Annotated in this window: 48 protein-coding genes, 2 tRNA genes and 1 other RNA gene (1 of these 51 running past the window's edge); 37 read left to right on the top strand and 14 right to left on the bottom strand. The window is 70.7% G+C overall.

Going from position 1 to position 57,671, the window contains the following annotated elements; genetic code table 11:
* Positions 1-26: 26 nt before the first annotated feature.
* Entirely contained in the window at positions 27-686 is a 660-nt protein-coding gene (locus CEY15_RS13830) for a TetR/AcrR family transcriptional regulator (protein WP_095718940.1), read from the bottom strand.
* 167 nt (positions 687-853) lie between these two features.
* Here CEY15_RS13830 and CEY15_RS13835 point away from each other — a divergent pair, with 167 nt between their 5' ends.
* The 8 genes from CEY15_RS13835 to nudC all read left to right on the top strand — a co-directional run bounded on the left by CEY15_RS13835 (position 854) and on the right by nudC (position 14,294).
* Entirely contained in the window at positions 854-1,897 is a 1,044-nt protein-coding gene (locus CEY15_RS13835) for a DUF3152 domain-containing protein (RefSeq protein WP_176475122.1), read from the top strand.
* Positions 1,894-3,120, top strand: a complete 1,227-nt coding sequence (locus CEY15_RS13840) for a ThiF family adenylyltransferase (protein WP_031264816.1) — start codon at positions 1,894-1,896, stop codon at positions 3,118-3,120. The genes CEY15_RS13835 and CEY15_RS13840 overlap by 4 nt, the downstream gene beginning before the upstream one ends.
* 25 nt (positions 3,121-3,145) lie before the next feature.
* Entirely contained in the window at positions 3,146-4,039 is an 894-nt protein-coding gene (locus CEY15_RS13845; protein WP_238556275.1) for a TIGR02569 family protein, read from the top strand.
* A complete protein-coding gene (locus CEY15_RS13850) occupies positions 4,036-5,346 on the top strand; it encodes an MFS transporter (protein ID WP_095718942.1) in 1,311 nt (436 codons plus the stop codon). Before CEY15_RS13845 ends, CEY15_RS13850 begins: the two co-directional genes overlap by 4 nt.
* Positions 5,347-5,414: 68 nt before the next feature.
* Positions 5,415-8,813 carry a PD-(D/E)XK nuclease family protein gene (locus CEY15_RS13855; protein ID WP_095718943.1) on the top strand — a complete coding sequence of 1,133 codons (3,399 nt, stop codon included), beginning with the start codon at positions 5,415-5,417 and terminating at the stop codon, positions 8,811-8,813.
* Complete coding sequence (locus CEY15_RS13860) at positions 8,810-12,136, top strand: ATP-dependent DNA helicase (RefSeq protein WP_095718944.1); 3,327 nt, start codon at positions 8,810-8,812, stop codon at positions 12,134-12,136. Before CEY15_RS13855 ends, CEY15_RS13860 begins: the two co-directional genes overlap by 4 nt.
* A 62-nt stretch (positions 12,137-12,198) precedes the next feature.
* Complete coding sequence (locus CEY15_RS13865) at positions 12,199-13,278, top strand: potassium channel family protein (RefSeq protein ID WP_017836600.1); 1,080 nt, start codon at positions 12,199-12,201, stop codon at positions 13,276-13,278.
* Between the two features lie 98 nt (positions 13,279-13,376).
* Entirely contained in the window at positions 13,377-14,294 is a 918-nt protein-coding gene (gene nudC, locus CEY15_RS13870) for an NAD(+) diphosphatase (protein WP_017836599.1), read from the top strand.
* A 13-nt stretch (positions 14,295-14,307) separates the two neighbouring features.
* Here nudC and CEY15_RS13875 read toward each other — a convergent pair whose 3' ends face one another.
* Complete coding sequence (locus CEY15_RS13875) at positions 14,308-14,601, bottom strand: mycoredoxin (protein ID WP_095718945.1); 294 nt, start codon at positions 14,599-14,601, stop codon at positions 14,308-14,310.
* A gap of 86 nt (positions 14,602-14,687) precedes the next feature.
* Between CEY15_RS13875 and CEY15_RS13880 the strand changes: the two genes are divergently transcribed.
* Positions 14,688-16,808 (top strand): ATP-dependent DNA helicase UvrD2, encoded by a 2,121-nt coding sequence (locus tag CEY15_RS13880; RefSeq protein WP_095718946.1) that lies wholly within the window; start codon positions 14,688-14,690, stop codon positions 16,806-16,808.
* 21 nt (positions 16,809-16,829) lie between these two features.
* Here the strand turns inward: CEY15_RS13880 and CEY15_RS13885 are convergent, their stop codons facing one another.
* Positions 16,830-18,146, bottom strand: a complete 1,317-nt coding sequence (locus CEY15_RS13885; RefSeq protein WP_095718947.1) for an ABC1 kinase family protein — start codon at positions 18,144-18,146, stop codon at positions 16,830-16,832.
* A gap of 8 nt (positions 18,147-18,154) precedes the next feature.
* Positions 18,155-19,018, bottom strand: a complete 864-nt coding sequence (locus tag CEY15_RS13890; protein WP_245847624.1) for a hypothetical protein — start codon at positions 19,016-19,018, stop codon at positions 18,155-18,157.
* A 310-nt stretch (positions 19,019-19,328) separates the two neighbouring features.
* Here CEY15_RS13890 and CEY15_RS13895 point away from each other — a divergent pair, with 310 nt between their 5' ends.
* Entirely contained in the window at positions 19,329-19,973 is a 645-nt protein-coding gene (locus tag CEY15_RS13895; RefSeq protein ID WP_238556274.1) for a M48 metallopeptidase family protein, read from the top strand.
* Positions 19,974-20,026: 53 nt separating this feature from the next.
* On the opposite strand, the gene CEY15_RS13900 is transcribed toward CEY15_RS13895, so the two are convergent.
* Positions 20,027-21,400 carry a zinc-dependent metalloprotease gene (locus CEY15_RS13900; RefSeq protein WP_095718949.1) on the bottom strand — a complete coding sequence of 458 codons (1,374 nt, stop codon included), beginning with the start codon at positions 21,398-21,400 and terminating at the stop codon, positions 20,027-20,029.
* Between the two features lie 79 nt (positions 21,401-21,479).
* On the opposite strand from CEY15_RS13900, the gene CEY15_RS13905 reads away from it, so the two are divergent.
* The 3 genes from CEY15_RS13905 (at position 21,480) to CEY15_RS13915 (ending at position 25,827) form a co-directional block, all read left to right on the top strand.
* Positions 21,480-22,538, top strand: a complete 1,059-nt coding sequence (locus tag CEY15_RS13905; RefSeq protein WP_095718950.1) for a YlbL family protein — start codon at positions 21,480-21,482, stop codon at positions 22,536-22,538.
* 66 nt (positions 22,539-22,604) lie between these two features.
* Positions 22,605-25,637 carry a UPF0182 family protein gene (locus CEY15_RS13910; protein ID WP_176475123.1) on the top strand — a complete coding sequence of 1,011 codons (3,033 nt, stop codon included), beginning with the start codon at positions 22,605-22,607 and terminating at the stop codon, positions 25,635-25,637.
* A 113-nt stretch (positions 25,638-25,750) separates the two neighbouring features.
* Positions 25,751-25,827, top strand: a tRNA-Met gene (locus CEY15_RS13915).
* A 57-nt stretch (positions 25,828-25,884) separates the two neighbouring features.
* Here CEY15_RS13915 and CEY15_RS13920 read toward each other — a convergent pair.
* Positions 25,885-28,842 carry a type II toxin-antitoxin system Rv0910 family toxin gene (locus CEY15_RS13920; RefSeq protein WP_176475124.1) on the bottom strand — a complete coding sequence of 986 codons (2,958 nt, stop codon included), beginning with the start codon at positions 28,840-28,842 and terminating at the stop codon, positions 25,885-25,887.
* Positions 28,843-28,944: 102 nt separating this feature from the next.
* On the opposite strand from CEY15_RS13920, the gene CEY15_RS18830 reads away from it, so the two are divergent.
* The 4 genes from CEY15_RS18830 to CEY15_RS13940 all read left to right on the top strand — a co-directional run bounded on the left by CEY15_RS18830 (position 28,945) and on the right by CEY15_RS13940 (position 33,251).
* Positions 28,945-29,685 (top strand): helix-turn-helix domain-containing protein, encoded by a 741-nt coding sequence (locus CEY15_RS18830; protein WP_141244269.1) that lies wholly within the window; start codon positions 28,945-28,947, stop codon positions 29,683-29,685.
* A gap of 121 nt (positions 29,686-29,806) precedes the next feature.
* Positions 29,807-31,273 carry an aldehyde dehydrogenase gene (locus tag CEY15_RS13930; RefSeq protein ID WP_017836588.1) on the top strand — a complete coding sequence of 489 codons (1,467 nt, stop codon included), beginning with the start codon at positions 29,807-29,809 and terminating at the stop codon, positions 31,271-31,273.
* Positions 31,274-31,283: 10 nt separating this feature from the next.
* Positions 31,284-32,084 carry an enoyl-CoA hydratase/isomerase family protein gene (locus CEY15_RS13935; RefSeq protein WP_095718982.1) on the top strand — a complete coding sequence of 267 codons (801 nt, stop codon included), beginning with the start codon at positions 31,284-31,286 and terminating at the stop codon, positions 32,082-32,084.
* Between the two features lie 36 nt (positions 32,085-32,120).
* Positions 32,121-33,251: an FAD-dependent oxidoreductase gene (locus CEY15_RS13940; protein WP_095718952.1), complete on the top strand. Its 1,131-nt coding sequence runs from the start codon at positions 32,121-32,123 to the stop codon at positions 33,249-33,251.
* Between the two features lie 10 nt (positions 33,252-33,261).
* On the opposite strand, the gene CEY15_RS13945 is transcribed toward CEY15_RS13940, so the two are convergent.
* Entirely contained in the window at positions 33,262-34,422 is a 1,161-nt protein-coding gene (locus CEY15_RS13945) for an acyl-CoA dehydrogenase family protein (RefSeq protein ID WP_095718953.1), read from the bottom strand.
* Between the two features lie 160 nt (positions 34,423-34,582).
* Between CEY15_RS13945 and CEY15_RS13950 the strand changes: the two genes are divergently transcribed.
* The 3 genes from CEY15_RS13950 to CEY15_RS13960 all read left to right on the top strand — a co-directional run bounded on the left by CEY15_RS13950 (position 34,583) and on the right by CEY15_RS13960 (position 36,662).
* Positions 34,583-35,185: a TetR/AcrR family transcriptional regulator gene (locus CEY15_RS13950; protein WP_245847625.1), complete on the top strand. Its 603-nt coding sequence runs from the start codon at positions 34,583-34,585 to the stop codon at positions 35,183-35,185.
* 157 nt (positions 35,186-35,342) lie between these two features.
* Positions 35,343-36,053 carry a peptidase S1 gene (locus tag CEY15_RS13955; protein WP_095718955.1) on the top strand — a complete coding sequence of 237 codons (711 nt, stop codon included), beginning with the start codon at positions 35,343-35,345 and terminating at the stop codon, positions 36,051-36,053.
* 87 nt (positions 36,054-36,140) lie between these two features.
* Complete coding sequence (locus CEY15_RS13960; RefSeq protein WP_095718956.1) at positions 36,141-36,662, top strand: hypothetical protein; 522 nt, start codon at positions 36,141-36,143, stop codon at positions 36,660-36,662.
* 22 nt (positions 36,663-36,684) lie between these two features.
* Here the strand turns inward: CEY15_RS13960 and CEY15_RS13965 are convergent, their stop codons facing one another.
* The 4 genes from CEY15_RS13965 to CEY15_RS13980 all read right to left on the bottom strand — a co-directional run bounded on the left by CEY15_RS13965 (position 36,685) and on the right by CEY15_RS13980 (position 40,907).
* Complete coding sequence (locus tag CEY15_RS13965; RefSeq protein ID WP_095718957.1) at positions 36,685-37,176, bottom strand: GAF domain-containing protein; 492 nt, start codon at positions 37,174-37,176, stop codon at positions 36,685-36,687.
* Between the two features lie 138 nt (positions 37,177-37,314).
* Positions 37,315-38,520, bottom strand: a complete 1,206-nt coding sequence (locus CEY15_RS13970; protein WP_017836580.1) for an acyl-CoA dehydrogenase family protein — start codon at positions 38,518-38,520, stop codon at positions 37,315-37,317.
* A 49-nt stretch (positions 38,521-38,569) separates the two neighbouring features.
* Positions 38,570-39,976, bottom strand: a complete 1,407-nt coding sequence (locus CEY15_RS13975) for an acyl-CoA dehydrogenase family protein (RefSeq protein ID WP_095718958.1) — start codon at positions 39,974-39,976, stop codon at positions 38,570-38,572.
* 121 nt (positions 39,977-40,097) lie between these two features.
* Complete coding sequence (locus CEY15_RS13980; protein WP_017836578.1) at positions 40,098-40,907, bottom strand: inositol monophosphatase family protein; 810 nt, start codon at positions 40,905-40,907, stop codon at positions 40,098-40,100.
* Between the two features lie 166 nt (positions 40,908-41,073).
* On the opposite strand from CEY15_RS13980, the gene prfB reads away from it, so the two are divergent.
* The 9 genes from prfB to CEY15_RS14025 all read left to right on the top strand — a co-directional run bounded on the left by prfB (position 41,074) and on the right by CEY15_RS14025 (position 47,503).
* On the top strand, positions 41,074-42,183 hold the full coding sequence (prfB, locus tag CEY15_RS13985; RefSeq protein ID WP_095718959.1) for a peptide chain release factor 2: 1,110 nt from the start codon (positions 41,074-41,076) through the stop codon (positions 42,181-42,183).
* A complete protein-coding gene (locus CEY15_RS13990; protein ID WP_017836576.1) occupies positions 42,180-43,076 on the top strand; it encodes a mechanosensitive ion channel family protein in 897 nt (298 codons plus the stop codon). Before prfB ends, CEY15_RS13990 begins: the two co-directional genes overlap by 4 nt.
* Positions 43,076-43,675 carry a hypothetical protein gene (locus CEY15_RS13995; RefSeq protein WP_095718960.1) on the top strand — a complete coding sequence of 200 codons (600 nt, stop codon included), beginning with the start codon at positions 43,076-43,078 and terminating at the stop codon, positions 43,673-43,675. The genes CEY15_RS13990 and CEY15_RS13995 overlap by 1 nt, the downstream gene beginning before the upstream one ends.
* A 52-nt stretch (positions 43,676-43,727) precedes the next feature.
* Positions 43,728-44,417 carry a cell division ATP-binding protein FtsE gene (gene ftsE / locus CEY15_RS14000; RefSeq protein WP_095718961.1) on the top strand — a complete coding sequence of 230 codons (690 nt, stop codon included), beginning with the start codon at positions 43,728-43,730 and terminating at the stop codon, positions 44,415-44,417.
* Positions 44,417-45,319: a permease-like cell division protein FtsX gene (gene ftsX / locus CEY15_RS14005; protein ID WP_017836573.1), complete on the top strand. Its 903-nt coding sequence runs from the start codon at positions 44,417-44,419 to the stop codon at positions 45,317-45,319. Before ftsE ends, ftsX begins: the two co-directional genes overlap by 1 nt.
* Positions 45,320-45,378: 59 nt before the next feature.
* On the top strand, positions 45,379-45,888 hold the full coding sequence (gene smpB, locus CEY15_RS14010; protein ID WP_095718962.1) for an SsrA-binding protein SmpB: 510 nt from the start codon (positions 45,379-45,381) through the stop codon (positions 45,886-45,888).
* A gap of 101 nt (positions 45,889-45,989) precedes the next feature.
* Positions 45,990-46,363: a transfer-messenger RNA gene (ssrA, locus tag CEY15_RS14015) on the top strand.
* A gap of 190 nt (positions 46,364-46,553) precedes the next feature.
* Complete coding sequence (locus CEY15_RS14020; RefSeq protein WP_031264807.1) at positions 46,554-47,297, top strand: DsbA family protein; 744 nt, start codon at positions 46,554-46,556, stop codon at positions 47,295-47,297.
* A gap of 133 nt (positions 47,298-47,430) precedes the next feature.
* Positions 47,431-47,503: transfer RNA gene (locus CEY15_RS14025), tRNA-Ala, on the top strand.
* Positions 47,504-47,606: 103 nt separating this feature from the next.
* On the opposite strand, the gene CEY15_RS14030 is transcribed toward CEY15_RS14025, so the two are convergent.
* Positions 47,607-48,113 (bottom strand): VOC family protein, encoded by a 507-nt coding sequence (locus CEY15_RS14030; RefSeq protein WP_017836569.1) that lies wholly within the window; start codon positions 48,111-48,113, stop codon positions 47,607-47,609.
* A gap of 84 nt (positions 48,114-48,197) precedes the next feature.
* On the opposite strand from CEY15_RS14030, the gene CEY15_RS14035 reads away from it, so the two are divergent.
* On the top strand, positions 48,198-49,076 hold the full coding sequence (locus CEY15_RS14035; RefSeq protein WP_095718963.1) for an AraC family transcriptional regulator: 879 nt from the start codon (positions 48,198-48,200) through the stop codon (positions 49,074-49,076).
* Here CEY15_RS14035 and CEY15_RS14040 read toward each other — a convergent pair.
* Entirely contained in the window at positions 49,028-49,447 is a 420-nt protein-coding gene (locus tag CEY15_RS14040) for a YccF domain-containing protein (protein ID WP_017836567.1), read from the bottom strand. The two genes, CEY15_RS14035 and CEY15_RS14040, sit on opposite strands and share 49 nt — an antisense overlap.
* A 110-nt stretch (positions 49,448-49,557) precedes the next feature.
* On the opposite strand from CEY15_RS14040, the gene CEY15_RS14045 reads away from it, so the two are divergent.
* Positions 49,558-50,907 carry a glycoside hydrolase family 1 protein gene (locus CEY15_RS14045; protein ID WP_095718964.1) on the top strand — a complete coding sequence of 450 codons (1,350 nt, stop codon included), beginning with the start codon at positions 49,558-49,560 and terminating at the stop codon, positions 50,905-50,907.
* Positions 50,908-50,966: 59 nt separating this feature from the next.
* Positions 50,967-52,061, top strand: a complete 1,095-nt coding sequence (locus CEY15_RS14050) for a serine hydrolase domain-containing protein (protein ID WP_095718965.1) — start codon at positions 50,967-50,969, stop codon at positions 52,059-52,061.
* Positions 52,062-52,118: 57 nt separating this feature from the next.
* Here CEY15_RS14050 and nadE read toward each other — a convergent pair whose 3' ends face one another.
* Positions 52,119-52,991, bottom strand: a complete 873-nt coding sequence (gene nadE / locus CEY15_RS14055; RefSeq protein WP_017836564.1) for an ammonia-dependent NAD(+) synthetase — start codon at positions 52,989-52,991, stop codon at positions 52,119-52,121.
* Between the two features lie 237 nt (positions 52,992-53,228).
* Here nadE and ykgO point away from each other — a divergent pair, with 237 nt between their 5' ends.
* The 5 genes from ykgO to nrdF all read left to right on the top strand — a co-directional run.
* Positions 53,229-53,351, top strand: coding sequence for a type B 50S ribosomal protein L36 (gene ykgO / locus CEY15_RS14060; RefSeq protein WP_003852698.1), 123 nt, complete (start codon positions 53,229-53,231; stop codon positions 53,349-53,351).
* A 536-nt stretch (positions 53,352-53,887) separates the two neighbouring features.
* A complete protein-coding gene (gene nrdH, locus CEY15_RS14065; protein ID WP_017836563.1) occupies positions 53,888-54,118 on the top strand; it encodes a glutaredoxin-like protein NrdH in 231 nt (76 codons plus the stop codon).
* Positions 54,119-54,172: 54 nt separating this feature from the next.
* Positions 54,173-54,619 (top strand): class Ib ribonucleoside-diphosphate reductase assembly flavoprotein NrdI, encoded by a 447-nt coding sequence (nrdI, locus tag CEY15_RS14070; protein ID WP_095718966.1) that lies wholly within the window; start codon positions 54,173-54,175, stop codon positions 54,617-54,619.
* A gap of 68 nt (positions 54,620-54,687) precedes the next feature.
* A complete protein-coding gene (gene nrdE / locus CEY15_RS14075; protein ID WP_245847627.1) occupies positions 54,688-56,769 on the top strand; it encodes a class 1b ribonucleoside-diphosphate reductase subunit alpha in 2,082 nt (693 codons plus the stop codon).
* Positions 56,770-56,824: 55 nt separating this feature from the next.
* Positions 56,825-57,671: the 5' portion of a class 1b ribonucleoside-diphosphate reductase subunit beta gene (gene nrdF / locus CEY15_RS14080; RefSeq protein WP_017836560.1), read on the top strand. The gene runs 170 nt beyond the window's last position; only the first 847 of its 1,017 coding nucleotides appear in the window; its start codon is at positions 56,825-56,827; its stop codon lies off the right edge, out of view.

Raw genomic sequence — 57,671 nt, forward strand, 5'->3', positions numbered from 1 at the left:
AGGATCACAGCTTGTTCAGCAGTCTCCTAGGAGTCCGCAGCGGGTCGGTCCCCGCTCTGGCGGGGGATCTTCGACAGTCCTCCCCAGCACAGGGTGACCGTCGTGGAGACGGCGTCGGCGCGGGAGATCGGTCGGCCCGCGTCGAGCCAGTGCCCGGCGCTCACCCGACTCGCCCCCACCAGCCCCACCGCGAGCAGTCGCGACCGGTGCGCGTCGAGCCCGGAATCGCCCCGCACCAGGTCGTGTACGGCGTCGATGCAGCCGTCGGTGGCGCGGTCGAGTTCGCGCCGGACGTCCTCGTCGCCGGACTCGGAGGCGAACACCAGGCGGAAGCCCTTGGTGTCGGAATCGGCGTACGCGAAGAACGTGTCCACGGCGGCCTCGACACGACGCCGGTTGTCGGAGGTCGAGTCGAGCGCCGCGCGGATGCGGCCGAGCAGTTCGTCCACGTGGTGACGCAGGACCTCGATGTACAGATCGCGCTTGGAGTCGAAGTGCTGGTAGAGCACAGGCTTGGAGACGCCGGCGAGGACGGCGATGTCGTCCATCCCGGAGGAGTGGAAACCCTGGTCGACGAATACGGCCCCCGCGGCGTCGAGGAGCTGCCTGCGTCGGGCTCCGCGGGGCAGCCGGGTGGCCCTGGCGCGCCCCGGAGCCGTCGGAAACGGTCCGCCCGGGCTTGTCATCGTCTGGCTCCTGTCCTCCCGGATGTCGGGTCGACGGTCGACCGGGCCTGACGCACAATACCCGTACCCTTGGAGTGCCGGAGAAGGCGACACCTCGGGATGTGGGATCGTGGAGACCATCACCCGGGCCTGGCCCGGGCCTGACCGGAGCGGACGTGGAGGTGCGGATGAGCGACGGCCGTCGCCGGATGTCGGACGATGTCGACGCCGGGTCCACCCCTCGGGGCGGCGTTCCGGGCCAGCGCGGGGACCGCACTCCGTACTACCCTCCGCACGGTGAGCCGCTGCGCGCTCCCTGGGATCCGGAGGAGGAGAGGACCCCCGGCCGTCGCCGTTCGGTCCCCGGCGCCAGAGACCATCTGCGCAAACAGAGTCCTGTCGGCCGGTTCTTCACCACGTGGGGGTGGCGCGCCTACGCGATTCCGGTCCTGGTGGTGCTCACCGCGCTCGTGATCGCCGACTCGGTGACGGGCGCCGGTCCTGGCGACGGCGACACCGTGGGGGACGCGGCCCAGACCCCCGCGCTGATGGGGGAGCCGCCGCGGGGACAGGTGCCCCCGAGCGGGGAGTTGCCGGACGGGGGGCCGTTCGAGGAGGCCGGCGAGGGTGTGTTCCGGGTGGTGCCCGGGGGCACGGACCGCGTGGGGCGCCCCGAGGCCGAGCAGTTCACCTACACCGTCGAGGTCGAGGAGGGGATCGACACGACGGATTTCGGCGGTGACGACTCGGTGGCCAGGATGGTGGACGCGACGTTGGCCAACCCCAAGAGCTGGACCGCGGACGGTGCGGTGGCGTTCCAGCGCACCTCCGGTGACGAGCCCGCGTTCCGGGTCAGCCTGGCCAGTCCCCTCACCGTCCGCGAGAACTGCGGTTACGACATCGAGCTCGAGACCAGCTGTTACAACCCGTCCACCGACAGGGTCTACCTCAACCTCGCCCGGTGGATCCGCGGCGCGCGGTCCTTCCAGGGTGACATCGGTTCCTACCGGCAGTACCTCGTCAATCACGAGGTCGGCCACGCCATCGGCTACCCGGACCACGAACCGTGCCCCGCGGACGGGGCGCTCGCGCCGATCATGATGCAACAGACCCTCGGGGTCGCCAACCACGAGATCTTCGTCCTCGACAACGAGGGCGTGGTCCCGGACAACGACGACACCTGCCTCTACAACCCGTGGCCCTACCCCGACGGCCCGCCGGTGGCCCGGTGAGCCCCGTGGGCGGTGACGGTTCCGGAGCGCTCCCGCCGCTCGTGGCGCCGGCCCCCTCGCTCACGGCGGAGGAGCGCGCTCGCTATTCCCGGCATCTGCTGTTGGACGCCGTCGGCGACGAGGGGCAGCGTCGTCTGCGTGCCGCGTCGGTGTTCGTGGTGGGGGCGGGGGGACTCGGCGCGCCGGTCCTGATGTATCTCGCCGCGGCGGGCGTCGGGCGCATCACCGTGATCGACGACGACGAGGTCGACTCGGGCAACCTGCACCGGCAGGTGATCCACTCCGTGCCGGCGATCGGCCGACCCAAGGTCGAGTCCGCCCGGGAGAGACTGGCCGAGTTGGCGCCGGGTGTGAGGGTGGAGGCCATCCACGCCCGGCTCGACGCGCTGAACATCGGCGCCCTTCTCGAGGGCCACCATCTGGTGGTGGACGGCAGCGACAACTTCTCGACGCGCTACCTCGTCTCCGACGCCTGCGAGATCGCCGGGATCCCGGTCGTCTGGGGGACGATCGACCGCTTCCGGGCCCAACTCGCCGTGTTCTGGTCCCGTCCGCCCGCGCCCGCGGATCCCGTCACCCTCCGGGACCTCTACCCGGCCCCGCCGCCGCCCGGCTCCGTCCCGAGCTGCGCCGAGGCCGGGGTGGTCGGTGCATTGTGCGGCACCGTGGGATCGATGATGGCGATGGAGGCGGTCAAACTGATCGCCGGGTCCGGCAGGCCGCTGCTCGGCCGGCTCGTGTTGATGGACCTGCTCGAGACCACGCACCGGACCGTGACGATCCGACCGGACCCGTCCCGCACCCCGGTGACGTCCCTGCCGGAGGGGGGAGACGAGAGCTGCGAGGTCCGGTCACCGGACGCGCAGGACGTGCCCACCGTGTCGGCGGCCGACCTCGCCGCCGAACTGGCGGTCGCGGGGTCGTCCGGGGCTGTCGCGCCCGTCCTGGTCGACGTCCGTGGTGCCGGGGAGCGGTCCATCGCGGCGATCGACCCCTCGGTGTGGGTCCCGCTGGACACGGTCGCCGAGGTGGCCTCGGACCCGACCGGGGTCCTCGGTCGTGCCGCGGCCCGGGGGCCGCTCGTCGTGTACTGCAAGTCGGGTGTGCGCTCCGCTCGCGCGGCGGCGACGTTGACCGGGGCGGGTTTCGCGGGTGTGCGGTCGCTGGAGGGCGGGATCGAGGCCTGGACCCGCGACGTCGACCCGTCCCTGCCCGGGTACTGAAGCGGGGGTGAGTACGGTGAACGACGTGAACGACGTGACCGTCCCCGACCACGTCCGCGGCGCCTTCGGCGTGGTGGCCGGCCCTGCCGTCCCCGTGGTGGCCGGGTCCGGGACGGGGTGGCTCGTCACCGCGGGGGGACTTCCCGTGGTCCTGCGACCGGTCGCCGACACGGCGCTGGCCAACTGGTCGGCGCGCGTTCGGGAGGAACTCGACGTCACCGGCCTGCGGGTGGCGCCGCCGGTGCGGTCGACGGACGGCAGGCACGTGGTGAGCGGCTGGCGGGCCGACCGGGCGGTCACAGGACGCCCCGAGGCCAGAGCAGATGAGACCATCGCCTGGTCGGCGCGGATCAACGCGGCGCTCCTCGGAGTCGATCGGCCACGGCCGTCTCCTCGTCCGGCCACCCGGCCGTGGACGGAGTCGGACCTGTTCGCCATCGCCGAGGCGGCGGCGTGGGACGGCGACCCGGAACGCGATCTCGGCCCCGGCATGGAGGACAGGGGAACCCCCTTCGCGACCCACCGCGCGGCCGCCCTGCTCGGCGCGACCGGGCTGATCCGACTCCGCCGGCCGGTAGACGCGGCGTCCGGCTCCGGTGTGGTGCACGGTGACCTCGCACGGGGACTGCTGTTCGACGCGTCGGACGAGCCCGCGCTGACGGACGTCGTTCCGTACGCCCGCCCGGCCTCGTGGTCGGCGGCGGTCGTCGCGATCGACCACCTCTCCTGGGGGACCGTCGACGCCGGGGTGCTCCCGCGGTGGCGCCACCTCGACGACTGGCCGCAGATGGTGCTGCGGGCGGCGGTCTTCAGGCTGGCGGTGCACGCGCTCCACCCAGGATCCCGCCCCGCGGCGATGGACGGACTGCAGGCCATGGCCCGGACCGTCGAGGAGTACATCGGCGACCCGGACGCATGAGCCGTCGCTCCTCGCGAGCAGTCAGCCCCTCCGGCACGCTCGCCTTTCCCGTCGTGGCCCTGCTCGGGGTCGTCCTTGTCTCGCTCAACCTCCGTACCGCCGTCACGTCCCTGAGCCCGCTGCTGGGGGTCATCGACGCCGAGATCGGTCTCGGTGCCGGGGGTATGGGACTGCTCGGGATGGTGCCCACGGCCATGTTCGCCCTCTGGGGCGTCCTCACTCCCGTCGTGCTCCGTCGGACGGGTCTGGAGGTGCTGACCGTACTGGCGATGACGGCGGCCGCGGCCGGCCAGATCCTCCGGGCCTTCGCCCACGACCCGTGGGTGATGGGAGCGGGGTCCCTCGTCGCACTCGCCGGGATGGGCATCGGCAACGTGGTGGCTCCTCCGCTGGTCAAGAAGTATTTCCCCCGGCACGTGGCGGCCGTGAGCATGGCCTACATCACCGGCCTCCAACTGGGAACGGTGGTGCCCGCCCTGGTCGCGGTGCCCGTCGACGAGGTCGCCGGGTGGCGGGTGTCCATAGGCTGGTGGGCGGTTCTCGCGATCGTCGCGGCGGTGCCCTGGGTCATCGAGATCCTGCGGGGTGGGTCGGATCCCGGCGGGTCCACCACCGCCGGATCCACCTCAGCCGGATCCACCTCAGCCGGATCCACCTCAGCCGGATCCGCGCCGGCCGGATCCTCACGGGCCACCACGGTCGTCGGCGGGTCGGGCCCGGCACACCGCGTCCGGCCCTGGCGCTCGCCCGTGGGGGTCGCGCTCGCGTTGTTCTTCGGGACCAACTCGCTGTGCACCTACGCCTTCTTCACGTGGCTCCCGGCCGTGGCCGAGTCGATCGGGATGACCCGGGCCGAGGGAGGACTCGCGCTGGCGGTCTACTCGGCCATCGGCCTGATCGCCGCTCTGGTCGTGCCCTGGGCGGCGGGTCGCTTCGAGGACCCGTACCCGGTCGTCGTGGTCTCCGTGGTGTGCTACCTGGCCGGCTTCGCCGGACTGCTCTGGGCGCCCGGCGCCGCCCCGTGGTTGTGGATCTGCCTGCTCGGGGTGGGGCCCAGCACGTTCCCGCTCTGCCTGACGCTCATCAACCTCCGCACGCGGACGCAGGCCGGTTCCGCCGCCCTCTCCGGGTTCTCGCAGGGGGTCGGGTACACGGCGGCGAGCCTCGGCCCCGTCGTCTTTGGCCTCCTCCTGTCCGGTCCGGGTCTCGGCGGGGGACTGGCGTTCCTCACGGTGGTGCTCGCGGTGATGTGCGTGGTCGGCCGGATCGCGTGTCGACCCCGGATGCTGGAGGACACGCTGCGCTGACGCCGACGGTCCGACGCCACCGATCCGGTGGCCGCGGGGCTGTCGGAGGAGTGTGGTCTCATCGAGCCGTGACAGAGCCCGCCGCACCAACCGTCGCCGCCCCGATCGACTCAGCACCGACCGCCGCCGCCCCGACCGCCGCCGCCCCGACCGCCGCGGGATCGCATCCGGCCCGCGCGGGGCAGGCCCCGCCGACCAGGGAGTGGCCGACCGCCCTCGGCGGGCTGATCGGACGGGACTGGGGTGCCGGCCCGGCGGACGGTCAGGACCGCTGGGTCGTGCGTGGCGGGCCCGGGAGCGGGAAGACCTCGCTCGTGGTGGACGTGGTGCGCGCCGCGGTGACGGGCGGGGTCGGTATGGACGGCGTCCTGGTCCTCACGGGTTCCGCCACCGCCGGGGCCGCCGTGCTGGAGGAGATTACCCGCGGACTCCCGTCGGAGTCCGTCGTGGGTACGGACGCCCCCGTCCGTACCGTCCACTCCCTCGCCCATGCCGTGGTCCGGCTGGCGGCCGCTCGGCTCGACGCCCCGCCCCCGCGGCTCCGGACGGGCGCGGAGCACGACGCGCTGGTCCGGGAGACGTTGCTCGGAGAGGTGGCCGATGGTGCCCCGCACTGGCCCGAGCAGCTCCGTCCCGCGCTGTCGGCCGTCGGGTTCGCGCGGGAGATCCGTGACCTGCTGCTGCGCGCTCTCGAGCGGGGGATCGGTCCCCGGGAACTCGCCCGCCTAGGTAGGTCGGCGGACAGGCCCGCGTGGGTGGCCGCCGCCGGGTTCTTCCGCAGGCACGAGGAGCAGATGGCCCTGCGTTCGGGGCTGCGGGGTGGGGAGTCGGACGTGCCCGAGGCGCTCAACGCCGCCGAACTCGTGGGGGCGGCGCTGGACGCGCTGACCGCGGACCCGCAGCTCAGGGAGATCTTCCGGTCTCGTCGGCTGGTGGTGGTGGACGACGCGCACCACCTCGACCCGCTCGCCGCCGAGTTCGTGGCCGCGGTCGGCGGGGGCGCGGACGTCATGGTGGTCGTGGAGGACGGGGACCAGTCGGTGTTCCGTTTCCGCGGGGCGGACGGCGGTCTCGCTCGCGCTGTCGTGGACCAGGGCGGCCGGGAGGTCGATCTGCGCGTGGGGCACCGGATGGATCCCGCGGTCGCGGCGGTGGCGGCGCGGATCGGTTCCCGCCTGCCCGGCGCCGCGCGACACCGACCCCGTGAGAGGCCGGTCGGAGCAGGCACGGGTGCGGTAGGTGCGCCGGGTGGGGTCGATCCTGCGGCACCGGCACCGGCTCTGGAGGGATCGGTGACGGTCACCGTCGCCCGGTCGGCCGCCGCGGAGGCCGCCGTCGTCGCGGACTTCCTGCGCAGGCGGCACGTGCTGGACGGCGTCGACTACGGGGAGATGGCGGTCGTCAGCCGATCGCTTCCCCGGGTCGTCGACACCCTGCTCCCGGCACTCGACGCGGCCGGTGTCCCCGTGGTCGACGCGGGCGCCGAGCTGCCCCCGGCCCACGATCCCGTGGTGGCGGCACTCCTCTTGCTGGTGAGGTCGGCGCTGCAGGGGGCTGACGGGACGGATGCCGAGCAGACGCTCGCGCTGCTGTCCGGACCCATCGGGCGCGCGGACGCCGTGGCGATGCGCAGGCTGCGGCGCGGCATCCGTCGCTCCGGGATCGGTGGGTCAGCACCGAGCGCGGAGACTCTCCGCGCCCTGGTCCTGGCCGAGGGTGACCCGGTGCCGTCCGGGCTCACCGCGGTCGAACTCGCGCCGGTCGGCCGCATCCGGCACGCCCGGACCGCGGTGGTGGGGTCGCTACGGGCGGGGGGCACGGTCGAGGAGGTGCTCTGGGAGGCGTGGTCCGCCTCGCGGATGGAGAGGCGGCTCGTCCGGCAGGCCGTCGCCGCCGATCCGTGGTCCCGCTCCGCGGACCGGTCCCTGGACGCGGTGGTCTCGCTGTTCGATCACGCGGCGGACTACGTCGACCGCGTCCCCGGGGGCTCCGTCGCCCTCTTCTGCGATGTGGTGTCGAGGGAGGACCTCCCCGCCCCCCGGCGGGCGGACACCCGCGCTCGTGGCGGGGCCGTGACCCTGTTGTCCGCCCACGCCGCGGTGGGGAGGCAGTGGAGATCGGTGGCGGTGTGTGGGGTCCAGGACGGGGTGTGGCCCGCGCCCCGTCGTCGGTCGGGACTGCTCGGGGTCGACGAACTCGTCGACCTCACGGAGGTGGCGGGCGACGGGCCCCTGCCGTCCGAGGCCGAACGGGCCGCGTCGTCGGCGTCGGCACGGTCGGCCGAGGAGAGACGCCTGTTCTACGTGGCCTGCTCGCGTGCGCGGAGCCACCTGCTCGTCACCGCGGTCGAATCCCCCGAGCAGGGTGACGCCGCCCCGTCACGCTTCGTCGACGAGATCTCGGACCTCGCCACGACCCCGGCGGATCCGAGTGGGGCCGTGGCTCCACGCCCGGGTGGCGCCGCGGCGGCCGCGAGCAGCCACGCCCCGACGGTGTTCACCGTCCAGCACCTCGCCGTCGACCTCCGGGCCGCACTCCTCGATCCGTCCACGGACCCGGCGGATGCCGTCCACGCCGCGGGGCTCCTGGCCGGGATGCGCGACGCGGGGGTCGCCGAGGCGGACCCCGGTACGTGGTACGGCTCGAACGGGACGTCCACCGCCGCCCCGGCCTTCCCGGCGGGACCGGGGCAGCCGCTGGCCGTGCTCTCCCCGTCTGGATTCGGTGCTCTCGAGGAGTGTCCACTGCGCTGGTTCCTGCAGAAGGTCAGGGGTGAGTCCTCCGATCCGGGGTCCGAGGCCGCCCTGATCCGGGGGTCGGTGGTGCACGCGCTCACCCAGGCGGTCGAGGGGGGGATCGGCGAGGACGCGCTCCGGGCGGCCGTGTCCGGGCGGGCCGGGTCGCTCACGCGAGCCCGCGGGTGGTTCGCCGAGCGGGGCGCGGAGTCGATGGTCGGGATGGCGGAGTCGTTCCGGCAGTGGCGACTGGGCTCCCGTGACGAGTTCACCACCGCGGCGGTGGAGGAGGCGTTCGACCTCGACGTCCGGGGCGGGGTCCGGATACGGGGGCGTATCGACAGGCTCGAGACAACCCGCGCCGGTGAGGTGGTCGCCGTGGACATCAAGACCTCACCGGGAGCCGTCTCCAAGGCCGCGGCGGCAGCGCACCCCCAGCTCGCGCTGTACCAACTGGCGGTGGCCGGCGGTGCCGTCGCCTCCGCCGCGGGCCGCGAGCCGGGCGGAGGGCTCCTTCTATACCTCGGGGGCCGGGAGGGCCGCATGCCCACGGAACGGGTCCAGGACCCGCTCGGCGGCGAGGCCGCAGAGGCGTTGACCGACCGCGTGGTCGACGCCGGTCGTGCGACGGTGGGGCCGTCCTACACCGCGCGCGTGGGTCCCTGGTGTGACCACTGTGGCGTCCGGTCCAGTTGCCCCGCACAGCCCGAGGGCCGGCAGGTGATCCAGTGACCTCGTCGACGGGACCCCACGACATCGCCGACGCGCTCGGCGCCCACCGGCCCACCCCGGAGCAGGCGGCCGTGATCGCCGGCCCCGCCGAACCCACCCTCGTGCTGGCGGGCGCCGGTGCGGGCAAGACCGAGACCATGGCCGCGCGCGTGGTGTGGCTGGTCGCCAACGGTCATGCGCGCCCGTCGGAGATCCTGGGGCTCACCTTCACCCGCAAGGCAGCCCAGCAGTTGTCCAGGAGGATCCGGCGGCGGCTCGAGGCACTGGCGGGGAGCCCGCTGTGCACGGGCCCGGGGGCGGACCCCCGGATCGCGGAGTCGATCCGCACCGAGGATCCCCAGATCTCGACCTATCACGCGTTCGCGGGGACCCTCCTCGGGTCCTACGGCCTGCTCGTGCCGGTCGAACCGGATTCGCACCTGCTCACACCGACCGCGGCGTTCCACCTCGCCCACGACGTGGTCTCGCGCTGGGAGTCCCCGCTGTCGACGCGGTCCTCCGCCGCGCAGGTCACCCGCGACGTGCTGACACTGGCGGGTCAACTGTCCGAGCACCTCGTCACGACCGACGACCTCCGGACCCACCCCGATCTGATCACGACCCTCGTCGCCACGCTGCCCGGCGGGCCCGGCCAGCGCGAGACCCCCACCAAGTGGCTCGACGAGGTCGCCACCGTCCAGGGTCACCGGGAGGAGTTGGCGGATCTCGTCGACGCGGTCGCCGCGCGGATGCGGGCGGAGTCCGCCCTGGACCACGCCGCGCAGATGGCGCTCGCCGCCACGGTGGCCCGCGACCACCCGCAGGTCGGTGAGGCCGAGCGTCGGGCGTGTCGCGTGGTGCTCCTCGACGAGTACCAGGACACCGGCCACTCCCAGCGGGTCCTGTTGCGCTCGCTGTTCGGCGGCGGCGCCGGTCCGGTGCCCGCGGTCACGGCGGTGGGGGACCCGATGCAGTCCATCTACGGGTGGAGAGGGGCGTCGGCCTCCAACCTCGACCGGTTCCGCGACGACTTCCCCCGGGCCGCAGGTCAACGGTCCCACCTGCTCGAGCTCACCACCTCGTGGCGTAACCCCCCGGAGGTGCTCTCCCTGGCCAACCGGGTCACCCAGCCGCTGCGGGACCGCCCGGGAACCGTGCCGGTCCCGCAGCTGCGAGCGCGCCCCGGCGCCGAACCCGCCGACCTCAGGGTGGCGGTGCTGGACACGGCGGACGCCGAGCGGGAGTGGTTGGCCGACGAGGTGTCCCACCGGTACCGCGCGGAGGAGGCGGCCGGTCGTGTCCCCACCGCCGCCGTGCTGGTCCGACGCAACAGCGACTCCGGGCCGATCGCCGAGGCCCTGGAGGCCCGTGGGCTGCCGGTGGAGGTCGTCGGGGTGGGGGGACTACTGGACGTCCCCGAGGTCGCGGACGTGGTCTGTCTGCTCACGGTGGTCGCCCGTCCCGGCGCCGGTGCGCCGCTGATGCGGCTGCTCACCGGATCCCGGTTCGCCCTCGGGGCCGCCGACCTGGCCGCGCTGGCCAGACGGTCGTCCGCGCTCTCACTCCGGCGCCCGACCGACGCCGGAGGAGCACTGTCCACCGTCCGGGAACTCGAGGATGCACTGGACGCCATCGCCCGCGGCGAGGAGACCGACGCCGCGGGACTCGCGGACGCGCTGGCCGACCCGGGCCCCGAGGGCGACTACAGCCCCGACGGCCTCGCCCGCATCACCGGGCTCTCGCGCATCATCGCCGGGCTCCGAGCGCGGTCGTCCGCGCCCCCTGCCAGACTCGTCGCCGCCGCGGAACAGGCACTGGGCCTGGACGCCGAGGTGCGCCTCCGGGAGCGCGCCGGCGGGGGAGAGGCACGCGAGCAGCTCGACGCGCTGCAGGACGTGGCCGCGGGATTCGGCGCCGTGCGGGGTCCGGGCCTGGACGCCTTCCTGGCACACCTCGATCTGGCGCGCACCGTGGACGGCGGGCTCGCACGAGGTGAGGTCGCCTCCGTTCCGGGCCGGGTGCAGATCCTCACCGTGCACTCGGCCAAGGGGCTGGAATGGGAGATCGTCGCCGTGCCCCACCTGTCGGCCGGGATCTTCCCCTCCGGCCGCGCGCCTCAGACCTCGGTCCGGGCGGCCACCCACCTGCCCGAGTACCTCCGCGGGGACCGCGAGGACGAGGACAACCCCGGAGGCGTGCCGGTGCCCCGGCTCGACGGGGTCGCGGACCGCAAACGACTGGAGGCCACGCTCAAGGCCCACATCGACCGCGTCAAGATTCGGTCACTCGACGAGGACCGACGCCTGTTCTACGTGGCCGTCACCCGGGCGGAACACTCCCTTCTGCTCTCGGCGTCCCATTGGCACGGAAGTGGCTCCATACCCCGCGGCCCGTCGGAGTTCCTCGACGAGGTCCTCGAGTCGTGCCGGGGACCCGAACCCCTCGGGGTAATCGACCACCTCGTCGTCACACCGTCGGCCACCAACCCGGCCACCGCGACGGTGGTCGAGGCCACCTGGCCGCGTGCCTCGGTGGACGATCGCAGGGCGGCGGCGGACGCGGTGTCGCAGGCCTCGCCCGTGGATCCCGAGATCGATCCGGCTCCCGACCACGGGCCCGCCCGGCTCTGGCACCTCACGGCGGCGCCGCTGCTCGCGGAGGCACGCCGGGCCGCCGACGAGCGCGGGGCCGTGGTCCTGCCGCGCCGGTTGACCGCGGGGGAGGTCGTGGCCATGGCCACCGATCCGGAGGCGTACGCCGACCGGCTGCGCAGACCGGTGCCGTTCCGGCCCGACCGTTTCGCCCGACGTGGGACGCGGTTCCACCAGTGGCTGGAACACCGATTCGGGGCCACTCACCTGCTCGACATCGACGACCTGCCCGGAGCAGGGGACCACGGGGCCGACGACGGCGTGTCGGAGGCGGACCTCGCGGCGCTGAAGCAGGCGTTCGAGGCGTCGAGGTGGGCACGGCTGACACCCGAGGCGGTGGAGGTGCCCTTCGAGGTGGGCCTGGGGGAGCACCTGTTGCGCGGCCGGATGGATGCGGTCTTCACCGACGGGGACGACTGGATCGTCGTGGACTGGAAAACCGGGCGGGTGCCGGGCCCGGGGGAGATGCCGGCCGTCTCGCTCCAGTTGGCGGTCTACCGCTACGCCTGGTCCAGGGTCGTCTCGGCCCGACTCGGTCGGCCGGTCGGGCTCGACAGGGTCCGGGCCGCCTTCCACTACGTCCGCGCCGGGAGGACCGTCGAACCGGACGCTCTGCCAGACGCGGAGGATCTGCGGCGACTGCTCTCCACCGGCCCGGGGAGAGGGCGGTTGTTGTCCGACACCGGCCGATAGGCCACGATGGTCCGGGTGACCCCGACGAATGACGGAGGTCTCGTCCCGGAACGGAGCTGCCGATGGTGAGGAAGCGCGCACTCGCGTCCCGTTCCCGCAGCAGCGACCCCCTGGACGAGAGCCCCGACCACATCCTCGTGGGCGTGGTGAGCATCCCCGCCAACGCCGAGAGCCCGTGGCGACTGATCGGCAAGCGCGTACTGATGGCTGCCCTCGCGCTGGGACTGGCGGCCCTCGTGGTGTACCTCGACCAGGAGGGATACGAGGGCGGTGGCGGGCCCGACGGCAGAATCACCGCCGTCGACGCCATCTATTACGCGACGGTCTCACTCTCGACCACGGGCTACGGGGACATCGCCCCGATCACGCAACAGGCGCGGCTGCTCAACGCGGTCATCATCACGCCGCTGCGGGTGGTCTTCCTGATCCTGCTCGTCGGTACGACCCTGTCAGTGCTCACCGAACAGTCCCGTCAAGCCCTCAGGATCCAGCGCTGGAGGAACCTCGTGCGTAACCACACCGTCGTCGTCGGCTACGGAACCAAGGGCAGGTCCGCCGTCGCGGCGATGCTCGCCGACGACACCGCCCCCGACGACATCGTCGTCGTCGACACCGACCCCCAGGCGCTCAAGTCGGCGGCCGCGCGCGGCCTGGTCACCGTCCAGGGTTCGGCCACCCGGTCGGACGTCCTCAAGCTCGCGGGCGTGACGCGCGCCGCGTCCGTGGTGGTGGCGACCAATTCCGACGACACGGCGGTGCTGGTCACGCTCACCGCCCGGGAGCTCGCGCCCAACGCGAAGATCGTCGCCACCGTCCGCGAGTCCGACAACAAGCATCTGCTGAAACAGTCCGGTGCCGACTCCGTGGTGGTCTCCGCCGAGACGGCGGGCCGGCTGCTCGGACTGGCGACCATCACCCCGACCGTCGTGGGGATGATGGAGGACCTGCTGACGCCCGACGAGGGCTTCTCCATCGCCGAACGACGAGTCGAGGAGTCCGAGGTCGGCGGGTCGCCGCGGCACCTCGCCGAGCTCGTTTTGGGCGTCGTCCGCAAGGGCCAGTTGATCAAGGTCAACGAACCGCAGGCCGATGCGCTGGAGACCGGTGACCGCCTGCTCTACATCAGGATGGTCGCGGGCTGATACCTGCGCCGGGACGGTCGGCCCGGCCGGCCCGGGTCGGCAGGGCGATCTCCGGATACGCTGACCGCCTCCCACGATCCGCGAGAAGGACCCCGACAATGCCGATGGACTTCAGCCTCGATTCCGACCCCGTCCTGTCCGTCGCCGCCCCCGACCGGGCCGCGCCTCTGCGCCAGGATGCCGACGGCCTGGCGCGGGGGTGGGCCACCGCGCGGGTGGTGCGGATCGACCGCCGCAACCGGTTCGCCACCGATCCCGTGGCGGGCGGCCGTCGACGCCTCCGTGTGGAGTCCGCAACGGACCACGCGGATCAGATGCCCGAGACCGCGGTGTTCCTCGGGCTCACGGACGAGGGCCGTCACCTCTGGGCGATGCCGGTGGAGGAGCTCCCCGACGATCCGTCGGTGGCGACCCTCCGGTCGACCGGAGCGGACCTCGTGGACGGGGACGGGGCGCTGGCATCGCAGGCCCTCGCGCTCCTCGGGTGGCACCGGGACACCGTGCGGGGCCGGCAGCCGCAGCACCATCCGCGCCGGGTGGACGCGGGCTGGGCGATCGAGGACCCCTTCCACGGCGGACCCGAATACCCCCGCACGGACCCGGCCGTGATCTGCCTGGTCCACGACGGGGGCCGTCGGGTACTCCTCGCCCGCCAGCCGGTCTGGCCGACGGGGATGTACTCCCACGTCGCGGGATTCGTGGAGGCGGGGGAGTCGCTGGAGGGGTGCGTGGTCCGCGAGGTGCAGGAGGAGGTCGGCGTGGCCGTGGACCGCGTCCGCTACCTCGGCAGTCAGCCCTGGCCGTTCCCGCGCTCGCTGATGGTGGGTTTCCACGCCATCGGCGACCCGGACGCGCCGATCGTCCTCGAGGACGAGGAGATCAGTGAAGCCGCCTGGTTCGACGTCGACGAGGTCCGCGCCGCGCTCGACGGCCGGGGCGCGCTGCGGGTGGCGCCGCCGGTGTCGATCGCCCACGTGATGCTCCGGTCGTGGGTGGCGGCGGTGGACGGCGGGTGAGACGTCCGGCGGGTCAGGCGTCCGCGAGCTCGGCGAGCTTGGCCCTGACCTGCGAGGCCGGGGGATTGGTGGCGGTGGTGCCGTCCGAGTACAGGGCGGTCGGGACGACGCGGTTGCCCCCGTTGACGCTCTCCACGAACGCCGCGGCCTCGGCGTCGGCGTCGACGTCGATCTCGACGTACCCGATCGCCTTCTCGTCCAGCAGCTTCTTGAGCCGGGTGCAGAAGGGGCACCAGGAGGTGGTGTAGAGGGTCAGGGCCTCCACGCCGTCGGTCGTGAGATCGCTGTCGTTCCTCAGTTCGCTCATGACCGGGTCCAACGTCCCACGATGGCGGAATCTTCCCGGGGCGGGCCCGGGGCACCCGTGTCGGGGCAGGATGCCACCATGGGGGCGTGGAAGACGTGCGACGTGTCCGGGAGTCGGCCCTCGACGGACTGGACCCCCAGCAGCGGCGGGCCGTCCTGGCCCCGCGTGGCCCCGTCTGCATCCTCGCCGGCGCGGGCACCGGAAAGACGCGCACCATCACCCGGCGCATCGCCCACCTGGTGACCACCGGCCACGTCCGGGGGGACCAGGTCCTCGCCGTCACGTTCACCGCCCGGGCGGCGGGCGAACTGCGCATGCGGCTCGCCGGGCTGGGGGTCGCGGAGGCCGGGACGGGCCCGGTCCAGGCGCGGACCTTCCACTCGGCGGCCCTGCGCAACCTCTCCTACTTCTGGCCCCGGGTCTACGGTGAGGAGCCCTGGCAGCTGCTCGACGGGCAGTTCCGGGCGGTCGCCCAGGCCGTCCGCCGGGTGGGGTTGGATCCCTCGACGGAGACGATCCGCGACGTCCTCACCGAGATCGGCTGGGCCAAGTCCAGTCTGCTCACCCCCGACACCTACGCCGAGCGTGCGATCGCGCTCGGGCGTGACCTCCCGGCCCCCGCCCCGGAGGTGGCGCGGGCGTTCCGCGCCTACGAGGACCTCAAGGTGTCGGGCCCGGTCCGCATGCTCGACTTCGACGACCTGCTGGGGCACATGGCGGACCTCGTGGAGGAGGTCCCGGCGATCGCCGAGGAGTTCCGGGACCGCTACCGGTGCTTCGTGGTGGACGAGTTCCAGGACGTCACCCCCGCACAGCAGCGCCTGCTGTCGGCCTGGCTCGGCCGGCGCGACGACCTCACCGTGGTGGGTGACGTCAACCAGACCATCTACTCCTTCGCGGGCGCGGACCCGGACTACCTGCTCGGGTTCGCAGAGCGCTACCCGGAGGCGACCGTCGTGCGTTTGGAGTCGGACTACAGGTCCACGCCGCAGGTCGTCGAGCTGGCCAACGCGGTGATCGGGTCCGGCGCCGGACGATTCCGGGCGGCCGGGCTCACCCTCCGGGGGATGCGCCCGGCAGGACCCGAGCCCGTGCTCACCGAGTACCCGGACGAGGACGCGGAGGCGGAGGCCGTGGCGGGCGCGATCGCCGACCTGGTCCACGGTGGGCTCGACCCCTCGGAGGTCGCGGTGCTCTACCGGGTCAACGCGCAGTCCGAGCGCATCGAGGCCGCGCTGGACGAGGTGGGGATCGGCTACCGGCTCAAGGGGGGAGAGGGCTTCTTCGAGAGGACGGTGATCAGGCGTGCGATGGCGACGATCGACACGCTGGTCGACGGCTCGGACGCGGTGGCGGCCGGGGAGCACTCCACGCTCACCGATCCCACCGACGTCGTCCGGGTGATCCGGGCGGCTCTGGAACCGTTGGGTCTCACGGCAGCCGAGCCGTCGGGCGCCCAGGCCAGGGAGAAGTGGGAGTCACTCACCGCGTTGATGGGACTGGTGGAGGAGATCGCCACCACCGCGGACCGCCCCGGGCTCCTGCCGGTGGTCGCGGGACTTCGCGCCCGCGCGGCCGCGCGCCACGCACCGGACGAGCGCGGGGTCACCCTGGCGTCGTTCCACGCCGCCAAGGGGCTCGAGTGGGATGCCGTGTTCCTCCTCGGGGTGCACGAGGGCAGTCTGCCCATCAGCCACGCCATCAAGGCCGGGCCGGACGCCATCGAGGAGGAGAGGCGGTTGTTGTACGTGGGTGTCACCCGGGCGCGGGAGCACCTGTCCGTCTCGTGGAGTCGCAGCCGCCGGGCCGGTGGCCGCGCCACGCGCCGCCCCAGCCGGTTCCTCGACCCGGTGCGCCCGGCCCCGGCACCCGCCGGGACCCGTCAGGCGACCGACTCGGCGGACAAGGGGCGCTGTCGTGGCTGCGGGGAGCGGCTCACCGGGCCGATGCACCGGGCGCTGGGATCGTGTCCGGACTGCTCGGTCGAGGTCGACACCGGGTTGTTCGAGCGGCTGCGGGACTGGCGGAGGGAGACGTCGGAACGCATCGGCAAGCCGGCGTACACGGTGTTCACCAACGACACGCTCGTGCAGATCGCTCGCGAGCGTCCCGCGGACACGAGATCGTTGGGGCGCATCGGCGGGATCGGGGCACACAAACTCGGCGAATACGGCGACGAGGTCCTGCGGCTGGTGCGCGAGGGGTGATCCGGGGCGATCCGGTGCGGGTCACTCCTCGTCGGGAAAGATCTCCGGCATCCAGCGGTGGACGATCTCCCGGTAGGGCGCGGTGGCCTCGAGTTGGCACAACATGCCGACCGACGCCGAGAGCACGCGGTGGATCAGGACGTAGTCGCGGGGCAGTGTGAACGACCGCGACGTCCGGAACTCCCGGCCGGAGACGTCCCCGTAGACGGCCATGATGCCCTGCAACCACTCGCGGTCGAAGTGGAACTCGGCAGTGCGCATCGGTGCGATGAAGGGGTCGAGGAAGGACATCGCGTCCGCGGGGTCCACGCCGCCCCGGCCCACGTACCCGGACCGTGCCATCAAGGCGACCAACTCCTCGGCCTGCCCGGCCAGCGCGAGCCGCATCATCGAGGTCAGCGCCGCGGGCATGCCTTCCGGCAGGGGCAGCGACGCACCGAAGTCCAACACCACCATCCGTCCGTCGTCGGCGAGCAGGAAGTTACCGGGGTGCGGATCCCCGTGCATCATCCGGGCGCGGGTGGGGGAGCAGAACTGGAATTCCGCCAACAGCTCTCCGGCCCGGTTCCGCTCGTCCTGCGTGCCGCCCGCGGCGATCCGGCCGAGCGTGCGGCCCTCCGCCCACTCGGTCACCAGGACCTTTGGCGCCGACGCCAGCACGGCGGGCACGTGGATCTGCGGATCGTCGCGGAACGCGGCGGCGAACACCCGCTGCGTGTCGGCCTCGCCCCGGTAGTCGAGTTCGGCCACGGCGCTGTCGTACAACTCATCGATGATCCCCTTGACGTCGGTGCCGGGGGTGAGGGGCCGCAGAAGTGGGGCGAGTCGTCGGAGTTGACGCAGATCCGATCGCAACGCCTCGTCGGCCCCGGGGTACTGCACCTTGACCGCCACCTCCCGGCCGTCCGACCAGACCGCGCGGTGAACCTGGCCGATCGAGGCCGCGGCGGCCGCGGAGGTGTTGAACTCCGCGAACCGCTCCCGCCACCGCAGTCCGAGCTGGGTGTCGAGGACCCTCTCCACCTCGGCGGGGGGAAGGGGTGGCGCCTCCGCCTGGAGTTTGGTGAGCGCCTCGCGGAACGGACCGGCGTACTTGTCGGGCATCCCGGCCTCGAACACGCTGAGGGCCTGGCCCACCTTCATGGCCCCGCCCTTGAGCTCTCCGAGCACGGCGAAGACCTGGTCGGCCGCCTGGTCGGCGAGCTCCTCGGTCAACCCACCATCGCTTCTGCCCAGTGCACGACGGCCCAGGGACCCCGCGGCTCGTCCGGCGATTCCCAGGGGCAGGCCTGCGAGGCGTGCTGCTCGGCGGGATGAGGTACGGGGGAGTTCGGACACGCCTCCAATCATGACAGAGGATGCCCCTGTGTCGCCGCGCCGCAGGTGCAGCGCTCGGAGGCCGGCCACTCGAGTCTCCTCCACAGCCCTTCGGCAGGGTTGATCTCGACGGATGCGCCGACGGTCTGGAGGGGGTGGTCCGACTCACGAGTGGCGGCGACCTCGGCCAGGACGAGTGCCGCGGCCGCGGTGAGCGCGGGCACGCCGGCAGCGGGGGACCGGCCCACCAGCTGGGCCGCCACGTACGGCCACCGCGGGTCACGCGCGGCACGGAACAGGTCGACGCAGCGGAGGCACGGGGTGAGCCCGGGGATGACGGTGGGGCCCACCACCACTCGTCCGTCGCGGGTGTGCACGTGGAGATGGGGCTGGCCGGACCGGGTGAGTGCGGAGACCACCACGGGATCCGCCGCGACGGAACCGGTCAGGATCACCAGGTCCGGTACCGGACCGCGCCGGTGCCAGGGCGGCCGGTCGGGGTCGAAGGCCAGACCGGGGTCGGAGCTGGTCGTGACCCGGCATCCGTTGACCGACAGCGGTCCGCGCAGTACCTCCGACACCTGCCCCCTGCCGAGGATGTGGACCTGCCGGATGGCGGGCGGCCGCGGGGTCGGCACGGAGTCGGGGGCGGCGGCGTGCGGGCCGAGGAGCCGGACGTGGCCGAGCTCGGCCAGGCGCACGAGGATCCCCGCGACGGCGGGGAGATCAGTGGCGTCGACCCCGGCCCGGGCGGCGGCGTCGTCGAGGTCGGACTCGCCTTCGAGCTCGAGGAGCAGTGCCGCCAGACCCCGCGGTCCGCACGACCCGGGGGCGGCCACCACGACCGCGCGGTCCGGCGCGAGGCCCACCTGAACCGAGTCGTGGTCGCGCACCACCACGACGGTCCCGGCCCGTAGGACGGCCCGGACCTGATCCCGCCGGGTGGGTCCGATCGCCGTGTGTGGGGACGTTGCCGTGTGTGGGGACGCGGGTGTGTCTGGGGACGTGGGCGCACCGGAAGGGGATGGGAGAACATCGGCGTGGGGTGGACGCACACCGGAGCGGGTCGCTGATGACACGGGCTCATCGTGGCACGTGCGCGGTCGTCGCGGGGACGCTCGTCGGCGGGTTGTCCACAGGCCCCGCGCACCCGGTGCGACCTGTGGAGAACCGAACGGTCACCGGTCGTCTACCGTGGTCGGCGTGTCACCCACGCCCCACCCGGAAGCCGACGTCGATCAGGGTTCGGTACCCGCCGACGGGCTACCCACCAGCCCCGATGACCCCAGGATCGAGGTGCGGCGGTCGCGTCGCCGCACAAGGACGGTCTCCGCACGAGTGGAGGGCGGGGCCGTGGTCGTGCTCATGCCGGCCGGGCTGCCCCGGGCCGAGGAACGCCGGCTCGTCGCCGACATGCTGTCGCGACTGCGTCGTTCCGCCGGGCGGTCGGGGGTCAAGGCGTCCGATGAGGACCTGATGCGACGTGCGATCTCGTTGTCGGACAGGTGGATGGAGGGACGCGCGCGACCGGCGTCGATCCGGTGGGTGCCCGCGATGACCACCCGGTGGGCCTCGTGCTCCCCCGCGTCGGGGGAGATCAGGGTCAGCGAGGCGTTGCGGGAGGTCCCCGCGTACGTGCTGGACTACGTCGTCGTCCATGAACTCGCCCACCTCGTGGTGCCCGGCGGCCACACCAAGGATTTCTGGGAGGTGGTGCGACACTATCCGCGGACCGAGCGCGCCATGGGCTTCCTGGAGGCCCACTCCAGGACCCTCGGGCGGGGACCCGGCGGAGCCGCCGATGGCGGCGAGGGAGTGGGGGACCTCGTGCAGGACGACGGCCCCTGACCTCAGACGGCCCCTGACCTCAGACGGCCCCTGACCTCAGGCGACCCCGCGGGTCAGGAGTCCCGCGCGGGTCCGTCCGCCTCGCCGCCGGATCCGCCGCCGGCCCCGCCCCCGGACTCGCGGAGGAACTTCTCGATCTCGTCGACCCCGGACTGATCCCCGGTGGTCTCGTCGAGGAGCCGGTCGATCACCGCGGCCGGGTTCTCGAGGTCCTCGCCCACGGGGAGCAGGTCCGGATGGCTCCACAGGCCGTCCCGACGGTCCGTGCCGACCGCCTCGGAGACCCGGCGCCACAGCTCCGAGGCCTCGCGCGCCTTGCGCGGGCGCAGTTCCAGACCGACGAGACCGGCGAAGGCCTGCTCCGCCGCCCCACCGGTTGCGCGGCGGCGCAGCCACATCTCGCGCAGCTTGTCGGCGCTGGGCAGGCGATCGCCGACCGCGGTGGTGACGACCGCGTCGACCCAGCCCTCGACAAGGGCGAGCAGCGTCTCGAGGCGGCCGAGCGCCGCCTCGTTGACATTGGTGACCTTGGGTCCGATGGCACCGGCCCCGCCGGACAGCAGCTTCTGGAGCTTGGCGGGGTCCTGGAGGATGGACGGGTCGAGACCGGAGGCGAGGTCGTCGAGGCCCGAGGTGTCGACCCGGATCCCGCGGGCGTACTCCTCGACGGTGGCCAGGACCCTCGCCCGGAGCCAGGGCGCACCCGCGAACAACCGGATGTGGGCGGCCTCCCGCGCGGCCAGGAACACCAGCACCTCCTGGCGGGGGAGGTCGAGTTCCTCGGCGAACGCGTCGATCGCGGTCGGACACAGGGCGCTCACCCCGTCGTCCGCGAAGGGCAGACCCACCTCGGAGGAGAAGAGCACGGCCGGGGCGAGCTTGCCCAGTCCCTGACCGAGCTGCATCCCGAAGCCCATGCCACCCATCTGGTCGAGCATTCCCAGCAGCGGTCCGGCGAGCTGGCGCGCCTCCTCCGGCATCGCCCCCTTGGTGGCCGAGTTCATCTGTTCGGCGACCGGGGTGCAGATCTTCTCCCAGGTGGGGAGGGACTGTTCGACCCACTGCTGGGGCGTCCAGACCTCGGTCCGGTGGACGCCGGAGGGGAACACGGTGGTCTCGTCCAGCCACAGCTCCGCGAGGCGGATCGACTCCTGCGCGGCGGTCCGGGAGGCCTCGGTCACGACCGGGGTGCGCCCGAGGGCCTGCAGGGCCACGGTGCGGGCGAGCTGGTAGTTGACCGGACCCGAGGTGCCGGGTCCGCTCATCGCCGATCCCATCGAGCCGAGCATCTGGCCGAACTGGGAGAGCATCTGGCCGAACTGGCCGAACTGGGAGGGGTCGAAACCGCCGGGGCCGCCCGGGTCGCGGCTCCGGTCGTCGTCGCGACCGTCGTCATCGGAAGCGGAGAAACCGAAGGGCTGGTTCATGCCACAACGGTACAGCCCCTCGGGTGCGCAGGTCCGGGCCCGACGTCGCGGTATCGGCTCGCGGACTACCCTTGCCTCCGTGAGTCGCCGACTGCTGACCCTCCTCGCCGCTCTGGTCCCGGCGGTGCTGCTGCTCGTCCTGGCCACCTCCGCGACGGTTCCGCTCGTGGCCATGGGCCCCGGGCCCACCTACGACACGTTCGGCGAGGTCCGGGTCGAGGGCGAGGACGGGGTGGAGACGGTCCCCATCATCGAGGTCAGCGGCCGGGAGGCGGACGAGACCTCCGGTGCGCTGCGGATGACCACGGTCGCGGTTCGCGACAACCTCACCCTGCTCGAGGCCACGAGGTTCTGGCTGGACCCGGTACAGGTGGTGGTTCCCCGTGACCAGGTCTTCCCCCCGGAACGGTCCCGGGACGAGGTCAGGGAGAGCAACGCCGCCGAGATGATGGGTTCGGAGAACTCCGCCGAGGCCGCCGCCTACAGGTATCTGGGGATCCCGATGCAGCCCAGGGTCGAGGGCGTGGACCCCGAGGGCGCGGCCGCCGGCCGCCTCCGTGAGGGTGACGTCCTGACCTCGATCGACGGCGAGCGGGTCTCCGACGCCACCGCGGTGGTCGAGCAGGTCAGCGCCCGGCGGCCGGGCGAGGAGGTCTCGATCGGGTTCACCAGGGACGGGCGTGAGGAGACGACGACGACGACGTTGCAGCCCGCCGGACCGGACGGCGATCCCGATCAGGGTCGCCTGGGCATCCTCGTCGGTGACACCCCGGCGGACGGGACCGACGTCGACATCAACATCGACCCCAACGTGGGCGGACCCTCGGCGGGGCTGGTGTTGGCGGTCGCGATCGTGGACAAGTTGTCACCGGGGGAGTTGACCGGCGGCGCGGAGGTCGCGGGATCGGGCACCATCCGGCCCGACGGCACCGTCGGCCCGATCGGCGGGATCACCCACAAGATCCGGGCCGCACGGGAGGCGGGGGCCACGGAGTTCCTGGTCCCGTCCGCAAACTGTGCGGAGGCCGTGCAGGACCCACCGGGAGGGATCCGCCTGATCGAGGTGGACACCCTCCGGGGCGCGATGGAGGCGCTGGGGGAGGCCGTTTCCGGGGGGCAGCCACCGACCTGCGGGTGAGCCGGGGCTTTTCCGTAAGGTGGATTCCACGAGCATGTCCGCCCCAGCAGTCCAGGAGCTTCCCCGGTGTCCGTCCGCCCGCCCGGTAATCCCGGTCGGCCGATCGCGATCTCACGTCGCGGCCGAGCCGTCGCCATCTCAATCGTCATCCTCATCGTCCTGATCCAGGTGCTACCGAGGATCAACTCCACGTACACCAACTGGCTGTGGTTCGCCTCGGTCGACGCCACCTCCGTCATGAGGACGGAGTTGCTCACGCGGATCGGTCTCTTCGCGGTGGTCGCCCTGCTCGTGGGGCTCGCGGTCGCCGCGGGCATCCTGCTGGCGTACCGGTACCGGCCCGTCTTCTTGGCGCAACCGGGGATGCCGGACGCGCTGGCGAGGTATCGGGCCGCGCTCGGCGACTCACCGGGTAAGACGGTGCTCTGGGTCCCCGTCGCGCTCGGCCTGCTCGCCGGTTCCGTGGCACAGACGGGCTGGCAGCAGGTGCTCGCGTTCTTCAATTCCACCCCGTTCGGGCAGACCGATGCCCAGTTCGGGATCGACATCTCCTTCTACGCCTTCGAGCTGCCCCTGTGGCGGTCGCTCGTCACCTGGCTCATGGTGGCCGTGGTCCTGGCGTTCCTCGCCAATCTCGTCACGCATTATCTGTTCGGTGGGCTCCGGCCCGGTGCGCGCGAAGGGGCGTTGACCCGCGCCGCGCGGATCCAGCTGGTCAGTCTCGCGGGACTATTCATCCTGCTCAAGGCGGCGGCGTACTGGCTCGACCGGTACGAGCTGCTCTTCCGCGAGAACGCGACGTTCACCGGTGCCGGACACACCGACGTCAACGCCCTGATCCCGGCCAAGATCTTCATGTTCTCCGTGGCCATCGTCTGTGCGATCGCCTTCTTCTCCGCGATCGTGATCAGGGATCTGCGCATCCCGGCGCTCGCCACAGTGCTCCTGCTGTTCTCCGCGCTCGTGGTGGGGTCGGTCTGGCCGCTGGCGGTCGAGCAGTTCTCGGTCAACCCCAACCGCGCCGAGAAGGAACGGGAGTACATCGCCCGCAACATCGAGGCCACGCGAGCCGCGTACGACATCGGTGACGACCGGGTGACCTACATCGAGGGCTGGGGCTCGGCGGATCCGAACCCACGGGAGGCGGGGTCGGACGTCACGACGTTGTCCAACGTCCGTGTGCTCGACCCGAACGTGCTCTCGCCGACCTTCACCCAGCTTCACCAGCTGCGCAACTTCTACGGTTTCCCCGAGACGCTGGGGATCGACCGCTACACCATCGACGGTGAGATGCGGGACTACCTCGTGGCCGCGCGCGAGCTCAACCCGGAGTCCCTGCAGGCCAATCAGCGAGACTGGATCAACCGGCACACCGTCTACACGCACGGCAACGGGTTCGTCTCCGCGCCCGCCAACCGGGTCAACGAGATCGCCGACGACGCGGGCTCGGACCGCGGCGGCCTGCCGAACTTCCAGATCTCGGACCTCGAGGCCATCAACAGCGGCCAGGAGATGGTGATCCCGGTGACCCAGCCGCGGACATACTTCGGTCCGCTCATCGCCCAGGCCGACCCCGACTACGCGATCGTCGGCGACAACGGTGAGGGTCCCCGCGAGTACGACACGGACACCGAGCAGTACACCTACACCGGAGAGGGCGGCGTCCCGATCGGCAACTGGCTCAACCGCACGGCGTACGCGCTGAGGTTCGCCGAGCGCAACATCCTGCTGTCCAGCCTGATCGGCTCGGACTCCAAGATCATCTACGACCGCGATCCCCGGGACCGTGTCCAGAAGGTCGCGCCGTGGCTGACGACCGATACCAACACGTACCCGGCCGTGATCGACGGCCGGATCAAGTGGATCGTCGACGGCTACACCACTCTCAAGACGTACCCGTACGCCGAACTGAGTTCCCTGGAGGCCATGACGGCCGACTCGACCAACGAGGCGGGCGGCCGGGTCCTGCCGGACGAGAAGGTCTCGTACATCCGCAACTCCGTCAAGGCCACGGTCGACGCGTACGACGGCACGGTGGACCTCTACGCGTTCGACGAGTCGGACCCGGTGTTGCAGACCTGGATGAAGGCACTGCCCGGGATCGTGCAGCCCAGGGACGCCATCTCGGAGGAGCTCGAACAGCATCTCCGGTACCCGGAGGACCTGTTCAAGGTCCAGCGTGAGCTGCTGGCCCGGTACCAGGTCGACGACCCGGGGCAGTTCTTCACCAACGACGCCTTCTGGTCGGTGCCGTCCGATCCCACGGTGACCTCGTCGATCCAGAACCCGACCCCGCCCCCGGGCGGGCCGGCCGGTGGACCAGCGGGTGCCCAGGCGGCGAACGCCGGTCCGGTGGAGGGGCCGAGTCAGCCGCCGTACTACGTGGTGGTCTCCGATCCGACAGACCCCGAGTCGGACGAACCCTCCTTCCAGCTCATCTCCGCGTTCCGCGGGTACGAGCGCGAGTTCCTCGCGGCGCACATGTCGGCGAGCTCGGACCCGGACACCTACGGCGACATCACGGTCCGGGTGCAGCGGCCCACCGAACCCCTGGCGCAGGGACCCAACCAGGCGCAGGACATCATGATCGCCTCGCCGGCGATCGCCGAGGACCGCCGACTGTGGGGCGAGACGGCCGAGATCACCGAGGGCAACCTGCTCGCGTTGCCGCTGGCGGACGACTCCGTCCTGTACGTGGAGCCCATCTACACGCAGCGCAAGGACCAGGATTCGGCGTTCCCCAGGTTGCTCCGCGTGATGGTCAGCTACGACCGTGCGGTGGGCTATGCGCCGACGCTGTACGAAGCGCTGCGCCAGGTGGGCATCGAGGCAGACCCGGATGTCGTGCGGATCGACGAGAGCGGCGAGGCGGAAGCCGAGGCGGAGGACGCCGCGTCTCCCACCGCTGCCACCGCTCCGCGCCCGGCGGCCCCGGCCACCGGGGGGACGGACGAAGCCGCGAGGGCTGCAGCCGTGCGGAACATCAACCAGGCGCTGAACGCGGTCCGCTCGGCCCAGGGCGGGGACCTGTCCTCACTGGGTCGGGCCCTGGAGGATCTGCAGGAGGCCGTCGACGCCTACCAGGCACTCGGGAACTGAGTTGACCTGCATGAATGGGAGTCGCAGTGTGAGTTGAGTCATGTTCCGGTCGTTCTGCGTTCACCGATTTGCCTTCCGCGGTGAGTGGCACGTAGTGTCATAGACGCAAACGACGCGGGGTGGAGCAGCTCGGTAGCTCGCTGGGCTCATAACCCAGAGGTCGCAGGTTCAAATCCTGTCCCCGCTACCACGCACTCAGGCCCGGTTCCCCATCAGGGGAGCCGGGCCTGAGCCAATTTCGGAGTGGCTAGCGGCCGGTCCAGCGGGGTTCGCGCTTCTCGGCGAACGCGGCCACGCCCTCGCGGGCGTCGTCGGACAGGACCACGGGGCTGGCCATCTCGCTCTGACGTCCGAACGCCTCCTCGGGGCTCCAGGTGGGTGCCTCGTCGACGATCTGCTTGCCGACCCTCACCGACAGGGGGGCGTTGGCGGCGATGCGCCGAGCCGTCTCCATCGCCGTCTCCAGGGCCCTGCCCTCGGGAACCACGGTGTTCACCATTCCCAGTTCGGCCAACCTCGTGGCGGGGAGGGCGTCGCCGAGCAGGGCGAGTTCCAGGGCCACCGGCCGCGGCAGGCGGGTGGCCGACCGCCACAGTCCGCCGGCCGCGGCGAGGAGGCCGCGCTTGACCTCGGGGAGACTGAAGGAGGCGTTCTCGGCGGCGATGATGAGGTCGGCGCACATCGCGAGCTCGAATCCGCCGGCGAGCGCAGGTCCCTCGACCGCGGCGACGGTGGGCGTGGTGGGCGGCTCGGCGGTCAGGCCCAGCGGGCCGCGGCGGTCGGTGACCGGTACCTGCCCGCGGTGGGCCCCGGCGAGGTCCATGCCCGCGCAGAAGGTGTCGCCGCTGCCCGTGAGAACGATGGCGCGCACGCCCGAGTCGTCCTCGGCGTCGTCCACGGCGCGCTCCAGTTGGACCGCGGTGGCGTGGTCGATGGCGTTCTTGGCGTGGGGGCGGTTGAGCGTGATCACCCAGACCGAACCGTCACGTCGGGTGAGGACCGGGGCCGTGGGCGGGTCCGGGAGCTCCTGCCGCTCGCCCTCGACGACGACCCGGTGGCCGTCGAGACGCAGGGTCCGGCGCAGCGGGGTACCGGAGGTGAGCGCGGCGATGTCGTCGGCGCTCTCGCGCCGCAGGAGGACACGGGCGCCGTCCGGCGTGATCGCGGAGACCACGACGCCCTCAGCGCCGCCGTCGCGACCGTGGGGGACGGTCACGGCCTCGATCACCGCGGGACCGTCGAGTTCCGTGCGCGCCGGGCGCGGGGCGGGGCGTTCGATCGCGGGCTTGAGGTGCGCGAACGGGCGGCTCGGCGGCGTGCCGGAGTAGATGCCCAGGGAGTGCTTGGTGGCGTACCAGCCCAGTGAGGTGGACAACCCGACCTGGTCCGGATCCTCACGCAGCAGCGGCACGAGCGTCGAGACGGCGTGCAGGCCGTAGTTGTTGCCGGGTCCGCCGGCCGAGGTGAGTCCGCCGGTCACGCTGAGGGGCCGCGACGGGTCCTGCCAGGGCAGGCCGAGGGCGCGGGCGCCGAGCTGGACGGCGGAGGGGAAGCAGGAGTAGAGGTCGACGGGGCCGAGGTCGTCCGCAGTGATGCCCGCGTGCTCGAAGGCGGCGGCGCCGGCGGCGGCGATCGCGGGGGAGCGGGTCAGGTCGGCGCGCTCGGAGACGAACCATTCGTCGGTGCCCGAGGCGCCGGCGTGCAGGAACACCCACTTGTCCTGGGGGACCCCGAGCGCCTGGGCTGCCGCGACGCTGGCCACGATCACCCCGGCCGCCAGGTCCACCTGGAGGTTGGCGCACAGGAGCTTGGTGTACGGGGCGGACACGGTGCGGTTGGTCGCGCTCGCGTAGGCGATGTCCTCGGCGGTGCGGGCGGTCGGGTCCCACGCGAACGGGTTCTGGGCCGCGATCCCGCTGTGGCGCGACCACAGGTCCCCGATGTGCTGCTGGTGGGCCTCGGCGGTCTCGCCCGAGTCTGCCTGCAGAGCGGACTCGATGAGGGAGTAGACGTAGATCGGCGCGCCGAGCCCGACGCTGGTCTCGGCCTCGTTGTTCGCCGGCCGGTCGACCCCGATCACCCGGTCGGGGCCGCGGTCCGGGTCCTGGGTGGTCCACCGGGGCTCACGCCCCCGGGACTGGAGCGCCGCGACGGTGGCCCCGGCCTCGGCGCCGCTGACCAGTGCCAGGTGGGCGGCTCGGTCCGCGATCCGCTGGGCGGCGTCGTTGACGGCCAGTTGGGCACCGTCGCCGCCGTAGGGGGAGGTCTGCACGGTCTCGGCGAACTCCGCTCCGACGGCCTCGGCCACGAACCCCGCCTGGTCGGGGTAGGTCCAGGAGGCGCTGGGGACCGCGTAGACCAGATCGGCGCGGGAGAGCAGCGGCCCCTGGGCACCGGTGTCGGCGGCGGCGGCCTGCAGTGCCTCGACGGACATGACGGCCGGTTCGGTGGCGGTGTCCGGATCGGGGTCGCGGCGGACGATCTGGCCCACGCCGATGAGGACCGGGGTCGACGGGTCGAGCATCTCGCCGGTGCGCTCGTGGCGGACGGATTCGTCCGCGTAGCGCCCGGGCCCGCCACCGCCGTCGACGAGGCCCGTTAGGGCATCGAGCGACTCGGTCAGGGCCGCCTCGACACTGCGGACGGCGGAGATGCCGACCGGGCCGCGCACCGGCGGACCGTCCAGGGCGCCGTCGAGGCGGACGGCGCTGCCGTCGGCGGTGGGCACGACAGTGCACCAGAGGCCGACCGTGATGCCCATCGGGCCCGCGCCGCGCAGTTCGAACCCGGTCTCGTCGGCCTTCTCGACGATCCAGCGCACCTGGACGGGGATGTCCATGAGAGTCATCTGTTGCACGAACTCCCCGCCGGTGGTGAGTTGCTCGGCTCGCTCCCCGCGCCAGGACAAGTGGAAGGTCAGCCACTCGTGGGTCCGGGTGGTGTCCAGGACCACGTCGAGTATCGCGGTCGGCGGAGCGCTGATCGCGCGGGCGGCCTCGACCTGCCGGGCATAACCGGAGATGCCCTCGGGGGCGGGGACGGTCACGTCCGCGGCGGTCGCCGTCGATCCGTTGCCGGGGACTACCCGGGAGGCCAGATCCTCCAGCGTCGTCATCGCCGTCCGGGCCAGGACGGGGGCCAGGGTACGGCCGGTGTCGACGAGGCCCTTCACGCGCGACTTCTCGGGCCGCGATTTCTTGGACATGGATGCCACTTTCCGTCTGGTCGGACTGTTTTGCTGCATCATGCCGATCGGACCGGCTCGGGGGCAAGTCGCCACGGCGGTGGCCCGAGTAATGTCGCGGCCATGGCAGCCCCCCGTCGTCCGCAGCAGGAGAGGTCCGCCGCCACCCGCTCGAAGCTCCTCGAGGCCGCCTACGAGTCGCTGCTCGACCGCGGATACGGCGCGACGACCGTGGGTGAGGTGCAGAACCGCGCGGGGGTCGCGCGGGGCACGCTGCTGCACCACTTCCCCACGAGGGGCTCGCTCATGGCCGGCGTCGTGGAGGACATCGTCGAGCGCCGACTCCGCGTCCTGACCTCGACAGGCCTCGGCAGCCAGGCGCGCGCCGGTGCCGACGCCGGTGCCGACGCCGGCGCGGACCCTGACGACGGGACGTGCGACGACGACGTGGTGTACGACGACGACGTGGTGTACGACGACGACGTGGTGTACGACGACGTGCCGTTGGCCACGAGCTGGGACGACGTGGTGGACCTGGTCTGGGAGGAGCTGCAGGGTCCGCCGTTCACGGTCGCCCTCGAGCTCTGGGTGGCCTCCCGCACCGATCCCGAGCTCCGCCGGGCGCTCATCCCTCTCCAGGAACGCATCTTCCGCACGGTGCACCGGAACGTCACGCGCCTGGCGGGGGAGGACCATCCGCGCGCGCCGATGCTGGTGCAGTTCACCATCGACCTGCTCACCGGGGCCCACCTGGCCGGGACCCTGCAGCCCAGGGTAGGTGCCTCGGCCGTGGTCGAGGCGTGGAAGATCGCGGTCCGGGAGCTGGCCCGGACGGACGGGGGGCGGGTGCCGGCGCGCCGCTGAGCCTGTCGCGCGTAATCCGTGGAACCGCCCCGGGCGAGGCGGGGACCGCCTACGTTGGACAGGTGTCTGTTCGCATGTCCGTTGCGGCAGGACCTCACCCGGCAACAGCAGGAGACCCACCATGACATCCTCCCTCGACCGCGACGCGTTCCTGATCGGTACCGAGTGGCGCTCACCCGCGACCGACGGCGTCATCGAGGTGGTCAGCCCCCACACCGAGGAGGTCGTCGCCCGCGTCCCGGAGGGCTCGGTCGCCGACATCGACGCCGCCGTGGCCGCGGCTCGCGAGGCGTTCGACTCCGGTCCGTGGCCGCGGATGAGCCCCCAGGAGCGGATCGACGTGGTCGCCCGTCTCTCGGCTCTCTATGCCGCGAAGCTGGACGACATGGCAACCCTGATCTCCACCGAGATGGGGTCACCGATCTCGTTCAGCAAGCTCGCCCAGGCCCCTGCGCCCTGGATGCAGATCGAGGCGTTCGTGAGCATCGCCCGCGAGTTCCCGTGGGAGGAGACCCGGCCGGGCGTGCTCGGCGGCGAGGTGCTGGTCCGCCACGAGCCGGTGGGCGTGGTCGCAGCGATCCCGCCGTGGAACGTCCCGCAGTTCACCGTGTTGTCCAAGCTGATCCCGGCGTTGCTCACCGGCTGCACGATCGTGGTCAAGCCCGCCCCCGAGACCCCGCTCGACACCTACCTGCTCGGCGAGTTGCTCATCGAGGCCGGCGTGCCGGAGGGCGTGGTGAGCATCGTCGCGGGAGGCCGCGAGGTGGGCGAGCACCTGGTGCGCCACCCCGCGATCGACAAAGTGGCCTTCACGGGGTCCACCGCGGCGGGACGGAAGATCGGCGCGATCTGTGGCGAGCAGCTCAAGCGCTGTTCGCTCGAGCTCGGAGGCAAGTCCGCGGCGATCGTGCTGGACGATGCCGACGTCACGAGCGTCGTCGAGGGGATCAAGTTCCTCGGCGTGATGAACTCGGGCCAGGCCTGCGTGGCGCAGACCAGGATCCTGGTGAGCCGCGAGCGGCACGACGAGGTCGCCGGCGCGCTGGCGGAGGGGATCGGGTCGATGGTCGTCGGCGACCCGATGGACCCCGACACCCAGATCGGTCCGATGGTGGCGCAGCGGCAGCAGGAGCGGGTGTCCTCGTACATCGAGATCGGCCAGCAGGAGGGGGCGCAGCTGCTCACCGGCGGCACCGGCCGCCCGGACGGCCTCGACTCGGGGTGGTACGTCCGACCGACCGTGTTCGCCGGGGTCGACAACTCCATGCGGATCGCCCAGGAGGAGATCTTCGGCCCGGTCCTGTCCGTGATCGCCTACGACGACGTCGATGACGCCGTCCGGATCGCCAACGACTCCGAGTACGGTCTGGCGGGGACCGTGTGGACCGCGGACCGCGAGGCGGGTCTCGGCGTGGCCCGCCGGGTCCGCACCGGGACCTACGGGGTCAACACCTACACCATGGACTTCTCGGCCCCGTTCGGCGGTTTCAAGGCATCAGGAGTGGGCCGCGAGTTCGGCCCCGAGGGCCTGGCGCAGTACACCGAGGTCAAATCCGTCTACCTCGACGCGCCCGCGGTCGACGGCTGATACCGCCGTGGTGGGAGAGAACACGACGCCGCTCGACGTCCGCGACGCCGACCGTGTCCGCACGCTGACACTCGCACGACCGGAGGCGCTCAACGCGTTCGACGAGGCCCTGTACGACGCGCTCACCATCGCGTTGCACGAGGCCTCGGACGACCCCACCGTGGCGGTCGTGCTGCTCACCGGACAGGGTCGGGCGTTCAGCACCGGGACGGACCTGGCCGAGATGGCCGAACGGATCACCAATCCCGACTTCGTTCCCGGTGAACACGGGTTTCTCGGGTTGATCGACGCTCTGTCCGGGTTCGACAAGCCCCTCGTCCTGGCGATCAACGGCCTCGGCCTCGGGATCGGCACGACCGTCATCGGGTTCGCCGACCTGGTCTTCAAGTCCGAGGACGCCCGTCTCAAGTGCCCGTTCACCAGCCTCGGGGTGGCGCCCGAGGCCGCCTCGAGCTATCTGCTGCCCCGGCTCGTCGGGCGGCAGAACGCGGCGTGGGTGTTGCTGTCCTCGGAGTGGATCAGCGCCGCCGAGGCGCATGAGATGGGCCTGGTGTGGCGACTGTGCGCTCCCGACGACCTGCTCCGGGTGGCCACCGAGCACGCCACGCGACTGGCGAGGTTGCCCATCTCGAGCCTGCGGGCGGTCAAACGGACCATGGTCGAACCGCTGGCCCGCCAGATCGCCGAGGCGCGCGAACGCGAGAACCAGTGCTTCGCCGACCTCATGGGCGGCCCCGCGAACTCCGAGGCACTGGCCGCGTTCGCCGAGGGCCGGCCGGCGGACTTCACCGGGCTTCCCGACGGGGCGTGACCACGGGGCCTGACGACGGGACGCGATGATGTGGTGATGCGCGAGGTCGACGTGGTGGTGATCGGTGCCGGTCAGGCGGGCCTGTCGGCCGGGTATCACCTGAAGCGCCGGGGGGTCGTCCCCGCCGACCGGGCCTCCGCCGACGACCGGACGTTCGTCATGGTCGATGGCGAGGACGGCCCCGGCGGGGCGTGGCGGCACCGCTGGGAGTCGCTGACCATGGCCACCGTCAACGGGATCTTCGGCCTGCCCGGGGCCCCGGTGCCCGAGGTGGATCCCGGAATGCCCAGCCGGGAGGATCTGCCCGCCTACTTCGCCGACTACGAGGAGCGATTCTCCCTCGGGGTCCGGCGGCCCGTGCACGTGCGCCAGGTGCGCCGCGCCCCGGCCGAGCGGGGCGGCCCGGGGAGTGGTCGCCTCGTCGTCGTCACCTCCGGGGTTCCGGGGGAGGGGGATGGCGGGGACGGCGCGCGGGGCGACGACGACGAGGTGTGGCACGCGCGCTACGTCATCAACGCCACGGGAACGTGGACGCGGCCCTTCTGGCCGTACTACCCCGGGCAGGAGAGCTTCCGCGGGCGTCAGCTCCACGTCCATGACTACGTCCGCGCGGAGGAGTTCGCCGGTCAGCGCGTGGTGATCGTGGGCTCGGGGATCTCGGCCACCCAGCTGCTCGAGGAGATCTCGCGCGTCGCCGACACCCTGTGGGTGACCCGGCGGGAGATCGAGTGGGCCACGGGCCCGCCCCCGGAGAACTTCTCGGCCGCCATCTCCGCGGTCGCCGAGCGCACGGCCAGGGGATTGCCGCCCGAGAGTGTGATCCGGGTGACCGGCATGTACCGCACCCCGTGGATCGATCGAGCGGAGGCCCGCGGTGCGCTCGTGCGGCACCCGATGTTCACCCGGATCGAGCCCGACGGGGTGCGGATGCCGGACGGCCGGTTGGAGCCCGCCGACGCGATCCTGTGGGCCACCGGGTTCCGGCCCGCGGTCTCCCACCTCGCCCCGCTCGGCCTCCGGACCCCGGCCGGGGGGATCCGCGTGGCCGACGGACGGGCCCTCGACGAACCGCGGCTATTTCTGATCGGCTACGGCCCGTCCCAGTCGACCGTGGGGGCCAACCGGGCGGGCCGTGACGCCGTCCGCGCGATCGTGTCCGAACTCTGAGTCGCCGGGATCAGAGGGTCCGGGAGATCAGTTCCTTCATGATCTCGTTGGTCCCGCCGTAGATCTTCTGCACGCGGGCGGAGGCGTACATCCGGGCGATCGGGTACTCGGTCATGAACCCGTAGCCGCCGAAGACCTGCAGGCAGCGGTCGATGATCTCGCACTGCTTGTCGGTGCAGAAGTACTTGGCCATCGACGCCGTGGCCGGATCCAGCTTGCCCTCCAGGTGCAGCGAGATGCAGTGATCCAGGAGGGTCCGGGCGGCCAGGGCCTCGGTCTTGCACTCGGCCAGCTCGAAGCGGAGGTTCTGGAACTTCAGGATGGGCTTGCCGAACGCCTCGCGCTCCTTGGCGTAGTCGATCGCGAGGCGGACCGCGGTCTCGGCGGCGGCCACGGCGGTGACGGCGATGATGAGGCGCTCCTGGGGCAGCTGCTGCATGAGCTGGATGAAGCCCTGGCCCTCGCCCGCCTCGCCGCCGAGGATGTTGGCGGCGGGGATCCGCATGTCGTCGAAGAACAGCTCCATCGTGTCCTGGTACTTCAGGCCGATCTTGTCGAGCTTGCGTCCGCGGTCGAAACCCGGGAGGTCGGTGGTCTCGGCCAGCAGGAGCGACAGCCCCTGGGCACCCTCGCCACCGGTGCGGGCCACGATGATGAGCAGGTCGCAGTGCATGCCGTTCGAGATGAACGTCTTGGCGCCGTTGACCACGAGGTCGTCGCCGTCCCGCACCGCCGTGGTGCGCAGCGCCTGCAGGTCGGATCCCGCTCCGGGCTCGGTCATGGCGATCGCCCCCACCATCTCGCCCGTGGCGAGCTTGGGCAGCAGGCGGGTCTTCTGCTCCTCGGTGCCGTACTGGAGCAGGTAGTGGGCCACGATCGTGCTGTGCACCGAGTTGCCCCAGCCGTCGTCGAGCGCCCGGGTCTGCTCCTCGGCGATCACGGTCTCGTGCGCGAAGGTGCCGCCGCCCCCGCCGTACTCCTCGGGGATGGAGATGCACAGCAGGCCCGCGTCGCCGGCCTTGTTCCAGAACCCGCGGTCCACGGCGCCCTCGGCGGCCCACCGCTCGAGGTTCGGGGCGGTCTCCTTGTCCAGGAACGCGCGCGTGTGGGCGCGCAGCGCATCCAGGTCGTCGGTCATCCACGGGGAGCGGTAGGGGGCGGTCTCGAACACGAGGGATCTCCAGGGGTCGGTCGCGTGGGGCCCGGGCGGCCCCGCTCGTCCACCACAATACGAGTGCATGCTTTGCTATGCAATCGTATGGTCGCGGTATCGTCTCCGACATCGACCGAACGCAGACGCCGGTTGAGGGACGAGGAACGGGGTGGCGCACATGGCCGGGACCACAGCCGACCGCGGAGGTGCCGCCGACGGTGACCTCACCGCTCGGGCGCGGATCCGCTATGCCGCGCTGGCCCTGTATGCCGAGCACGGGGAGGACAGGGTCTCGATGCGCCGGGTGGCCGCCGAGGTGGGGGTGACGATCGGCCTGATCCAGCACCACTTCGGCACCAAGGACGGCCTGCGCCGCGCCGTGGACGACCTGGTGGTGGAGCGCGTGGTCGGGGCACTGTCGACGGTGGAGCACACCGGCACGCCGGCCGAGGTGGTGGAGGCAAGGAACGTCGCGGTCCGCGAGATGCTCCGGCAGAACCCGCAGCTCGTGAGCTACCTCAACCGGGCCCTGTTGGAGCCCGACGGTCGCGGGGCGCCGTTGCTGGAGGCGATCGTCGACCTCACCACCCGGGAGATCGAGGGTCTGCGGCGCGGGGGTCTGGCCTCCACCAGGGCCTCGGACAAGGTCCAGGTGGTCCGCACGCTCGTCGACCAGGTGGGGGAGGTGTTCCTCCGGCCCGTGGTCGAGGCCATCTGGGCCCACATCGGCGGGGATCCGGGCGAGTGCCCGTCGATCAGGATCACGGTCGAGGGCCACTGAGGGACACTGAGGGCCACAGACGTAGACCTGACCGATCGGCCGGCCGGCCGGCCGGCCGCGAGGGTCGGCCCGCTCCCGTCGTGCACCCGGGGCCCGCTCCCGTTAGGCTGTCAGGGCGTTTACCCGGGCAGTCTGCCGGGGTGGGAAGGACACGCTCATGAGGTTCACCGGCCTTGCCAAGCTCGCCGTGACCGCAGTGATGGCCGGTGCGACCGCACTCGCGGCCCCCGCCGCCGCCCAGGCCGCGGTCCCGGTCGCCGGAGGCGCTCCGGTGCTGGTCAACGGAGAGGCCGGATGCACCCTCACCGCCGCCGGATACGACTCGACCGGAGCCCCGGTGGCGTTCACGGCCGCCCACTGCAGCGACCGGATCAACGCTCCGGTCTTCCTCCGGAGCGACCCGGGAGCCGGGGTGATCGGCACCGTCGCGACGCGCAACGAGATCCTGGACTACTCGGTGATCCGGCTCGACCCGGCTATCGCGGTCCCCGTCCGCCAGCCCGGGATCAGCGGGCGCGGTCCCGCCCCTGAGTTCGGTGACGTCGTGTGCAAGGACGGGATGTCCACGGGCCACACCTGCGGCATCACGTGGCAGCGCGACGGCGCGAAGTTCTGGAGCCAGGCCTGCGCGGGATACGGGGACTCCGGCGGTCCGGTGACCCGCGACGGCCGCCTCGTGGGACTGCTCTCCGGTGGGCACATGCCTCCGGGCGCGGGGCCCGTCGGCAGCGTCGGTCCACTCCTGCCGTCCTGCTTCCACGCCGCGCAGTCGCCCTTCTTCCTCCCGGCGCTGGCGTACTCGTTCGATGCGATCGTGACCGACGCGACCGACCGCAACTGGCCCGGTCGCGGTTTCCGGATGGCCTGACGGTCCGCCGGGCGGAGCGCCCGAAACCGATGTGGATCATCGGCTCACCTGGTACGACTGGGGTCATCCCGGACGAGAGGTGAACCCATGACCAGTACCGACACCACCGTTCCCCCCGAGCGACGCGACCGGGCCAGCAGGGGACTGTTCATGATCCTCGGGCTGATCGTCGTGGTGATCGTCGTGGGTCTTCTGGTGTTCCTGTTCACCGGGAATGCCGAGGAGTCCGCTCAGCCCGCGGCGGAGGACCCCCACTCCGCGCTCGCCGACGCCATCACCGCGGAGGTGCAGGGCGCCGTCGTCGAGTTCGAAACCGGCCTCGTCGCCGTCAACTTCCCACTGCCGCCGGATGCCACTCCGGCCGCCGCCGCCCAGGCCGCCCAGGACAACTCGATCAGCATTCTCCGCGATGTTCAGGACTCCGACTGGTCGGGGACCGTGGAGATCACCGCCTACTCCGCGGCCGGCGACCAGCCGGGGGGCCAGGAGATGGTGAGGATGGTGTACCTGCCCGAGACGGTCGACCGGATCGACCCCGATGGGATCGGGCGCGAGGACGTGTGGGCCGAGGCGGACGAGCAGTTCGTGGACCCGGCTCTGGCGGGGTAGTCGCGCTGGGCTGGCCGCCGCCTCACCTCGCCCACAGGTCGGCGGTCGCCGCTGCGCCTGTCGCCGACCGGATGCGTTGCCAGTTGCGGCCACCGCGCCCGAAGGTGGCCAACACTGCGTCGGGGACGCTCGATCGGTCCGTCGGCTCCGATCGCCACGTGCAGTCGCGCACGTGCACCAGATCCACCGATCGCGCGTCGTCCGAGGCATCGTAGCGCCACGGCCCCGCGAGTCGCCCGAGCCAGTAGTGGCCGTCGATGTCCCGGGTCCACACGAACACTCCCTCAGGGACGTCGGAGAACCGCTCGATCCGGCGGGCCAGTCTGTCGTCGTGCTGCGCCGCGGCGGCGTCGACTGCATCGGCGAGCGACGACGGTGGTGGTCCCTCAAGGCGCCCTCCCATTCCGCAGAGGCCGAAGCGCAGGCCGCGCTCGACCCCTGCACCGTCGGGCACCCCGTCGTCCCGCGACCGCATCGGGGCCCGGAACAGGGGGACGTCGTCGTCGGCTGACATGGGTTGTGCTCCTGCCGTTCGTTGCCGGTTCGGGTGGGCTGGGTGCGGGACGAGCGAGCTCCGGGAATGACCGACGCCCCCGCGGATCACCGATCCGCGGGGGCGTCTGTCGTTCTCAGCCGCGCGTGCGGCAGGGGTTCACTTCAGCTCGGCGCTCGACAGGTCGAGGATGCGCCGCGCGATCACCAGCTGCTGGATCTGCTGGGTGCCCTCGAAGATGTCGAGAATCTTGGAGTCGCGCGACCACTTCTCCAGGAAGCTGCGCTCGGAGTAGCCGTAGCTGCCGGCCAGCTCGACCGCGCCCAGGGTAACGGCGGAGCCGGTGCGCCCGGCCTTGGCCTTGCACATCGACGCCTCCTTGGTGTTGGGCATCTTGTTGTCGGCCATCCACGCCGCCCGCAGGGTGAGCAGGTACGCGGACTCCCAGTCGGCCTCGAGCTCGAGGTACTTGGCCACCGCGGCGGGTTGGCTGGTGGCGGGCCGGTCGTAGTCGATCTCCATTCCGGCCTCCTCGAGCAGCGCCCGGATCTCCTCCAGCGCGGCACGCGCGACGCCGACCGCCATCCCCGCGACGAGCGGGCGGGTGTTGTCGAACGTCTGCATGGCGCCGGCGAAGCCCTTGTCCACCCGCACCTCTGGATCGCCCAGGAGGTTCTCCTTGGGGACCCGGCAGTTGTCGAAGGTGATCTGCGCGGTGTCGGAGGCGCGGATGCCGAGCTTGTGCTCCAGCCGGTCCACGTTCACACCGGGGTGCTCGCGCGGCACGACGAAGGACTTGATGGCCGCGCGGCCCTTGCTCTTGTCGAGGGTCGCCCACACGACGATGTGGTCGGCCCGGGCACCGGACGTGATGTAGATCTTGGTGCCGTTGATCACGTACTCGTCGCCGTCCAACCTGGCGGTGGTGGACACCGCGGCGGAGTCGGAGCCGAACTCGGGCTCGGTGATCGCCATGGAGGCCCAGACCCGTCCGAACCTCTCCATCTGCTCGTCGTTTGCGACCGCGGCGATCGCGGAGTTGCCGAGGCCCTGGCGCGGGATCGACAGGGTCAGTCCGACGTCGCCCCAGCATGTCTCGATGATGTTGAGGAGCGACTTCATGTTGCCCCCGTTGGACACGCCTTCGCGACGCGGTGCGCCGCCCGACCCCATGGTGGCACCGGAGGCGGCCTGTCCGGCGTCCTCCATGGCCTCCATCATGGCCTTGAGCGTGTCGAGCTCGACGGGGTACTCGTGCTCCGCGAGGTCGTACTTGCGGGACACGGGACGGAAGATCTGGGTGGCGACCTGGCGGGCCTGATTGGCGCCCGCCTCGAGCCGCTTGGGGAGTTCGAGGTTGATCATCGTCAGGATTCCTTAGTCCGGGTGGGGCGGGTGGCGGGGTGGGTGGTGCTCACAGGACCACCACGCCCTCGGCCACGCCCACGGCGCGAAGGTCGCGGTACCAGCGCTCGACGGGGTGTTCCTTGGTGAACCCGTGGCCACCGAGCAGCTGGACTCCGTCGAGCCCGATCCGCATGCCCTTGTCGGCGGCGATCTTGCGGGCCAGTGCGGCCTCGCGGGCGAAGGGGAGTCCCTGTTCGGCGCGGGACGCCCCTCGCCAGGTGACCAGCCGCATGCCGTCGAGCTCGGTAGCAATGTCGGCCACGGCAAAGGCGACGGCCTGGCGGTGGGCGATGGGCTCGCCGAACGCCTGGCGCTCCTTGACGTACGGGGTCACGTAGTCGAGGACCGCGTGCGAGGTGCCCACGGCGAGTGAGGCCCAGCCCAGGCGGGACAGGCGGATCACGTCGGCGTAGGTGGCGGCCCGGTCCTCGGGGGAGGAGTCGGGACCACCCAGGATCGCGTCGGCGGGCAGCGAGACGTCCGTGAGGATGAGCCGGCCCAGGCCTGCGGCGCGCAGGCCCATGGACGGATCCGCTTCCACCACGAGTCCGTCGGTGTCGGACTCGACCACGAACAGAGTCGGGAACCCGTCGAGGGAGGCCGCGACGATGAACAGCTCCGCGCTGCCGGCGGTGGGCACCATCGACTTGACGCCGTTGAGCGTGAACCCGCCCGGCCCGCGGGTGGCGGTGGTCTTGAGCTCGAACGGATCGAAGAGCGGGCGGGGCTCGGCCACCACCACCGCGGCCGCCGGCGTCGTCTCGGAGGCGAAGGCCGGGAGGTAGCTCTTCTGCTGGGCGTCGGACCCGAACTGGGTCAGGGTGGTGGCGACTCCGGAGGGCGCCAGGATCGGCAGGGCCAGCCCCATGTCGCCGTAGGCCAGCGCCTCGGCGACCAGCGAGTTGGTCACCACTCCGCGCTCGGAGGCGATGCCCTCGAACTCCTCGGGCACGTTGAGCATGGTCGCGCCGATCTCGGCGGAGCGCTCCAGCAGCGAGGTCGGGGCCTCGGCGGCGTGGTCCGCGTCATGGGCGGCCGGCCGCATGACCTCGGTGGCGAAGTCGCGGACGGTCTCGACGATCATCTGCTGGTCGTCGTCGAGGGTGAGGTCGAAGAGGTCGGGCCTCGACCCCGAGTCGGCGTCAGGCAGGCGCTTGGGCGCGCCGGATCCGGAGACCTTCTTGAAGGACTTCGTGGCGGCGCCGAGGGTCTTGAAGCCGGTCTTGGTGGCCTCGTAGGTGACCCGGTCGACCTTGTGGCGCAGGTTGAAGCGCTCGGCGAACTCCGACCCGGTGATCGTCGTGAGCGCGCGCATGGCGGCTCCGATCGCGTCGATCTTCGTGGGGTTCTTGCCCGGAGTGGAGGCCTCCGCGCGTCCGGTCGTGGACGGGGACGTCGAATTCTTGCTCATCATCACCAGCTGTTCTCGTGACGGACGGTGGACGGTGCTGTCGACGGATATCTTACTTCGGAGTAAGTTCCGAGCGCCAGACTTTCCCCTGAAATCGTCTCGAGTGCAGGTCAGGGCCTCGCGGTCAGCCCTTCAAGAGTGTTACCGCGTCCTCTACCGCCCCGGGACGGCCCGCCACGAACCAGTCGTAGCCGTTCACCTCGACGGTCGCGCAGAGCCCGCCAGCCCCTTCGACGAGCGCCCGTCCGGGGAGCCAGTCCCACTCCGGGCACGAGTGCTGGCACCACACCGAGTGGACGCCGCAGGCCACCGCCGCCAGGTCGACCGATCCGGAGCCGAGCATGCGGATGGTCGCCGCGCCGCGACTGACCCGGTGGAAGGGGTCGGCGAGGGCGGGGTCGGCGAAGAACGGCGGGTGGAGATACGTGGCCAGGCTCCCCGCGGCCAGGTCGCCGGGGGTGAGGCGGGTCACGGGGACGCCGTTGCGACGCGTGGGCACCTCCGAGCCGCCGACGAACGTGTCCCCGGTGACGGGTCGGTGGACGGCCCCCAGGAGGTAGTCGTCCGGGCCGGTGACGGCGACCGCGGAGCACCAGTAGTCGGAACCGCTGACGAAGTTATAGGTCCCGTCGACGGGGTCGACGACCCACCTGCGCTCATGGCGACCGGGGACCAGGGTCCCCTCCTCGCCGAGGATGCCGTCCTCGGGCCGGTGTGCGGCCAGAAGGGCGGTGATCTGACGCTCGGCGGCCCGGTCGGCCTCCGTGACCACGTCGGAGACCGAGGTCTTGTGGTGGACGTCCAGTCCGTCGTCACGGAGGCGGCGCGCCAGCGACCCGGCGTCGACGACGAGCCTGGCGGCCAGATCCACGTCGGTCATCGCCCTGGTCGCTTCGTCGGACGCGGTCCGCCGGTGGCGGGTCTCGGGGGGCATCGGGTTCCTCCACTGGTCCGCAGTGGCCCGCTGACCTCGTGCGGTAGCGGGTCCGTCCCCCGCGACGCTACCCCCGTCAGGCGACGATGGGACGTGCGGTGGGCCTCGGGCGGGTGGCGGGTGGGGAAACGCGAGAAGGACGCCGGGCCGCGTAGACTCCGATCCCGTGCACCCCGACGTTTCCGCCGACATCGCCGCCCTCGACGCCACCATGACGACGGTCGAGAAGGTCCTCGACATCGAGGAACTCGCCCGTCGCGTCGACGAGCTGGAGCAGATGGCCGCCGACCCCGACCTGTGGAACGACCAGGAGCGGGCGCAGAAGGTCACCAGCGAGCTCTCCTACATCCAGGCCGACCTGCGGCGGTGCCGTGATCTGCGCCAGCGCATCGAGGACCTCCCGCTGATGTACGAGCTCGCGGAGGAGGAGGGCGACGGGGCCGTCGAGGAGGCGGACGCCGAGCGGGCGCAGTTGCGGGAGGACGTCGAGGCCATCGAGGTCAAGACGATGCTCAGCGGCGAGTACGACCAGCGTGAGGCCGTGGTCAACATCCGCGCCGGCGCGGGAGGTGTCGACGCCGCGGACTTCGCCGAGATGTTGATGCGCATGTACGTGCGGTGGGCGGAGAAGGCCGGACACAAGGTCGAGGTCTACGACACCTCGTACGCGGAGGAGGCCGGGATCAAATCGGCGACGTTCGTCGTCCACGACCCGTACATGTACGGCACGCTCTCCGTCGAGCAGGGCACGCACCGCCTCGTGCGGATCAGCCCGTTCGACAACCAGGGGCGGCGGCAGACGTCCTTCGCCGAGGTCGAGGTGCTGCCGGTCGTGGAACAGACGGACTCGATCGAGGTCGACGAGAACGAGGTGCGCGTCGACGTCTACCGCTCGTCCGGCCCCGGTGGCCAGTCCGTCAACACCACCGACTCGGCGGTCCGTCTCACCCACGTCCCGACCGGGATCGTCGTGACGTGTCAGAACGAGAAGTCCCAGTTGCAGAACAAGGTCGCGGCCATGAAGGTGCTGCAGGCCAAGCTGCTCGCACGTAAGCAGCAGGAGGAGCGGGCGGCCCTGGACGCTCTCGGGTCGGGCGGGAACGCCTCCTGGGGTAACCAGATGCGGTCGTACGTCCTGCACCCGTATCAGATGGTCAAAGACCTGCGGACCGAGTTCGAGGTCAACAACCCGTCCGCGGTCTTGGACGGTGATCTCGACGGATTCATCGAAGCCGGCATCCGGTGGCGGATGCGGGAGGGGGCAGACGCGGAGTGAGGTTCCAGACTGACTTCAATCCCATCCTGAACTGGCTCAGCAACAACGGCCTCGAGGTCGTCCTCCTCGTTCTGGGCGCCGCCCTGCTGACGCGGGTGATCGCCAAGATCGCGCGGATGTGGACCGGCCGGATCGACGCCAAACACTCCGACGAGGATTTCTGGTCCGAGGAGTCCAAGCACCTCCACTCGCTGATCCAGGTGATCTCGTACGTCGCCGTGGGCGTGCTGTACATCCTGTTCGGTATCCAGATCCTCTTGCGCTTCGGCGTCAACCTCGTCGCGCTGGTCGCGCCTGCGACGGTGCTCGGTGCGGCGCTGGGCTTCGGCGCCCAGAAGATCGTCCAGGACTTCCTGGCCGGGTTCTTCGTCCTGGCCGAGCGTCAGTACGGCTACGGGGACATCGTCGAGCTCACCACGGCGACGGGCGTGACCGCGGGAACCGTCGAGGACGTGACCCTGCGGATCACGCGCCTGCGGACCCTCGACGGCGAAGCGGTGATCGTGCCCAACGGTCAGATCGTCACCGCGGTCAACCAGTCGCAGGACTGGGCGCGAGCGATCATCGACGTCCCGGTGCCCAACAACGCCGACATGGACAAGGCCAACGAGGTGCTCGCAGAGGTCTGCCGCGAGATTCTCGACGACGAGCGGGTGGGCCAGTACATCCTGGACGAACCCACGGTGATGGGTGTGCAGTCGATTCGCCTGGAGCAGACCGTGATCCGGTTGCTGGCACGGACCAAGCCCGGCATGCAGTGGGAGGTCGGACGGCGGATGCGCGCGGTCATCCTGCGCCGTTTCCGCGCGGAGGGCATCGTCCTGGAACCCGAGGCACTGGCCGCGATCCGGGCAGGCATGGTCCGCCCGCAGACCGGAGAGGGGGGCGCGTGATGTCCGAGCGCCGAGACGATGACACGACACCCGTCGACCACACACCCGACGACACGACACCCGACGCGGAGACCACCCGGGAACCCCTGATCACCAGCGATCCGCTGGGTCTGGGGGGGACCACAGACCCCGACGCCCCGTCGCGTCGGCCGCGACCGAAGATCGTGTCCCTCCTCGGGGAGTTCTTCAGGATGTCGCGGACCACCGCGATCCTGCTCGTGGCGTTCGTCCTGGTTGCCGTGCTCTACTCGCTGGTCAAGGACGATCCGGTTGCCAGCTTCGGTACCCCGCCGCCCCAGACGGACACCGTCGAGACCGAACCACCCCCGCCGGCGGAGGGGACGACACCTGTCGAGGGGTCGCCGACCCCGGAGACCACGGTCGACCAGACGACGGTTCCCACCGCCACCCCGCAGACCTCCCCACCGGTCACCGGCACGACGCCACCGACGGGACAGCAGGCCCCGACGTCCCCCACGGGAACGACCGGGCAGCAGGCACCGCCGCAGCAGGCACCGCAGGAGCAGTCGCCACAGGCGCAGCAGGGAGAGGATCCCGGCGACGCCGGGGCCGGAGGGAATCCCGTGACCACCAGCTGACACCGGGGCTCTACCGACCACCGTGTGACTGGAGAGGCGCTAGGCTACTCGTGTGATCAGTGCTTCCCATGTGACCAAGTCGTACGCGTCTTCGGCGCGCCCGGCTCTGTCCGACGTGAGCGTCGAGATCGCCGAGGGCGAGTTCGCATTCCTCATCGGCGCCTCCGGGTCGGGAAAGTCGACGTTCCTGCGTCTGCTGCTCCGCGAGGACCGGCCCGATTCCGGGACCCTGGTCGTCGCCGGACACGATCTCACCAGGATGAAGGCGTCGTCCGTACCCACGCTGCGACGCTCGCTCGGCTGTGTCTTCCAGGACTTCCGCCTCCTGCCGGGCAAGACCGTGGCCGAGAACGTGGCCTTCGCGCTCCAGGTGATCGGTACCCCCCACCGCACGATCGACAAGGTCGTCCCCGAGACGCTGGAGATGGTCGGACTGGCCCGCGAGGCCGGACGTCGGCCACACGAGCTCTCCGGTGGCGAACAGCAACGCGTCGCCATCGCCCGGGCGTTCGTCAACCGGCCACGGTTGCTGCTCGCCGACGAGCCGACCGGCAACCTCGACCCCGAGATCAGCGAGGACATCATGCTGCTGCTCGACCGGATCAACCGGACCGGCACCACCGTCCTCATGGCCACGCACGACCGCCACATCGTCGACCGGTCGCGACGCCGCGTGGTGGAACTGGTCGACGGGATGGTCGTCCGGGACGACGCCACTGGCACCTATGGGGTGGGACGCTGATGGCCGCGCGGTTCATCGCGTCCGAGGTCGGACAGGGGCTGCGCCGAAACCTGTCGATGACGCTGGCCATGATCATCACCACCGCCGTCGCGTTGGCGATGCTCGGCGCCGGCGTACTGGTGGTGATGACCGCCTCCGCCAGCCAGGCGAAGTACGACTACCTCAACGAGTTCCGCGTCTACGTGGACCGGCCCATCTCCATCGAGGACCCCGACTGCACCGCTGCGTGTGGTGAGATCCGGGACCAACTGGAGACCACTGCCGGCGTGGCCTCGGTGGAGTACAAGAACCCGCAGGAGACCTACGAGGAGTTCGTCGAGCTGTTCTCCTCCACCGACCCCGTCCTCGTGGAGTCGACCTCACCGGACGCCCTCGGTTCGCGGTTCACCCTCACTCTCGACGACCCCACCCGGGCGGAGTCGGTGGCCGCGGACCTGGAGGCGATCGCGGGGATCGAGGTCGTGCAGGGCCAGGGGGAGTTGGTCGAGCGCGTGTTCTCGGTCCTGGACGGCATCCGGAACGCCGCCTTCGCCGTCGCGGTGGTCCAACTCCTGGCCACCGTGTTGCTCATCGCCAACATGACGCAGATCGCGGCCTTCACCCGCCGGACCGCGCTCGGGATAATGCGATTGGTGGGCGCGAGCCGCTGGTACACCGAGCTCCCGTTCGTGGTGGAGGCCGTGCTCGCGTCGGTGGTCGGTTCGCTGCTCGCGGTCGGCGGCCTGCTGGGGGCGAAGGTCGTGTTCCTCGACAGGGTGCTGGCGGAGGCGTACCGGGCGAACCTGGTGGAACGGATCACCACCGCCGACATCCTGATGCTCGCGCCGGGGCTGATCGTGGCGGGCGCGGTCGTCTCCGCCCTCACGGCGTGGGTCACCCTGCGGGTCACGGTTCGGCAGTAGTCCGGCGCTGATCTAGACTGGGGATTCTGCCCGACGGACGGACGAGGAGGTGAACCGGCGTGGCCAAGAAGAACAAGAAGAAGGGCGCGTCGACCCTCGGCCGTGACGGCAGCGTGGTGGCCAGCAACCGCAAGGCCCGCCACGAGTACTCGATCCTGTCCACCCACGAGGCCGGCATCGCGCTCCTGGGCACGGAGATCAAGAGCATGCGCGAGGGCCAGGCCTCGTTGGTCGACGCGTTCGCGACGATCGACGACGGCGAGGTGTGGCTCCGCGGGCTCCACATCCCCGAGTACTCTCACGGGAGCTGGACCAACCACGCGCCCAAGCGGGCCCGCAAGCTTCTGCTGCACCGCCGCGAGATCGATTCCCTCGTCGGCAAGGTGCGGGACGGCAACGCCACTCTGGTCCCGCTGTCCCTGTACTTCGTCAACGGACGGGTGAAGGTCGAACTGGCCGTCGCGCGCGGTAAGCAGGCCCACGACAAGCGACACGACATCGCCAGGAGGACCGCCGAGCGCGATGCCGTCCGCGAGCTCGGCAGGAAGATCAAGGGCATGCACGCCTGAGCCTGTCGCGCTGCGTCAGGGGGAGACGGACATCACCCTGGCAACTCGACCTCGGTCGGGGTACGGTTGGTGGTCCGTCGACGAGAGTCGGCGGTCCTGACGGGGCTGATGTGGTTTCGACTACGTGAGTTGACGCAGGGGAAGCGTGCCGGTGCAGGCCAGAGACCACCGTAAGCGTCGTGGCAACCAATTACGCGCCGATACCAATCAGCGCGACTACGCCCTCGCTGCCTGATAGCGAGCCCGTAGTCTGTCGGCCCGGGGTCGCCCTCGCCCCGGTCACCGGCATCATCTAGAGGGATCACCGGCTCACCCGGTCACGGGGTGGGTCGGGACATCCAACAGTGACTGGGATCGTCATCGCCGACATGTCCGCATGAGGGCGAGATCCGAGTAGAGGCCAACGCGGACTGCGCACGGAGAAGCCCTGCCGATGCTGCGGAGGACCCGGGTTCAATTCCCGGCAGCTCCACCATCGGGCCGAGCCCCCGGTCGACCACCGACCGGGGGCTCGGTGCGTTTCGACTGGCCCTCCACCTTCGGGCGCCTGTGCGGCACCTCGAAGCACCTGAAAGAGGACTCAGGCGGCTTCGGTACCCTCGCTGTAGTCGCCGCTCGTCCGGAACGGGCCGACGATGTCCCAGTAGAGAAAGGCCCACGCCCACGTGAACGCCAAGTCCGCAGGTAACAAGAGCACCAAGGTGCTCCAGACCAAGAAGAACAACGGCATGCTGATCACGGTCGCGGCGCTGATCGCCGTCGCGGTCCTGGTCCTCGGTGGCGTGGTGTGGATGGCGCAGCGAGGGGGCGAGGCGAACCCCATCACCTTCGGCGAGACGGCGGATGAGCTGATCGAGATCTCGGACACGGGCGTGATCACGGTGGGGGAGGAGACCGCTCCGACCGTCCAGATCTGGGAGGACTTCATGTGCCCGGCGTGCAGGTCCTTCGAGGCGCAGTACGGCGTCCCGATCTCCGATGCCGTTCAGGCCGGTGACCTGCGCGTGGAGTACCACATGCTCAACTTCCTCGACCGCCAGTCGGCATCGGGCGAGTACTCCACGAGGGCGATCGCCGCGGTCCAGTGCGTCGCGGCCAAGGACTCGCTGCCCACTTTCTTCGAGGTCAAGAATGCCTTCTTCGCGCAGCAACCCGCTGAGGGCGGGGGCGACCGTTCCGCCCGAGAGCTGGCGTCCACCGCCGAGGCGGCCGGTGCGAACGCGGACACCGTCGAGTGCATCGGCAACGTGGAGACCAACGGTGGGATGGACAAGGCCTCGGACTCCGCCGACAACTCGCAGGACAGTATCCGTGAGGTCACCGATCGCGTCTCCACGCCGACGGTCGCCTACGAGGGTGAGGTCGTGGAGTTTGGGGACCCGGCCTGGTTGGACAACATCATCTCCTGACCCGGGTCCACGCTGATCGACACCGGCCCCGCCCGTTCAGGGCGGGGCCGGTGGCGATTTGGAGGGCCGAAGCGGGATGGTGTAACTTTGGTCGGGCCGGTCGCCGAGAGGTGAACGGTGCGAGAACAAGTACGGGGCTATGGCGCAGCTGGTAGCGCACCACACTGGCAGTGTGGGGGTCAGGGGTTCGAGTCCCCTTAGCTCCACCCAGAGGACCGATCCGGCTACGGATGGTTCGCACGAGTGAGAGCCCGGCCATCGGCCGGGCTCTCACTCATTTTCATGATGGTTGAGAGCGCGACCGTGCGGTTATCCCAGTTGCGCCGCCCACTCGGCAACCCGACGGGCGCTCTCGGACTCGGACAGGTCCTCGACGCGCGTCATGATCGACCAGCGCACGCCGTAAGGGTCCACGATCGAGGCGAACCGGTCGCCGGAGACGAACTCGCTCACCGGCTCGCGGACCGTCGCGCCGGCCCTGACCGCGCGGTCTACCACCTCGTCGACGTCCGCGCAGTACAGCCCGAGCGAGTAGCAGGCCACCCCTCCGGAGGGCGCGGGCACGAGCCCGTAGTCGGGGCTCGGCTCGCCGAACTGCAACCGGCCGTTGCCGAAGTCGAGTTCGGCGTGCACGACGACCCCTCCCATTTCCGTCACGTCGACCACCCGGGCGCCGAAGACCGAGGAATAGAATTCGACGGCCCCCTTCGCGCCCTCGATCGCGAGAAACGGAGTGAGGCTGGTCGAGCCGTGGGGGACGCCGTCGGTGGTGTGCTGCCCGGTGGCCCCGGTCCGGGGCGAGGTGGTGTCGGTCATGGGATGACCCTAGAAGTGCCCGAACCCTCGTGGCTTGGAGATTCGCGACGTCAGTCGAGGCGGAGGAGTGAGGGAGGGGAGAGGATGTCGGAGCTCGCAGATCGGCGCGGAGTGCTCTACCCGGACCGGTTGCCCACCTTCCACCGCCAGGAGGCCCCGGTCGACCTGCGCGACCGAATCCGGTGGTTCTGGATCCCGCGGTGGAGTCTGCCGCCGGGCAGGACCTCTCGGCAGGAAATTCTCCCGTTTCCCGCCTCCAACCTCGTCGTCGACCCCTCCGGCGTGACCCTCTCCGGACCGACGACCGGCATCTCCCACCGTGATCTCAGCGGCAGCGGGTGGGCGGTCGGAGCCCTGCTCCGCCCGGCTGGGCTGGCCTCTCTGGTGACCGCGCCGCAGCGGCTCCGCGACGCCGAGACACCGGTCGAGGCGGCAGAGTTGCATCGCGCGGTCGTCGCGGCGATGGGGGAGGCGGACGACGTCGTCGACCAGCCGCGACCATCCGACCATCGCGGGGTCGACCAGCGCGACCACAAGCGCGAACCCCTCGCGCGCGACCGGGCGGTGCGCGCCTTCTCGGTCTGGGCCGCCACGGCCCTGGAGGCGCCTGGTGCCGACGGGATGCTGGCCAACGCGATGGAGGATCTCATCGCTTCGGACAGGTCGATCGTGCGGGTGGACCAGGTCGCGGCGGCGCTGGGGACCTCGACGCGCGCCGTGCAGAGACTCGCGCACCGCTACGTCGGCGTGCCACCACTGAAGATGATCCGTCGGTACCGACTCCAGGAGGCCGCGCAGCGTCTACGCGACGACCCCACGGTGACGATCGCCCGGGTCGCCGCCGACCTCGGATACTCCGACCACGCCCACCTCAGCGCTGATTTCCGCGCGGTCCTCGGACTGAGCCCACGCTCCTACCGCGGTGCACCCGGCGCGGCGGCGAAGGGATCCTCGGCCGGGTGACGGATGGGCACGATCCGCTGGCCGAGTGGAAGCAGTGCCAGCGGGACCATCTTCCAGCAAGCGATGCCGAAGGGGATCCCCACGATGGTCAGGCACAGCAGGAATCCCGCCACCAGATGGGCGATCGCCAGTTCCCAGCCGAGCACCAGGATCCACAAGATGTTGCCGAGCATCGAGAGCGCACCGGCGTCCCGGCGGAACTCGGTCCGCCGGCCGAACGGCCACAGGACGTATGCAGCGAGGCGGAACGAGGCGATACCGAAGGGGATGGTGATGATCAGGAGGCAGGCGATGATTCCGGCGAGGGCGTATGCAAGCGCCAGCCACCATCCGGCGAGAAGAAACCAGAGCACGTTCCCCAGGGTTCGCATCCCCCCACGGTAGTCGCCGGCGTGGCCCCCGGTCGGTGTTCCGAGGCCCTGAGTGCAGGCGGTAGACCGAAAGCGCTGACGGCGGGCCCGGCGTGTGTGATGTTGGGAAGATGGGTCTCGATAAACGCGCTGTCACCAGAGTTCTACTCGCCCCGGCGCTCGTCATCGCACTGGTCGCTACCGCTCTGATCACGGGTTCCGCGCTGGCGCGCGCCGAATCTCGGATGGTCGAGGGGTTCCACTGGGGGGTGGCCACCTCGGGCTTCCAGGTCGAGGGTTCAAATAGGGACTCCAACTGGAAGCGCTACGTCGACGCCGCTGCCGCCCGCGGAGAAGCCGACCCGGTCAACGACGCGGTGGACTTCTGGAACCGGTACCCCGAGGACATCGCCCGCGCCGCCGACTTGGGCGTCACCACCTTCCGTCTCAGCGTGGAGTGGTCGCGCATCGAGCCCGAGCCGGGGCGGTACGACGAGGGGGCGCTGCGCCGGTACGACCACATCCTCGACACCATCCGGGCGCACGGGATGACGCCCATGATCACGATGGTCCATTACGTGTACCCCGGATGGCTCGTCGACCGGGGCGGTTTCCTCTCCCCGGACGCGGTGGAGGCCTTCGGTCGCTACGCCGAGCTCGTCACCGAGCGGTGGGCCGGCGACGGGACGATGTGGGTCACCTTCAACGAGCCCCTGGTGTTCTTCAGTCACGAACTGCGCATCGGCCTGGTCGGCCTGCACCAGTTCAACCAGTTCCGCGACAACGTCGTCGCGGCCCACAAGCTGGGATACCACGCCGCGCACCGCGCCGACCCGGAGGCGATGGTGACCGCCAACGAGGCGTACCTCCCCGCGTTCGCCCCGGCCACCGACGACCTGCTGCTCAACCACATCCGCGAGGAGCTGGACTTCATCGGGATCGACTACTACTACGGCATCGCGCTCGACAACCTCACCACCATCCGCGCGGCGTGGGACGACTTCGCCGGCGTGCGTCCGCAGCCGGAAGGGATGTACGAATCGATCGTGCACTACGCGCGGCACTTCCCCGGTAAGCCGCTGTACATCGTCGAGAACGGGATGCCCACCCACAACGGGCACCGGGAGGACGGGATCGAGCGCGGCGACTACCTCCGGGACGTCGTCTTCTGGATCCAGCGCGCGGTCGCCGACGGGTACCCGGTGATCGGGTACAACCACTGGTCTCTGGTCGACAACTACGAGTGGGGATCCTACGACTCCCGCTTCGGCCTCTACCGGGTCGACGTACTCTCCGATCCGCTGCTCGAGCGCAGGCCGACCTCCGGGGTCGACGCCTACCGGGACGTGATCGCGCGCGGCGGAGTCCCGGAGGGCTACCGCCCGGTTCTGCCGGTGGGCGTGTGCTCGCTGGGGACGATCCCCGACACCTGCCTCGATCCCGTCGACGTTCACGGGCCGCTCGCGAGGCTGGGTCGCTGATCGCGGGCGGCCACAGAAGAACCTGTCACCGCCGGGCCGGGTGGGCGTAGGGTCATCCCATGGATCGGTTGGACACCGTCGTCGGAGAGCTCGACGCCCTGGTCGACGCCGGGCGGCTCACGGGTTTCGTCTGTGGGGTCAGGCAGGACGGCCGGACGCTGATCGCAGCGGGCGGGTCGCGGTCCCCCGACGGGTCCGCGCTCGACCCGGACACGGTGTTCCCCCTGTCGTCCAACACCAAGCCGGTGGGCGGCGTGCTCGCGCTGCGGATGGTCGAGCTCGGGATCCTCGCGCTCGACGACCCGGTCGCCACCCTTCTGCCGGAGTTGTCCGCCCCGCGGGTCCTCACCCGGCCCGGCGGACCGATCGACCGGACCGTACCGGCCGGCCGACAGATCACCCTCCGACACCTGCTCACCATGACCGCCGGCGTCGGATGGGCGGGAGAGGGCAGTCCTCTCACCGTCGCCATGGGCGAGCGACAGATCGCCCCGGGACCCTATCCCCCTCCGATGGAGCCGGACGAGTACCTGCGGCTGCTGGGCTCGCTGCCCCTGGCTGATCAGCCCGGGGTGGGCTGGTACTACCACACCAGCAGCGACGTGCTGGGTGTTCTCCTGGCGAGGGCCACGGGGGCCACCGTGGCCGACCTGGTGGCCGACCACATCACCGGCCCGCTCGGTCTCGCGGACGTGGGATTCACCGCCGACCGCGAACGTCTCCCCACCAGCTACGGGCTCGGCCCCGACGGGGGTCTGCGCGCGCTGGACACCGTGGACCGGTTCGCCCACCCGCCGCGCTTCGAGTCGCTGGCGTGCGGTCTGACCTCGACCGTCTCGGACTACCTCGAATTCCTCGACGTCCTCGTCGGCGGCGGGGTCGTCCTGGGGCCGCAGTATGTGGAGGCGATGACGACTGACCGCCTGACCCCGCGACAGCGGGCCGACGCGGAGGGGTTCATCGCACCCGGCTGCGGGTACGGGATGCAGGTCGAGGTCCGTCCGGACGGGGCCGTCGGTTGGGCCGGTGGTTTGGGCACCATCGGTTACGTCGACCGGCGCACGGGCCGGGGCGCGGCGGTGTTCACCACACAGTCCTACGACGTGCCGGGGACGGCGGAGGCGCTGGACACCGTGTGGGCGCTGCTGCGGTGACCGATCGGTGGTGATCGATCGGTGGTGACCGATCAGTGGTGGGCGACCCCGGGGGGCTCAGCCCTCGCGCCACCAGGTGTCCAGTGGCGTGGCCGGGACCGCCCGCTTGTGGCGGGTGGCCAGGAACAGTTGCTCGATCCGGTCGACGGCCTCCGCCGACACGCCGTCGCGGCCCTCGAGGTAGTCGTCGATCTGCTCGTAGGTCACGCCCAGCGCCTCCTCGTCGTGAATGCCCGGACGGTCGTCCTCGAGATCGGCGGTGGGAAGCTTCTGCCAGGTCGACTCCGGCGCGCCCAGGTATCGCAGGAGCGCGGCGCCCTGGCGCTTGGTGAGGCCTGTCAACGGGGTGAGATCGACCCCGCCGTCGCCGTACTTCGTGAAAAACCCCGTGACCGCCTCGGCCGCGTGATCGGTTCCGACGACGAGGTGGCCCAGCTGACCGGCCACGGCGTACTGGGCGACCATCCGCTGACGCGCCTTGACGTTCCCCCGGACGAAGTCCCGCAGCGGACCCCCGTGGTCGGGCAGCACCTCCAACGCCTCGGCAGTAATCGCTGACATGGTGGCCGACGCGGGCTGAACGTCGACGGTGACGCGGGCGTCGGGTCGGATGAAGTCCAGGGCCACGACGGCGTCGGCCTCGTCCGCCTGGGTGCCGTGGGGCAGGCGCATGGCGACGAATCGAGCGGTGGGCAGGCCCTCGTCGCGCAGCTTCTCCGCGGCGAGTTGGCAGAGCCGACCTGTCAGGGTGGAGTCCTGGCCACCGCTGATGCCCAGGACGAATCCCGTCGCCGGGGTGCTGCGGAGGTAGTCGGCCAGGAACGTCACCCGACGATCCACCTCCATCGCCGGATCGATGTCGGGGCGGACGCCGAGCTCGTCGATGATGGACGCGCGGAGCGCGCTGATGCCGGGAGAGGACTGGGTCATGGCGTCAGCATAGGAAGCCCGTGTGACTTCTGCGTGACATGGGGGAAGGACACGACGTGACGTGCGGACGGGACAGGGTCGATGCACGGGTCCGCCGGTTGGAGTTCTGACGGGGGAGTCCGTTACGATAGACCAGTTGTGTGTCGTGCATCCGACCTCCGGGTCGGACGTGTCGCGCAGTCATCCCAGTCGTGTCGGCGGCCATCACGGCCGCCCCGAGAGCCTAAGGAGCGCCAGATGAAGGTCCGCAAGTCCCTTCGGTCGCTGAAGAACAAGCCGGGCGCCCAGGTTGTCCGTCGTCGCGGCAAGGTCTACGTGATCAACAAGAAGGACCCCCGTTTCAAGGCCCGCCAGGGCTGAGCCCGTCCGCGTGGGATCCCACGCACCCTCGAGGGCCCGCCACCGGTTCACCGGTGGCGGGCCCTCGTCGTCGTCGTCGTCATTGTCGCCGGGTGGTGCCGGACTGGCGCCGGACCGGGTGCGCCTGTGGAACGAATGGGGACAGGATGTGGGGTGCTTGGGGACGGCCTGTGGGGCGCCGGACCGGGTTCCCGTCGCCCGTTCGGGCGTGGCAGTGTGGCGGTCGGGGAGCGGCGCATCGGCATCCGGGACGGTCTTTCCCGCCGGGGGTGGGCGGTGTCCACAAGGCGGGATCGCGACCTGGGAATACCACCGTTGTAAGACCAAAATGTTGTGGTCCATTGACTCGTCGGACACTAGGGGTAGTGTCTAAGGCGTTGCGGCACCCGATGAATACCACTCGTGGCATTCGCGCTGCGAACCCTGTTAGACACCGCGGTTATCCACAGGCCGGGCTCACGCGCCGGATTAGATGACCGTCCGAGAAGTACCCCTCGCGCCTACGTGGCGCCCGTGCCGAAAGAGGTCCACCACTGATGGTCACCGTCTACACCAAGCCCGCCTGCGTCCAGTGCAACGCCACCTACAAGGCCCTCGACAAGCAGGGCGTCGAGTACCGGGTGGTCGACATCTCGGTGGACGACGAGGCGCGCGAGTACGTGATGGCCCTCGGCTACCTGCAGGCCCCCGTCGTGGTGTCCGGCACCGATCACTGGTCGGGATACCGGCCGGACCGGATCAAGGCTCTCGTCACCGTCGCGGCCTGACACCTGTCTGACACCGGGGGCGCCCGGAACACGTGTAATCCGAAGGGGGCAGTCATGGCGGCTCCGCTGCCGGCCACCGAGCCGGTGAGGATCGTCTACTTCTCCAACGTCTCCGAGAACACCAAGCGGTTCGTCGACCGGCTCGGGCTCCCGGCGCTGCGCATTCCCACGCGGAGGACCGAGGCCAGCCCGCCTGTGTCGGACCCATATGTTCTGATCGTCCCGACGTACGGGGGATGCCTCGAGGTCACCGGAGGAACCGGGGCGTCGGTCCCACGACAGGTCGTGGCGTTTCTGAACAACGCGCACAACAGAAGCCTCTGCCGGGGCGTCATCGCCGCCGGCAACACCAACTTCGGTGCGGACTACGCGGTCTCCGGCGATGTGATCGCACGCAAGCTCGGGGTTCCGTACCTCTACCGGTTCGAACTGATGGGCACACATGAGGACGTCATCCGCGTCCGCGAGGGATTGGAAGAGTTTTGGCAGCACCAACCGTGACCCCCGAAGGCACCATCGCCGGTGAGGCGGGCGAGGGGCAGCGTCTGGATTACCACGCGCTCAACGCCATGCTCAACCTCTACGACGCGGACGGGAGGATTCAGTTCGACAAGGACCGTGAGGCCGCGCGCGAGTACTTCCTCCAGCACGTCAACCAGAACACGGTCTTCTTCCACAACCTGGACGAGAAGCTGGACTACCTGGTCGACAAGAACTACTACGAGCGCGAGGTGCTCGACAAGTACACGCGCAACTACGTTCGCGAGTTGTTCGATCACGCCTACGCCAAGAAGTTCCGCTTCCCGACATTCCTCGGCGCGTTCAAGTACTACACCTCGTACACGCTCAAGACCTTCGACGGGAAGCGCTACCTCGAGCGCTACGAGGACCGCGTCTGCATGGTCGCCCTCACCCTCGCGGACGGCGACGAGACCCTGGCCCGCCGCCTGGTCGACGAGATCATCGACGGTCGGTTCCAGCCGGCGACCCCGACGTTCCTGAACTCGGGCAAGAAACAGCGCGGTGAGCCCGTCTCCTGTTTCCTCCTGCGTATCGAGGACAACATGGAGTCCATCGGACGCAACATCAACTCCGCACTGCAGCTGTCCAAGCGCGGTGGCGGGGTCGCGCTGCTGCTGTCGAACCTCCGCGAGCACGGCGCCCCGATCAAGCACATCGAGAACCAGTCCTCAGGGGTCATCCCGGTGATGAAGCTGCTCGAGGATTCCTTCTCCTACGCCAACCAGCTCGGCGCCCGCCAGGGAGCCGGCGCGGTGTACCTGCACGCCCACCACCCGGACATCTTCAAGTTCCTCGACACCAAGCGCGAGAACGCCGACGAGAAGATCCGCATCAAGACCCTGTCGCTGGGCGTCGTGATCCCGGACATCACGTTCGAACTGGCCAAGCGCAACGACGACATGTACCTTTTCTCGCCGTACGACGTCGAGCGGATCTACGGCAAGCCCTTCGCGGACGTCGACGTCACCGAGCACTACACCGAGATGGTCGAGGACAGCCGGATCAAGAAGACCAAGATCAACGCACGGCACTTCTTCCAGACCCTCGCCGAGCTGCAGTTCGAGTCCGGGTACCCGTACATCATGTATGAGGACACGGTGAACCGGGCCAACCCGGTCGCAGGCAAGATCACCCACTCGAACCTGTGCTCGGAGATCCTCCAGGTCTCCACCCCGTCGACGTACAACGAGGACCTCACCTACTCACACGTGGGCAAGGACATCTCGTGCAACCTCGGCTCGCTCAACATCGCCAAGGCCATGAACTCCCCGGATTTCGGAGCGACCATCGAGACGGCGATCCGGGGCCTGACCGCCGTATCCGACCAGACCCACATCGATTCGGTCCCGTCGATCGAGCGCGGCAACTCAGAGTCGCACGCGATCGGCCTGGGGCAGATGAACCTCCACGGCTACCTCGCGCGCGAGCGGATCCACTACGGATCCGAGGAGGGCGTGGACTTCACGAACATCTACTTCTACACGGTGCTCTACCACGCGATCCGGTCCTCGAACCTCCTCGCCCGTGAGCGGGGGACCTGGTTCGCAGGATTCCCGGAGTCCACCTACGCCTCGGGTGAGTTCTTCGACAAGTACACCGACCGGGCATGGGAGCCGGCCACCGAGCGGGTGCGCCAGCTGTTCGCCGACGCCGGCGTGGCGGTGCCCACCCAGGACGACTGGCGTGCGCTGAAGGCCGATGTGCAGCAGTACGGCATCTACAACCAGAACCTCCAGGCCGTACCGCCCACGGGATCGATCAGCTACATCAACAACTCGACCTCGTCGATCCACCCCGTGGCCTCCCGGATCGAGATCCGCAAGGAGGGCAAGATCGGCCGCGTCTACTACCCGGCGCCCTACCTGACCAACGACAACCTGGACTACTACCAGGACGCGTACGAGATCGGGTACGAGAAGATCATCGACACCTACGCGGCGGCCACGCAGCACGTGGACCAGGGCCTCTCGCTGACCCTGTTCTTCAAGGACACGGCCACCACCCGGGACGTCAACCGCGCCCAGATCTACGCCTGGCGCAAGGGGATCAAGACCTTGTATTACATCCGCGTGCGACAGCTCGCGCTCGAGGGCACCGAGGTCGAGGGGTGCGTCTCGTGCATGCTCTGACCCCGGTGCTACAGGCCTGCGCCCCGAACCGCCCCCGCCATCACGAGGAGATCCGATGACCGCCGAGCTGCACGCTCCGGGATCCCACAGCCCCGCCGCCGGGGTCGCCCCCCGGCTCGTCGACCGGGTGTCCGCGATCAACTGGAACCGCGTCACGGACGAGGTCGACGACCAGGTCTGGGGCCGGCTCACCAGCAATTTCTGGCTGCCGGAGAAGGTCCCGGTGTCCAACGACATCCCGTCGTGGCAGACCTTGACGGACTCGGAACAGGAGCTCACCACCCGGGTGTTCACCGGGCTGACCCTGCTGGACACGCTCCAGGGCACGGTCGGCGCGGTGAGCATGATCCCCGACGCGTCGACCCCGCACGAGGAGGCGGTGCTCACCAACATCGCGTTCATGGAGTCGGTCCATGCCAAGAGCTACTCCACGATCTTCTCGACGCTCTGCTCCACCCCTCAGATCGATGACGCCTTCCGCTGGGCGGAGGAGAACACCTACCTGCAGCGCAAGGCCCACATCACCCTCGGGTACTACTCGGGCGAGGACCCCCTCAAGCGCAAGGTCGCATCGACCCTCCTCGAGTCGTTCCTCTTCTACTCGGGCTTCTATCTGCCCATGCGCTGGTCGTCGCGCGCCAAGCTCACCAACACCGCGGACATCATCCGGCTCATCATCCGGGACGAGGCGGTGCACGGGTACTACATCGGTTACAAGTACCAGCGCGGTCTGGAGCAGATCAGTCAGGCGGAGCGCGACGAGCTGAAGGACTACACCTTCGAGTTGCTCTTCGAGCTGTACGACAACGAGGCGGACTACACCGAGGACCTCTACGACACCGTGGGGTGGACCGAGGACGTCAAGAAGTTTCTGCGCTACAACGCCAACAAGGCGCTGATGA

Origin of the sequence: Dietzia natronolimnaea (genome assembly GCF_002289575.1) — a bacterium.
GTDB lineage: Bacteria > Actinomycetota > Actinomycetes > Mycobacteriales > Mycobacteriaceae > Dietzia > Dietzia natronolimnaea_A.

What these genes read in the sequence shown, in the direction of transcription:
- CEY15_RS13965 (WP_095718957.1), bottom strand. Translation starts at nt 37,176, where the DNA reads ATGTCAGCCGACGACGACGTCCCCCTGTTCCGGGCCCCGATGCGGTCG.
- CEY15_RS13920 (WP_176475124.1), bottom strand. Translation starts at nt 28,842, where the DNA reads ATGTCCAAGAAATCGCGGCCCGAGAAGTCGCGCGTGAAGGGCCTCGTC.
- CEY15_RS13970 (WP_017836580.1), bottom strand. Translation starts at nt 38,520, where the DNA reads ATGATCAACCTCGAACTCCCCAAGCGGCTCGAGGCGGGCGCCAATCAG.
- nadE (WP_017836564.1), bottom strand. Translation starts at nt 52,991, where the DNA reads ATGACCCAGTCCTCTCCCGGCATCAGCGCGCTCCGCGCGTCCATCATC.
- nrdI (WP_095718966.1), top strand. Translation starts at nt 54,173, where the DNA reads ATGGCGGCTCCGCTGCCGGCCACCGAGCCGGTGAGGATCGTCTACTTC.
- CEY15_RS13900 (WP_095718949.1), bottom strand. Translation starts at nt 21,400, where the DNA reads ATGAACCAGCCCTTCGGTTTCTCCGCTTCCGATGACGACGGTCGCGAC.
- CEY15_RS14040 (WP_017836567.1), bottom strand. Translation starts at nt 49,447, where the DNA reads ATGCGAACCCTGGGGAACGTGCTCTGGTTTCTTCTCGCCGGATGGTGG.
- CEY15_RS13975 (WP_095718958.1), bottom strand. Translation starts at nt 39,976, where the DNA reads ATGATGAGCAAGAATTCGACGTCCCCGTCCACGACCGGACGCGCGGAG.
- CEY15_RS13960 (WP_095718956.1), top strand. Translation starts at nt 36,141, where the DNA reads ATGACCAGTACCGACACCACCGTTCCCCCCGAGCGACGCGACCGGGCC.
- CEY15_RS14045 (WP_095718964.1), top strand. Translation starts at nt 49,558, where the DNA reads ATGGGTCTCGATAAACGCGCTGTCACCAGAGTTCTACTCGCCCCGGCG.
- ftsX (WP_017836573.1), top strand. Translation starts at nt 44,417, where the DNA reads ATGGCCGCGCGGTTCATCGCGTCCGAGGTCGGACAGGGGCTGCGCCGA.
- CEY15_RS13950 (WP_245847625.1), top strand. Translation starts at nt 34,583, where the DNA reads ATGGCCGGGACCACAGCCGACCGCGGAGGTGCCGCCGACGGTGACCTC.
- CEY15_RS13865 (WP_017836600.1), top strand. Translation starts at nt 12,199, where the DNA reads ATGGTGAGGAAGCGCGCACTCGCGTCCCGTTCCCGCAGCAGCGACCCC.
- CEY15_RS13955 (WP_095718955.1), top strand. Translation starts at nt 35,343, where the DNA reads ATGAGGTTCACCGGCCTTGCCAAGCTCGCCGTGACCGCAGTGATGGCC.
- CEY15_RS14050 (WP_095718965.1), top strand. Translation starts at nt 50,967, where the DNA reads ATGGATCGGTTGGACACCGTCGTCGGAGAGCTCGACGCCCTGGTCGAC.
- CEY15_RS13930 (WP_017836588.1), top strand. Translation starts at nt 29,807, where the DNA reads ATGACATCCTCCCTCGACCGCGACGCGTTCCTGATCGGTACCGAGTGG.
- CEY15_RS14030 (WP_017836569.1), bottom strand. Translation starts at nt 48,113, where the DNA reads ATGACCGACACCACCTCGCCCCGGACCGGGGCCACCGGGCAGCACACC.
- CEY15_RS13850 (WP_095718942.1), top strand. Translation starts at nt 4,036, where the DNA reads ATGAGCCGTCGCTCCTCGCGAGCAGTCAGCCCCTCCGGCACGCTCGCC.
- CEY15_RS13995 (WP_095718960.1), top strand. Translation starts at nt 43,076, where the DNA reads ATGTCCGAGCGCCGAGACGATGACACGACACCCGTCGACCACACACCC.
- CEY15_RS13830 (WP_095718940.1), bottom strand. Translation starts at nt 686, where the DNA reads ATGACAAGCCCGGGCGGACCGTTTCCGACGGCTCCGGGGCGCGCCAGG.
- nrdE (WP_245847627.1), top strand. Translation starts at nt 54,688, where the DNA reads ATGCTCAACCTCTACGACGCGGACGGGAGGATTCAGTTCGACAAGGAC.
- CEY15_RS13875 (WP_095718945.1), bottom strand. Translation starts at nt 14,601, where the DNA reads ATGAGCGAACTGAGGAACGACAGCGATCTCACGACCGACGGCGTGGAG.
- CEY15_RS14035 (WP_095718963.1), top strand. Translation starts at nt 48,198, where the DNA reads ATGTCGGAGCTCGCAGATCGGCGCGGAGTGCTCTACCCGGACCGGTTG.
- CEY15_RS13980 (WP_017836578.1), bottom strand. Translation starts at nt 40,907, where the DNA reads ATGCCCCCCGAGACCCGCCACCGGCGGACCGCGTCCGACGAAGCGACC.
- CEY15_RS13940 (WP_095718952.1), top strand. Translation starts at nt 32,121, where the DNA reads ATGCGCGAGGTCGACGTGGTGGTGATCGGTGCCGGTCAGGCGGGCCTG.
- CEY15_RS18830 (WP_141244269.1), top strand. Translation starts at nt 28,945, where the DNA reads ATGGCAGCCCCCCGTCGTCCGCAGCAGGAGAGGTCCGCCGCCACCCGC.
- nrdH (WP_017836563.1), top strand. Translation starts at nt 53,888, where the DNA reads ATGGTCACCGTCTACACCAAGCCCGCCTGCGTCCAGTGCAACGCCACC.
- nudC (WP_017836599.1), top strand. Translation starts at nt 13,377, where the DNA reads ATGCCGATGGACTTCAGCCTCGATTCCGACCCCGTCCTGTCCGTCGCC.
- CEY15_RS13835 (WP_176475122.1), top strand. Translation starts at nt 854, where the DNA reads ATGAGCGACGGCCGTCGCCGGATGTCGGACGATGTCGACGCCGGGTCC.
- ykgO (WP_003852698.1), top strand. Translation starts at nt 53,229, where the DNA reads ATGAAGGTCCGCAAGTCCCTTCGGTCGCTGAAGAACAAGCCGGGCGCC.